The organism is Paenibacillus dokdonensis, assembly GCF_004916975.1.
In the GTDB taxonomy this organism is placed as follows: domain Bacteria; phylum Bacillota; class Bacilli; order Paenibacillales; family Paenibacillaceae; genus Paenibacillus_AQ; species Paenibacillus_AQ dokdonensis.
Window position 1 is genome coordinate 171,063 of sequence record NZ_STGQ01000003.1, and the last position, 57,671, is coordinate 228,733.

Genomic DNA, 57,671 nt, shown 5'->3' on the forward strand with positions numbered 1-57,671 from the left:
GCTTCGGGTTTTGTCTGCCGTACTGCTTCGGGTTTTGTCTGCCGCAATTCGGAAGCTTTATCACTCAATACTTTTGGCTTTCTGATGATCTTTACAGCAACAGCCTTCTTCCATAATGGAATGAAGGCTGCTGTATTATTGAATTGCCGGTTCACGGGATCAACCCTTTCATGCGCCGACCGGCTTCCTGGAGCGATTCGAAGGTACCTGCATCACTCCACCATTTCTGAAGAATATCATATTCCAGTTTACCGCGTGCCGCGTATACATTATTGACATCGGTAATTTCAAGTTCGCCTCGTGCAGAGGGCTTAATCTGTGAAATAATATCGAACACGGCTGAATCATACATATATATTCCGGTCACACAATAGGAGGACTTGGGAACCGCAGGTTTTTCTTCAATTTCTGTGATCAGCGCTTGCTGCTTCTTGTCAAATACGGGTACTCCGTAACGTCTGGCATCCTTCACATGCTTTAAAAGCACTCTGGCTGTACCCGGCGGCTGGCGTTCATAGCTATTTACGAATGGAGTCAGATCATCCATGAACAAATTGTCCCCAAGCAGCACTACGAAGCGTTCCTCCTGATTCACAAAGCCTCTGGCAAGCTCCAATGCCTCAGCGATACCTCCTGCCTCTTCCTGAATCCGGTATGTCAGATTGACGCCAAATTCTTTTCCGCTGCCTAAAAAATCTGTATACAAGCCGGCGGACTGCTTGCCCATGACGATTAAAATATCAGTAATCCCCGCATGCCGCAGCCGGTCGATGCCGTAGACAATCATGGGATACTTCCCAACAGGAAGCAAATGCTTATTGATCAGCCGGGTCAGCGGATACAATCTTGTTCCTGTCCCGCCTGCCAAAACGATGCCTTTCACTGCACTTCTCCTCCTTCGGGTTTGCTTTAATGTTCTTCAATAAATTCACGCGGATCAAAATGCCATTTATCCATAAACAGCCGGTGATTTCTATTTATTAATGCCTTCAGCTCTTCCGGCTGGGATTGTTTGAAGCTGGCGCTGCCCCTATGATGTACAAGCACATCTTTGCAGATGAGAAGCCTGAACCCCGAAATCCTCGCCCGATGGCAGTAATCATCATCCTCATAATGGCCAGGCGAGAAAACCTCATCCAAATATCCGATTCGGTGCAAGACCTCTCGTTTAAGCAGCAGGCACATGCCGATAATCCTCCTTACCTCAATCCATCGCCCAGCATCCGAAAGGTTATTTTCAGCGGCAATCCGCTGGAAATCAGGCAGATCCCGGAAGGAAAGCTCCATTTTTTGCAAACCACTTGCCTCATTGGTCACGGGCCCCACCAGTCCGACGTCTGCACTGCTGTCTGCAGCTACGAGTAGATTGGACAGCCAGTTGTGCGTTACCGTTACATCGTTGTTAAGCAGCAAAAGATAATCTCCTCTTGCCACCTTCATTCCCAGATTGCAAGCCTTGGGGAATCCCTCATTTACCGGCAGTGATATAAAAACAATCCCCTCACGGATGCAGTAAGCATCCGTTCCATCGGTTGAAGCATTATCTACTACAATAATTTCGTAAGGCGTATCGGTATAACTACGAATAGACTCAACGCATGAGATTAACAAAGACAGCCCGTTACAGGTCGGGATAATAATGCTGGTCAACCCGGTTCGCAGCCTCATATGGCGTTCCTCTGCAATGCGACATCCATACGGGATAAGCTCCTCATAGAACCAGAAACTTTCCGCCGCGTTAATATTTCATCAATAGCCTCCGCATGATCTCCAATAATCATATCTGCGACTGCGTTTCCCTTGCCTACATTCCCTTCGCGTTTCCGGTTGCCTGAAAAGACGTCGACGGTATGAACCGCTTCCACCCGGTACCCTTCCAGAATAGCCAGAGCCTGTGCCTTCGGCGGTACAATCAGATGCCGGACATCCATTTCGTGAATTAACCTCCCGGAAAGGGCGTGAGGGACTGCTGTCAGAGAGTTAGCCCCCAGGTCGCTTCGGCCCAGTGCCATATTTAAAAAGCTTTTGCAATGCGTCAATTCATCCTGATGCATAAACAAAGGAAGGAGCCCGTTCAAATTATTCAGTGCAGCATCACATCCACGGTCTACAGCATACAAAAAGGGAGCCAGATGTTCTGCTGGAATCACCATATCCCCATCACAGAACAGAACGGCATCAGCCCCAGTCAATCTCGCTCCGATGCTTCTTCCCACGTCATGACCCAGGAGCTCGGGATAATAAACCACGGTCACCAGCGGATGACTGTGTAAGATCGTATAGCTGTTGTCCCTGGAGCCATTCAGTACGACGATAACTTCCTGCAGCGGCAGCCTCTCCAGCTCATTCAACATGTCATGAAGACTGTCTTCTTCACTGCTCGCACAGACCACGGCCGCCGCGGTGCCCTGCAGAAGGAGCGGCACTCCATTTTCCGAGCTGCCTTTTCCTTTGTTGAATCCTTGAACATAGGCCGCCGACAGCCGCTTCATAAGGGCATATCCAGGCCTTGGATTTATATTGGCGTTCATCCATTCCACGAAAGTTAGCTGAAGGCTTGATTCATAAAAATGCAGTTTTTCTTTTGCTGTTTCCGCTCTTTCCACGCTTCCATTTCTCCATCCGGCTTTAAACGCACGGCGAACCCAAGGATCCTTATTTTTGCGGGAGGTGGCAGAAGTACGCTGTTTTATTTTCAAAGGAGAATGTTTCCTTGCTCTGCCCATACTCCGCCGCCGGCCTGATCGTTCTGGTCGGCCAGATCTTTTTTTTCTGATTCTCATTCGTCTCACCTTCCCACCCGGTCTCTGTCCCGCCCAAGGTCACTGTAACCGCCTCTTGGGCCTGTGCGCGACAAGTACCAATCTATTGCCTGCAGATGATCGTCGATGACCACCTGCTGCAGCGGATCTTTCCCGTTTGCTGTTCCCCTGCGGCGCCGATTCAGCTTGCCTACGGGCACGTCATGGACGGCTGAGACTCTTAGACCCGAATGGACGGCCATAGCCTGTGCAAGGGGTGGTATTGAGAGATTGGGGTTCCCGATGATATCTGCTGCACGGCGGCTCATTGCATGCGGAACAGCGGTCAGCGAAGCACCCATCAGATCAGGGCGTCTAAGCATCGAATTCAGCGTATGCTTGGCTAAAATGACTGGATGGACCTGTCGATGATGTACCGGCCCGCGGTAACTGTTCAATGCAATGTCTGTTCCATTCAATACCGCATTTACGAAGGGCCGCAAATGCCCGCATGAAACCCTCATATCCGCATCCACAAATAGCAGTACTTGACCCGTGGATGCTTCGGCTCCAATGGTTCTGCCCACATCATGTCCAAGCGGCTGCTCAAACCGCAGTACCTTGGCTCCCATCGCCGCTGCGATATCCGCTGTGCGGTCGGTGCAGCCATTGGCTACAACGATTACTTCACAGGCCTCATGTACCTGCCATGCTTCCCTGATGACATTCCCAATTGTCTTTTGCTCATTCATCGCAGGGATAATGACCGAGACGACCGGGTGCTCACAGCTTCTGCGTTCCAAAAGGCTTACCGTACGGCTTCGTTTTCGTCTCCATTGTGGCAGGCGCTTTCGTCTGGATGGCTTGTGCATGCGGGCATACTCCCCCCCTGTTCGATTCGGCTGATATTACCTTGAGTATCCTATGCGTCCGTTATGGCTCTGGAAGCGGCGTTTGTGCATGAAATTCGGTTGCAAGCCGAATTCCAGTTCTGGTAAAACAAAGACGCGGGGAATATTCCCCGCGTCTGAAATCATTCGCTTGCAATGAAAAACTCGCTGATTTCGAAACCATTAAACAAAATTATGAACGGCCTGCAAATGGAAAGCCTCCAGATTCATCGACGGCTGCTTGAGCAGAACCCACAGCAATCCAGGAGAGGAAGCCAAAGGTCTCAGCTCCGCCCTGTCTACGCACGACTTCGATAAAGGCCGTATCCTCCCGTTGGGTTTTCAATACAGCATAAAAATCGGAATGGTTGCACATCGCGACAATCACATAATGATTACTTGGGTACGGCTCCTGCAATGTAATTGGCACTTCTACCTGCATCTGGCCTTCTCCGATCCGGAATGAAGCAATGCCGAACTGCTGAACGCTTGGCTGCTGGGAAGCGCTACGTACTGGCGTGAATGCGAGATGGGCTGCAGAAACCGATTGGTGAGCCAGATGTCGGCTTTGGATAGACTGATCCTGAAGATGCCAGCTGCTTACGGCTCCCTCTTGCAGATGCCACTCCTGTATACTCTCTGCCTGCAGGTGAAGCGGACGAATAGATTCAGGTTGAATATGCGTGCTGCCAATCGAACCCGGCGCAATCTTGGCTCCATGGACAGCGCCATCACGAAGTGCCTCCCCATGAATAGCGCCCGGAACGAGATGCCTTCCGCCAATCGAACCGGACTGGATATGCATGCTGCCGATTGAAGATTCCGCCAGCTTCTCAGCTGTTACAGCCCCCCGTCCCAAGGCTTCTGTATTCACCGCTTCACTGGTCAGATGCTGCTCTCCGATGATGCCGGGCTGAAGGTGTTCTTCTCCCACCGATTCGGCAGCCAAATGCATGTAATCTACCGCTCCAGGAGCAATATGCCATTTCTGCACAGCCTTCACCTGCAGCTGCGCTGATGCTACAGATTCTTGCTGGAGATGTTCATTACTGATGGAACCCGGTGCAATCTTACCCGCAGTTACAGCTTCGGCTTGTAGAGCTTCCGCCGATACGGAACCCAGGGCCAGATGCACTTCCGTCACACTTCCAGTCTGAAGCTGACTGCTGCCTACAGCCTCAGGAGCCAGATGGTTCGTATTCACCGCTTCATCTGCCAGATGGTGTTCCTGTACCGCGCCTGCCTGGAGATGATAAGACGCAATCGCGTCCGATGTTAGCTGATGGCTGCCGACGGATTCGTAAGCAAGCTTACTGCTTGTTACAGCACCATCTTGAATGGCCACTCCATTTACCGAGGACTCTGTCAGATGGTGCTCCGCGATGCTTTCGGACTGGAGCTGCTCTGCTCCAACCGAATTGTCTGCCAAATGGCGCTGAACGATGGCGTCAGGACAAATATGTCTTTGCTGTACGCTTTTTTCATGCAGATGGATGGATCGCACGGCATCCTGCTGCAGATTTACGCTTCCCACCGACTCCGCTGCCATATGAAGCGCTGTGACCGCGGCTGCCTTGATGGCTTCCGAGTTTACCGCGCCGCTCGCCAGATGCTTCTCTCCGATGATGCCTGGCTGCAGCTGGACTTCTCCGACTGATTCGGCAGCCAGATGCCTATTTTCTACCGCCTCAAGGGCAATATGCCAGTTCTGCACAGCCTTCTCCTGGAGCTGTGCTGAAGCTACGGATTCCCGCTGAAGATGATCATTCCCGATCGCGCCTGGTGCAATTTTATCTGCTGTTACCGCTTCTTCCTGCAGTGCTTCCGATGCTACTGACCTCGGGGCTAGATGCTGTTCAGTAACGCTTCCGGTCTGAAGCTGACTGCTTCCCACCGACTCCGCTGCCATATGAAGCGCTGTGACCGCGGCTGCCTTGATGGCTTCCGAGTTTACCGCGCCGCTCGCCAGATGCTTCTCTCCGATGATGCCTGGCTGCATCTGGACTTCTCCGACTGATTCGGCAGCCAGATGCCTATTTTCTACCGCCTCAAGAGCAATATGCCGATTCTGCACAGCCTTCTCCTGGAGCTGTGCTGAGGCTACGGATTCCCGCTGAAGATGGTCATTCCCGATCGCTCCTGGTGCAATTTTATCTGTTGTTACCGCTTCTTCCTGCAGTGCCTCCGATGCTACTGACCCTGGGGTTAAATGCTGTTCAGTAACGCTTCCGGTCTGTAGCTGACTGCTTCCCACCGACTCCGCTGCCATATGGAGCGCTGTGACCGAGGCTTCCTTGATGGCTTTCGAGTTCACCGCGCCGCTTGCCAGATGCTTCTCTCCGATGATGCCTGACTGCAGCTGTTCTTCTCCGACTGATTCGGCAGCCAGATGCTTATTTTCTACCGCCTCAAGGGCAATTTGCCAGTTCTGCACGGCCTTCTCCTGAAGCTGTGCTGGACCTACGGATTCCCGCTGAAGATGGTCATTCCCGATCGCTCCTGGTGCAATTTTATCTGCTGTTACCGCTTCTTCCTGCAGTGCCTCCGATGCTACAGACCCAGGAGTCAGATGCTGTTCTGTAACGCTTCCGGTCTGTAGCTGACTGCTGCCAACCGATTCTGCTGCCATATGAAGCGCTGTGACTGAGGCATCCTGGATGGCTTTCGAATTCACCGATCTTTCTGCCATATGGATCTCCTGTACGATTCCATGCTGCAGATGGTCTTCTCCGACAGATTCGGCGGCCAAATGCCTATTTTCTACCGCCCCGAGGGCAATATGCCATTTCTGCACGGCCTTTTCCTGGAGCTGCGCTGAGGCTACGGATTCCCGCTGAAGATGATTATTCCCGACCGCGCCTGGTGCAATTTTATCTGCTGTTACCGCTTCTTCCTGCAGCGCCTCCGGTGCTACAGACCCTGGGACCAGATGCTCTTCTGTAACGCTTCCGGTCTGTAGCTGACTGCTTCCCACCGACTCTGCTGCCATATGAAGCGCTGTGACCGAGGCTTCCTGGATGGCTTTCGAGTTTACCGCGCCGCTCGCCAGATGCTTCTCCCCGATAATGCCAGGCTGCATCTGGCTTTCTCCGACAGATTCGGCTGCCAGATGCCTATACTCTACCGCCCCGAGGGCAATATGCCATTTCTGTACGGCCTTCTCCCGAAGCTGTGCTGAGGCTACGGATTCCCGCTGAAGATGATTATTCCCGACCGCGCCTGGTGCAATTTTATCTGCTGTTACCGCTTCTTCCTGCAGCGCTTCCGGTGCTACAGACCCTGGGGCCAGATGCTCTTCTGTAACGCTTCCGGTCTGTAGCTGACTGCTTCCCACCGACTCCGCTGCCATATGGAGCGCTGTGACCGAGGCTTCCTGGATGGCTTTCGAGTTCACCGCGCCGCTTGCCAGATGCTTCTCCTGCACGCTTCCAGGCTGCAGCTGCTCCGAACCAACCGTTTCGGCTGCCAAATGCCTAAATCCAACCGCCCCGTCTTCTATGGCGAGGGAATGAACAGCCCCTTCGGCCACATGTTCTTTGTTTACAGCTCCCTTGGTAATTTTCGAAGATGAGACGCTGCCGTCCGCCAGTTTGCTGGCCGTAATGGCCAGATCCTGTATTTTGTCCGTAGCCACGCTCTCGGGTGATAATTTTAATGAAGTTACTGCATGATCGGTCAGATGAACCGGTCCCACGATGGATGAGTTCAAATGCTTTGATTGAATACTGCTGGCAGCAAGCTGATCTGAAGTAACCGAACTCTTACCGAGAATATCCGTTCCGATAATTCCCCGTTGCAGATGTTCAGCCGCTATGGCTCCTGTACGAATATGGCGAGACAAGACCGCATCGTCTACAATGGCTTCTGATTCTACGCTCTGCTCTGCCAAATGCCGGCTGCTGACAGCCCTGGCTTGGATATGTTCACCTTGGACTCCTTCCGCAGCAATAATCTGTCCTCTGACAGAACGAGGTGCCAGTTTTTCTACGGTAACGCTCGCATTGGCTAGCTTCTCTGACGTAACAGAGGCGGACTGCAGTTGGCTGGGCCCGATCGCTTCTTCCGCAATATGTCGTTCTTCAACGGCTCTCTGAGCGATATGACTGCCCTGAATGGATGCCTGCTGCATATGCGTGGATTCCACACTGTTATCCGCCAGATGCCCCCCTTGAATCGCCCTTTTGCGAATATGCTCTCCTGCCACTGAATCCGGTGCAATTTGGGATGAACGTACCGCTCCCTGCGCCAGATGACGGGTCTGAACCGCTTCATTGGCAATTTTACTGGGCAAAATGCTCTGGTCAGAAATTTTGGAAGAAGTTACGGTCTGCTCTACGATATGGGCTGTACCAACGGACTGCTCTGCCAGCTTAACCGAATCAATGCTGTGATCGGCGATATGCACAGAGGTAATCTCTCCTGCTCCAATATGGCTGCCATGTACGGTTCCTTCCGCAAAATGGTTGCCTGTCACAGCAAAAGGTGCAATTTTATCGGAGGTCACTGCACCTTGCTGGAGATGGCTGCTTATTACAGAACCATCTGCAAGCTGAACTGAACCGATGCTGCCTGGCGCAATCTGGTCGCTTCCAATTGCCCCGTCTGCCAGCAAATCTCCCGTCAGGGATTGACTACGGAAATGAGCCCCTTCGAGCGAGTTCTCCCTGATTTTCTCTCCGGTAATTTCTCCGTCACGGATCTTTGAGGAAGTCACGGATCCATCCGCGAGCTTGGAGGTGTCAATCGCTCCATTAACGAGATGATGAGCCCGAATGCTTGATCCGGCGATTTTATTTTCAGTTACAGCCTCATATTGAATTAATTCACTTGAGATTACTAACTCAGCAAGATGACGTGAACGGATGGAACCGTCCGCGATTTTATCTGATGCGATGGCCTGATCCTGAAGCTTCTCGGACGAGATGCTGCCTGCGCGGATCTTTTCCCCGCCAATGGAATGATCCCGAAGCTTGTTTCCGCTGATCGCGTGATCAACCAGATGCTCTTCCAAAATTGAAAACGGAGCAATTTTGGAGGAAGTTACGGCGGCGTCCGCTAAATGAACATGCGTAACGGCATAATCGGCGATAGCCTCGCCATTTACGGCACCGGGCTTCAATCTGGCAGAATCAACGGCACGCAAGGAAATTTTGGAGGTGATTACAGCTCCATCACTCAAATCTTCCGTATAGATAAATGGCTGCAACGTATCCGGAAGCTTCTTTTCCGCGAACTTTTGCTCCACAACCTGTTGCGGCAAACGAATATTGGCGGGTTCTTCCTCCTGTTCTGGTTTTTCCTCCATTCTGAGTTCTTCCTCTACTACGGCTTCTTCCACCAGTCTGGGTTCTTCCACCAGTCTGGGTTCTTCCTCCACTGCTGCCTCAGCGATACTTAAACTCTCCTCTTCCACTTCCACTTCTTCTAAGACCACCGCTTCAGCCTGCACGGAGATTTCCGTCTTCAGCTGAGGTTCCGTGATAATGGAGCTGATCCCGGCATGTGTATCCTCGTTTTTCGGCTCGGGCGCCATGCTCGGCTTACTGATCATATCCAGCTCATGTATATCCGGATTATCCATCACATAGTAAAGGCGTTTGACCGGTCTATCGAACCGTTTGTTACCTTTCTTTTTCAATGCTTTCGCTCCCTTCCTGACCGTATCATCCTTGGGCATCATATGCGTCAGAATAGGCCTTTGTCACTGTAAAACCAGCTTTTGCATCATTTCATGCCAGCGCTCTGCCGTATGCTTCCATTGAAAAGACTGTGCAACCCGCAAGCGGCCAGCCTGCCCTAAAGAGCGGCGTAGCTGTTCATCACTCAAGAGACGGATTAGCTCGGGTGCCAGTTCACTATCAAGGGAAACCTGCGGCAGCAAAACCCCGCTGACTCCATCCTCCACAATTTCCGGAATTCCTCCTGCATCGGAGGCGACGACAGGCACAGCAGAAGCCATAGCCTCCACATTGACCAATCCAAAAGCCTCCCCTTCTGCGGATGGAACAACAACAATATCTGCCAGATGGTACCAGTATGAAATAGCCGGATGGGCGATAAAGGGAATGAACGTGACATGATTTAGATAAGGCTCGGCTAAATCATGCAAATGCGCTTCGTAAGGAGTCCGGCGGCTAGAGCCGTAAAATGGACTTCCCACGATAAGCAGCATGACATCCGGCACAGCCTGAATCAGTTTCGGAAGGGCGGTAAGCACATGATGCACCCCTTTGATCGGCAATAATCTTCCGGCATACATTACGATGCGTCTCCCCTGCCATCCCCTGTCCATCAGCTTGGATTCACGCAAAGCCTCGGAATGGGGATTATAGCGCGGTATAAAATCAGGCAGGTTTACGCCAAGAGGATTGACGCTGATTTTATTCTTCAGGTTGGGATAACGCGCACCAAGCTCTTTTTCCAGGTACACACTATTCACAACAATCCGATCCACAGACTGCAAAATACGTTCGGCGTTCCGGTGATCGGCATGAGGTGGAGAAATATATGTCAGTGAATGAATGAATATGACGACCTTCGCGTCAGGTATAGCCTGCTTAATCCGGCTGGCGAGAAATGGACGGTTTTGCACATCGATGATCCGAGGTTTCCATTCCTTCAAAGAACGGATTATTCCGGAAGCGTAGCGGGCTCCGCCCGGCAGACGGTATACCTGTATTCCTCCGTCGAGGCTCCCGATCACTGGATGGTCTGGTTCCTGCAATCCGTAGATCCGGATGTCAAAGCCTTCAGGCACACGTGGAATCATCTGCTCTACGACCCGTTCAACCGAGCTGCTTCGGCCTGAAGGAATAAAAAATGTACCTGGTGTTACCACAGCGGCTTTTATCTTTTGCAACGGCTGTTCACCTCCTGTCCAGTAAGCAGTTCCTTTCATGAGAAATCAGAAAAAAATTACCTTCTCATACTCTAGCCTATACAGAACTAGGGTACTCGGGTGACAAATAGGGTTATCCGTCATAAAAAATAGGCGGAATACGAACGGACAAACGTCCATTACTGGTACGATGCATTCCGCATAGACTATACAACCAAAGGAATGAAACGCCACATGACAATGCTTAAAATGATTATTTTGGACGATGAAGGCTATCTAATTGAATGTAGGAGGGGAGAAATGTGTGGTTTTCTCATGTCGGAATTCTACTGAATGCGGCCATGCACCGGGGCATTCCGCATGGAAGGACCGGGCAGGAATCCCTTGCCAACTACGAGGAAGCCGCCCGCATTTACGGACTGCTTCCATGCTACATCCGGCTTCAGGATATCGATATGGACAGCGGTGAATGCACCGCCTATTTACTAAGAGATAACATCTATACTCTCGTCCGCATACCTATTCCGCGCGTTATTCATAACCGGGCTATCTACCTGGATGCGGGTTCTCAACATAAAATCAATGCCCTTTTGGGTCAGGGATATGTTATTTTTAACGGCTTTAACCGCTACGGAAAAGATGAAATACATCAGCTGCTCAAAAATGATCCAGCCCTGTCGCCTTATCTCCCTGAAACCAAAAATGCCACATCCTCTTCCATTTCGGAAATGATGCGGCATTATGATGATATTATTATGAAGCCATGCGCAGGCAGCATCGGCCGCGGCATACTACGGCTGCATCATGCTGGTTCAGACTGGGAGCTTACCTATTCGCCAAGCGGAAGATCCTATGGCTGGAGGACAGTCACATTACGCCAGAAGAAGCTCCCTGCAGTGCTCCGAATCCGCGTTTCTCAGGTTCCTTACCTCGTGCAGGAACGCATTGCCTTGGCGGAATTCAGAGACCGGCCGTATGATCTGCGCGTTTCCGTGCAGCGTGGAATAAGCGGAAGCTGGAATATTACAGGCATGTATGCCAAGGCTGCTTCCTCGCGTACCTTTGTCTCCAATGTTGCCCAGGGCGGGAAAGCTCTGCGTGTTGAAACCGTCCTTAGCGAAAGCCTTCCCGGTCTTTCAGCTGAAGCAGTCATTGCCAACGTGCGGAAGCTTGCATTGCAGGTTGCCGAAAAACTGGAACTGCATCTTCCCTATGCAGCAGATTTCGGGCTGGATATCGGTCTCTCAACTGCAGGAAAACCTTATTTTATCGAATGCAACGGACGTGATCAGCGGTATGGCTTCTGTAAGGCTGGTTTGAACGAGCTCTGGAAGGAGACCTACCGTCAGCCCATGGCCTATGCCCGGTATTTGCTCGGTCGCTGATGTCCATATCGCCCCGTCCACAAAGAATCAGGGGTGATAGCGGACATCCGCAATGCCAAACCACTGAAAACTTAGAGAAGCCATATAAGCCAAGCAGGGAGCAATGACAAGCAGGATAATCGAAATTCCGTCCATCCAGGATATTTTTGAGGGATAGAAGTATGTTCTTGGACCTTTCCCGTCAAATTGCTTGGCTTCCATTGCGACGGCAACCCGGTGTGCGCGGCGGATGCTCTGGGACAGGAGCGGTACGGCGTACAGGCGGATATGCTCTGCTAATCCTTTCATTCCCTTCCCTTTTACCCGTGCCCCTCGCACCTGAAGTGCTTGCCTTCGGTTCAGAAACTCCTCCCACACCATCGGCAGCAGCCGGATGGAAGCCATAAAGCTGTATGCAAATTTCGGAGCTAGCTTGAAGCTTTGCATCAGTGCATAGAAAAGTCTTACGGAAGAGGTCGTACTGACAAACAGCAGCCCTTCCGCCGCAAAGGCAATCGACCGGAAGCCCAGGTGCATGCCTCTGTAAAAGCTCTCTTCGGTAATGCGCAGCAGTCCCCACTGCCACCACAGGGTATCTCCCTTCCCAAACAGAACCATGGTGATGGAAGAAGAAACAAACAGCAGGAAGAACGGAATGACAAGCAGCAGCGTTTTCCGTAACGGAAAACCGCCAAGAATAAATAGGAGAAGCGTATAGACAATAGCCTGATCCATTGCGAAATCTATGTTTCGTGTCTGCACTGTGACGAAGAACAGTGCGACAAATAGAGCGAGCTTTACGGCAGGATTGGCATGCTGCAAAATCGTCGATCGAGTAGGAGTCAGCAGCTCAATCATGTCCCCACCCTCATTTCTGGCTGCTCCCGGCCAGCGGGCGTCCCTTCCTTAAGCACGCCATTCCGCACTTCCCAGACACGAGAGGCGATATGCCGGGCGATTCCCTCCTCATGTGTTACCATGACAATCGCCGCGCCTTCCGCCTGCATCTCCATGCAGTAATTCAGAATTGCAAATGTGTTTCTGGCATCCTGGCCAAAGGTAGGCTCATCCAGCAGCAGGATTGACTGTCCGCATACAACGGCTGCGGCCATGCTTAATCTCCGCTTCTGACCGGTGGAAAGCTGATAGGGATGGCGATGTTCCAAACCCACCAAATGAAAGGAATGAAGAAAGTCTCGAGTCTTTTCATCAACCTGCTCTGAACTCGCATATTCCCGCGTCTTCATGGAAAATCCGATCTCATCCATTACGGTTTCGGCTACAAACTGAAACTCCGGGTTTTGGAATACATATCCGATCCGATCTGAAGGGGGACCTGCCTTCTTTCGCTCTTTTCTCCTTGCACCGGCTGTTTCCGGCATCAGCTCTCCGCATAGCCTATAATGCCCGCTGAAACGCAGAAGGCACATCAGACTCAGCAGAAGCGAGCTTTTCCCCGCTCCGTTCGGGCCAGTAACAGCGATAAAATCACCAGGATAGATCTCTGCTGCCTGCACCTCAATCACCGGATGATCCGCACGAAAGCCTGTAAATTGGCGCAAAGCCAGAAGTGGATCTTGTTGACCAGGCATCATCGATCTTTGCTCCGTCTGCCTCATCTCCAGAATTCGGAAGAAGTCCTCCCATACACCCGGATACCAGATTCCATACTGCTGCAGCTCTTTTCGGAAGTTACGGAATATCCATTCCGGGCTTCCGTCACCAATGATGCTTCCGTCTGGAGCAAACAATATGATCCGATCCACCCGGTCCGCCATCTCTTCAATACGATGTTCCACCACAATCAACGTACGTCCTTCCGCCGCGCGCCACACAGCCTCCCACATCTGCTCCCGGCCATCAGGGTCGAGGAGTGCAGATGGCTCATCCAGAAAAATAACCTCAGGCTCTAACAGCAGGACAGACGCCAATGCCAACCGCTGCTTCATTCCTTGGGACAGGCTGTCCACCGGTACATGAAGCTCATCCAGCAGCAAACCGACCGCAGCAAGGACCTTCCGCATCTGCGGGATCATAAGCTCCCGCTTTATACCGCGGTTCTCCAGAACGAAAGCCAGTTCTTCGTCCACATACGGCATGCAAAACTGGGTGTCCGGGTCCTGAAATACATACCCTCTGGACCTCGGGACCACAATTTCCTCCGCTCTTAGCGGCACTTCAATCACATGCGGGATCAGTCCTCCCAACACCTGCAGCAGAGTCGATTTGCCGCAGCCGCTGGGGCCAAGCAGCAGAACCTTCTCCCCTCTGAGGATTGAAAGAGACAAATCCTTAAATACAAAGCTGCGCTCATCCGGAAATTTAAGCCTTAGTCCGGTAACCGCTGCGGCAATGGCTTCCTCGTTTTGCGCGTCCGCGCTGTTCTCAATCATGGTCAAGTGCTTCGTAATCCCGTTTTGTCACCGGCCGCAGAAGCTGCGTTACGCCGGTAGCCTCAAGAGCCTTTGCCAGCGCAAACGCCAGATATCCTGCAAGCACGGCTGAACTGATGATCCGCAGCGCATATTTAAACATCATCATCCAAAGCGTGTAATCCGTAACATACCCATAATATACATCGACTAATAAGGAGCCCAGCGCTGCCGCTGCACCTGCGAATACAGCCGTACCCAGCCGGAAGCTGCGGTAGCGCAGCAGGGCGAAGATCAGCTCTGCGGCAAGCCCCTGCACTACACTGTACAGCACCAGCTGAATACCCCATTCGCTGCCGAACATGATCTCCACATGGGCTGCAGCAACCTCTGCAAGTATCGCGACTCCAGGTTTACGGATCAGAAGCATCGCGAGCGTTGGTGCGAGAAACCAAACACCATACACCAATTCATCCGCCTGGAAAAACAGCGGTTTAAACAGATCATACACAGAGCTCCAGAAATGGTACACTACACCGATCACAAGCGATAGGAGAATGGTTACCAGCAGATCGCTCAAGCGGAGTCCCCTTCTTTTTTCGGTAATTAATGCGTTGTTCATCGTACATCTCCCTCTCCTTTTTACAAAAATAGGCATTAAAAAAAACCGCCTGGATATGCAAAGAGAGACGGTCAAATAAGCCCCGGAGGGGTCTTAACGTGAATTCTCTACGCTGGCATTATCCAGTTCAGATACCCGGTCAGCAGCGGATAACAGCTGCAATCTCAGCCTGATTCAACTCAAGCCCCCGTATTCCATATGTAACAGATGAACCTTCACAAAAAATGTGCAGACAAAGGCATCCGTATCCTGGTTCCAAAATACACCAACTTCCTGTTTGTTGGCAATAGGAAAATAATCGGCGGATTTGTCACTTACCTATCGTTATTGCTTAAAATGACTTTCTATGTCAATATATTTCAGAGTGTTCAAATAGCAGCATTTTGCAAAAATCGATTCCGGCCACATCTTTTTTCGCAACCAAAAGACGGCTGTGAACGTTAACTCTATAGATCGACGCAGCATCATCCGAAGGGAGATAAAGCATGGCAAAAGAATTTTTAAGGCTGATGACAGAGCTCTCCTCGAGAAAGTGGCTTTCTGCATTGATGGGAAGCTTCTCTCACAGCAGACTCAGCCGGGGAGTCATCCCTGTTTTTATAAAAAGCTATCAAATCCCCGCCCATGAAGCGGAAAAAGAGATCCATGAATACCGGACCCTGAACGAGTTTTTCTCAAGACGTCTCAAGCCGGGCATGCGTCCTGTTGAAGATGGACGGGACGTGCTGACAAGCCCGGTAGATGCCAAAATTACTGCGATGGGCGACATCAACGCCGGGACCATTCTGAATGTAAAAGGACAGGACTATTCTGTTGCGGAGCTGCTAAACTTCTCTCCTCATTTGGAGCTGTACAAGCACGGATATGTATTTGTGTTATACCTTAGTCCCACCGATTACCACCGCATTCATTCCCCGATCACCGGCGTGCGCACGGAAAGCGAGCATATCAAGGGACGCGCCTATCCGGTCAATGAGTTTGGTATGACGCAAATGAAGTCGGTTCTGTGCCGCAACGAACGGCTGATTACTTATATCGCTGGGGAATACGGCGAAGTCGCGGTAGTGAAGGTAGGCGCCATGAATGTGAGCAGCATTCGTTATAATGACGAAAGCGTAACACAATGGAACAATGGCGATGACTTGGCTTATTTTGAATTTGGCTCGACCGTTGTGCTTCTGATCCAGGACGGAATCTTTACTCCGCGCCCAGACCTGAAGCCTGGAGATCAGATGCGGATGGGACAGCTTCTTGGGACGCTTCACGCCCCGTCATCCCGTAAAAACAGCTAGGACCGCTCAAGGACGGATGCCAGGAGCCTCTGGAACAATCGCGCCGGCATCAACGCCTTGGCTCCGATCGTAAGCCTTGTGCTTCGGGGCAGCGCGTACCGGAATGACGGGCGCTCTATGCAGGCAATATGAGCAACCATCCTGGCGACCTCTTTTGGGTTGCCTCCTTGTTGTGCGCTTTTACGGGAGAAGGCAAGCACTTTGTCCAGCATCCTCTGATAGGGAGAACCCGAGGTTGTGCTCATCTGCGTAAAACCCTTATCCCAGATCGGTGTACCATAAGCCCCCGGTTCAACGATGACCACATCGATGCCAAAAGGCTTGACCTCCAGCGCAAGACATTCACTGAAGCCTTCCAGTGCGAATTTTGAAGATGCATAAGGGCCGTAGCCCGGAAACCCGATGCGGCCACTGATGCTGCTCACCTGAATGATCCGGCCCTTGCCCTGTTTCCGCATCAAAGGAAGTACCGCCTGCGTGACATGTACCATTCCATGAAAATTCGTATTCATCTGTTCCACCCAGACCTCGGCAGGCACCTCCTCGATAAAGCCCCCATATGCGGTCCCCGCATTGTTAATGAGCACATCCAAACGTCCATATTGATTCCAAATATATGCCGCTGCCTGCTGCACCTCAGCATCGTTCGTTACATCCAGCTGGGTTGTATGAATACTTGCACTTACTCCTGCCTGCTCCGCCGCTTCCATCAGCTTGGCCTGCGTCTCCATTCTCCGTATGCCTGCGATAACGACGAACCCCCGCAAGGCCAGCTCAATGCATGTCAGCATTCCAAAACCGCTGGAGCTGCCGGTAACCAGCGCAACAGCTCCCTCCTTCAAAGTCCCCATCATGTGTCCCTCCTTAAACGGGAATGCCATTGAACAGAAAAGGCTTCGCATCCAAATAATGACGGATTAATGCCAAGCTGTAAGGTTTGCTCTCCCGCAGCTCCGCTGCTTCCCATGGATGCGGGGCATGATAGCTCTGATTTTCGATCAGCGACTTGATAAAAAAGGTTTCCAGCGTATGTATGCCATCCGTATCTGCAAGGAGCGGTAAAAAGCTTTCGTAACCCTCAAGAAATATCTGGCGCTGACCTGGGTACAACCCTAAGAAAGCCTGGGCCAGATCATACGAATAATGACCGAAACCACAGCGTCCAAAATCAATTGGATAAGGGTCGCTGTCTTTGAACACCAAATTTCCTCCATGGAAATCAGCATGAATCATACCAAAACTTTCCTCATTCCTCTGCATTGCGGACATATGGTCTGTGATTTTCCCCGCAGCCTGCTCATACAGACTGAATTCTTCCACTGTCAGGAAGCTTCGATAGTGCTTTTTAAGCCTTGCCGTTTCCTTCTCGAATATCTCTGTTCCCCAGGTTGGACGAATAAATCCCACCGGGGGCTGAAACGAACGGGCTGCTTGATGCATCTGCGCCAGCAGGACACCCATCTGCCGGATTTGCCGATCGCTGTAATTCCCTTCTTCGTGCTCTCCTTCGATCCAGCGCAGAACCGAAACCTGCCAGACGCGTCCGCGTTCTGTTTCCACCTCAGTTACATAAGAACCTTCACGGTTCACAACTCCTGTCGGAACCACCAGGCCCCGCTTCTCGGACAAATATTCGAGCCATTCCATTTCCGAGGCGATTTCTCTCGAAGATGCCATACCTGGATGAATGCGCAGCAGATAAGAACATCCTGTTTCGTCTTTAATTTTATACGTCACATGCTCAGAAACTTGGATAAAATCAATATCTTTTTCATTTAAATCATACTGCTCAAGTGCGGCTGTTAGTGCGGCTTCTGCCTGAACCAGGAGCAACCTTCTGCTGTCTTCCGTATCCGCGTTAAAAGCTTCGTTCATTCGTTCATTCCTCCTTGTCATCTTCTGCATTATGGGTTTAATGGTAGAATAACATATTTGGTGCAAGCATACGGCGTGGGAATGGAGTTTACCGATTGATCGATATAGCCTATAACTGATCCAAGCGGTCTGGAAGATCGCGTCTTTTCGGAAACCATTGGTGCCATCCCGATGTACAAGCAACCGTTCCTCAACAAAAAAATAACGCTCCAAGGCTTTGTTTTCCGGGAAAAAGGCATGCAGGCGGATCTGTTCTCCGTCAGCCGTTTTCTCATGATGTGCTGCCCAGCCGGTGCGACTCCGTTCGGCTTCATGGTTCAAGCGAACAACGCCACCTCTTTTACAAACGATGCTTGGGTCGAGATTCAAGGAACGGTTCAGGAAACAACGATGAACGGAAAAGAAACGCTGCAAATTAAAGCCTCGAGAATCCAAAAGATAAACCCGCCGGCCTCTCCTTATATTTATACCAATCCGGACTCTGTGGCCGAATTCGATGAGCGGCATTCGGATTATGCAGCGAGGTTGGCAATAAGCAGTAGATTCAAAAGGGCAGACGGTCCTTCAAGACCGCTGCCTTATCTATTCTATGCCTGCGGGGAATCGATTCGGCTGGCGTCGACCAATCCCTTTGACTATCATCGGCATGAACCCTTTTCTGCCGACCACGCTTCCATTTTAAAGAGGACCTCCCGCCATGATTCAAAAACCCCTCTTCCGTTATGCCCGCCCGCTCAGCAAAAAAATGCCATTCATGTCTGCCTTATCTCATTCGAACAACATAAAAATGAAACGCCGTCCCAAACTTGACGTAAAAAGGCAGAAAGCATCTTTAACTGGCTACTGTAGATTTAGGCCTAAGACAGGATAACCTATCATCGTATCAAGCCGGGGAGTTTTTATACATTGGAGGGAAATGATTTGTTCACAACAAACAAAGCATTGCGCTTTGGAATGTTCATCGCTTTGCTGCTCTTGATCATCTTTCTCGTTTACAAGGTAGGTTTTGTATTTCGACCGTTCATCGTGCTCGTTCAGGTTGTAGCGATCCCGCTGCTTCTATCCGTATTTTTTTACTATCTGCTTAGACCGCTGGTTCAACTCATGGGCAAATATAAGGTCAACCGGACTCTTGCGATTTTGATTATTTATATGATTTTCTCCGCAGCCCTGGTTTGGTTCATTTTTAGCCAATGGCCTTTGCTTTACGGACAATTGACAAGTTTCCTTGATAATATCCCCAATCTTCTGAATGCCGTCGGTGAACAGATCAATGCGCTGGAGAAAAACGGGTTTCTCTCATCATGGTTTTCGTCCGCTGATAACCATGGCCCCTCTACGATCACGGATTACTTAAATAAAGGTTTTTCTTTCTTATCGAATTATGTAGGGGGATTATTTTCTTTTATATCTAATTTTGCGATCATTCTGTTCACTTTTCCAATCCTTCTGTTCTTCATGCTCAAGGAAGGAGAAAGGTTCGGAGAATTACTTGTACGCGCAACGCCGATCCGTTATCAGAAAGATTCCCGCGAGATTATCTCAAGCATTGACCGTATGTTAAGCGGATTTATTGTCGGACGAGTCATTGTGAATATTTCATTGGGCGTCTTGATGTATATCGGCTTCCTGATCATTGGTCTGCCCTATGCATTCTTACTGACAGCCGTATCGGTCATTGCAAACTTTATTCCCTTTATCGGAGCCATCCTTTCTTCGGTGCCGATTCTCATCGTCGGACTGACACAATCGCCGGCTACAGCCCTATGGTCGCTTGTTATTATTCTCGTTGCCCAGCAGGTTCAAGATAACCTGATCGCCCCTTACGTATTCGGCAAAAAGCTGGACATACACCCTTTAACAACCGTAATCCTTGTGCTAGCCGCCGGCAATATCGGGGGAATCATTGCGATGATTATTATCATTCCGGTCTATATGATGCTCAAGATCATCACGGTCCGTGTTTTTTCACTCTTTTTCAAAGAAAAATGGATGCAGTTGTAAATCACTTCGTATCATGTTAGACATGTTGGTATCCTTGCCTGACTTCAAAAAGCGCATATGCCTGCTCCGGCAATGTGCGCTTTTTATTCGTAATCATTTCGATTAATTTTCGGGCAAGGCGTCATTTGTTGAATCTCCGGGCATAGAATTGAGTATAAACTACGACTCTATCACCGGAGGTGCTTGATGAAAGTTTCTAATGTCTACAAAATCCTGCCCCTACTCTTTCCCGTCATCTTTCTCATTCCTGCCTTGGTAGTATCATTTCATAGCCAAACCAGGCTTCTCTCAAATCCGCAGCTGCAGCAGATCAAAACGCTCTTCATCGGCATCTTTCTGGAGGCGTTTCCCTTTCTGCTCCTGGGCGTCCTTCTATCGTCCCTGCTTCAGATTTTAATCAAGGATGAGTGGATACGACGCCTCAATCCCAAAAATCCGGTGCTCGGCGTGCTTATGGGTTCTACGCTCGGGCTCATACTGCCCATATGCGAATGCGGCATGATTCCGGTCGTGCGCAGACTAATGCTAAAAGGAATGCCGGCTTACATCGCGGTGACCTTCATCCTCAGCGGACCGATCCTTAATCCGATCGTATTCGCGGCCACCCTGGTCGCATTCCGTTCGCATCCCGAGATTACGCTGGCCCGTATGGGACTGGCCATGGCGGTGTCGGTATCGATCGGACTGATCGTATACGCGTTCTATCCGAAAAATCCGTTAAAGCAGCCCTTGCAGCATGACCACTCGCCGTCCGAACCCGCAGGCTCCCATCACCATGACCATCATCATCACTCCACCCAAACCTGGACGAGCTTTTTCGTCCATGCAGGGAACGAATTGATCGACATGAGCAAGTATCTGGTTCTGGGCGCTTTCGTGACCGCCTGCATCCAATCCCTGATTCCCCACCAAGAACTGCTCGCACTTGGAAGCGGCCCGATCACTTCTTACTTGTTCATGATGGGACTGGCATTCATGTTATCCCTATGTTCCACTTCCGATGCCTTTGTCGCTTCCGCCTTCATGCATTCCTTTTCGGCCGGTCCGCTTCTATCGTTCCTGGTTCTGGGGCCTATGCTCGATTTCAAAAGCTTGCTGATGATGCTCGGCGCCTTCAGGTTCAAATTTGTGATATGGCTTTGTCTGCTGCTCGTCGTTCTGGTTTTCATCGGTTCGGCCGCCGCCGATTTTCTGATCCACCCCATCTCTATGGAAAGGAATTGAGAATTCATGACATTAGCCTTCAAATCCCGTTTCCACTATCTCTTCCGAGCATCCTGGCTTGCCGCTTTATCGTTTTACATCATGCATTTGAATGAAAAAGGCTCCTTACATTATTATTTGGTTCCCCACTTGCAAAAATTGCTGCTGCTGTGCCCGGTGCCTCTTCTATTCATTGCGTTTGGGATGGCATGGCATGCCATTACGGGCGGCGCGGAACAGGTATGCGACTGCGAGCATTCGCTGCCGGCGGGTTTTCTCAGGAATACAGGCATTTATGGACTGCTCGTGATCCCCCTCATATTCGCGTTTCTAATGCCCGATCTGGCGCTGGGGAGTGATATGGCCGCCAAGAAAGGGATGAACTACGCCTTCTCTGAAGCGGACATTCATCGCAAGCCCCCAGATAAAACCGCATCGCTTCAATCCCCCAACCTAAACGAACTGTTCGTTGCCAAAGACTCCTATAACGCCGAGTTCGCAGAGCTGGCCAAGCGCCTCTACCTGCTGCCGACGATTGAAGTCGATTCGTCCATCTTTTCGGAAACCATAGGTGCCATCCAGATGTACAAGCAACCGTTCCTCAACAAAAAAATAACGCTTCAGGGCTTTGTTTTCCGGGAAAAAGGCATGCAGGCGGATCTGTTCTCCGTCAGCCGTTTTCTCATGATGTGCTGCCCAGCCGATGCGACTCCGTTCGGCGTCATGGTTCAAGCGAACAACGCCTCATCCTTTCCAAACGATGCCTGGGTCGAGATTCAAGGAACGGTTCAGGAAACGACGATGAACGGAAAAGAAACGCTGCAAATTAAAGCCTCGAGAATCCAAAAGATAAACCCGCCGGCCTCTCCTTATATTTATACCAATCCGGACTCCGTGGCCGAATTCGAAGAGCTACATCCGGATAATGCAGCGAAGGTTGGCAATAAGCAGTAGATGCAAAAAGGCAGACGGTCCTTCAAGACCGTCTGCCTTATCTGTACTATGCCTGCGGGGAATCAATTCGACTGGCGTCGACCAATTCCTTAGTCCGCATAGGTGTAGGCTTCTTCGGCGATCCGCCTGTTATCCACGCCGTCTTTGGCCTTGTCGGGATGCCAACGTATGTAGCGGTACCCCGTTTATTGCTTCTTCGAGACGACCGGACTTGCGCTCACAAGGATGCGGTCGATATCCGGCGCGTATCCCGTCGGCTGGGTAAACAGGAGTGTATTGGACCCTGCCTTCAGATGCACGGTCTTCTCCAGCGAGGCGACCGTCTCCCAGCCGCCGGAGCTCGGGAAGCTGAGCGGTAGGCCCGCACCGCCGTTCACGCTTAATACGGCGGTGCGGCTAGCTTCGCCGTTCAAATAATCGATCTTCAGCGTATAGTCGCCTGTGGATGGCACCGTGACTCCGTTGAAGCGCAGCGTACCGCTGCCGTTGCCCAGATATCCGACCTTGCTCCCGCCGGAGCAGGTCGAACAGCTCGCGACGACCGCAGAGCCATCAAGCGTGTTGCCGGGCGCCTCCGCCTCATAGGCTATAGCGCCGGATGGTGAAGGTGTGCCCGGCGTCACGGGCAGATCCGGCAGTACGGTCGAAGTCGTGGCGCTCTCGGACACGCGGAAGCCCGTAAGCGTCAGCCAGCCATCGCGGTTCGCGTCCTGTCGCGTATTCGCGAAACGAAGCGTCTTGCCGCCTGCGAGCGGGTTGACGACCCGCATGACCAGCTTGTAGTCGCCGGGAGTCAGGTTGTGGTTCGCGCTGAATGAAAAGGCGTAGTCCGTATCGCCAGGCTGGACGCTTGCCAGATTCCAGGTGGCGGTCCCGAGTGACTTGATCCAGGTATCATTGGCGCTCAGCACGCCGAACTCGACCGGCCAATTGTAATAGAACGGAGCTACGCCCTTATTCCGCAGCTTGACGCCAACCTGCAGCGAGGATGCCGGAGAGTCGGCCAGCTGAACCGAGGAGTTGTACAGCGTGTAGCCAAGCATTTTATGCGCCCGCAGAGCGTTAGCCGAGGCGGTCTCGTCCGGAAGCGAAGATTTGTACACTCGATCGTACATGAGCCAGGAGGCGTGCGTTGTCTCGACCGAGGCCTGGAAATCTTCGCCATTCGGGTTCGGCCAATGCTGCCAGAAGCTCGGATCCTGCTGGAGCGGCGGATAAAGCTCGCCTCCGATCGGATGCGTCTGCCAGATGTTCTGCAGGCCGTTCTGGGTGACGAGACTCCAGAAGTCCCAATCATTCTGGAACAGCGTCTCATAAGAGAAGGAATCGTCATGGTATCCGAAAGAGCTTTTTAAAGCGGCCGTGCTCGCGGAATAAGGATATCGAGCCAATACATGAGTCTTGTGAAACGCATTCTTAAATGCGGACAACAGCGCATCCTGGTTGCCCGGGTTCATCTCCCAATTCGTCGGGCCGTCATTGTAAAGCCAGGTATGCCACTCTCCCCAGAAGCCGTACAGCCCCGCCGTCACGAAGCCGATCCGGGGATCGCCGTCGTAACGCGCACCGAGCGCGGCAACAAACTGGCGCAGCGCCAAATTGAGATTGGCGTCGTTCCAATCGGGGGCCAGGCTGTGCGTGGCCGTATCGTGATTGCCGTTCTGATCGTAGTCACGGGTCATGAGCCCCCCGCTGATCAGAAACTGCGGAATGCCCGTCGTGCGTCCCGGATAGTCCACGTAGACGCGGAAGGCCGCCTGGTTGCCCCGGCTCGCGATATCATTCAGATAAGCGTCCAGCGGCGCCCAATTGTACGTGTTCCAGCCGGTCATCAGATCGCGGAGCGAGACGTAGAACCATTCCATGCTATGGGGGAAGCTGTTGTTCGGGTCAGTGCTTTCCGACGGCAGCTTGGAGAAGGGCAAAAATCCTTTCAGTGGGTTCGACTCCAATCCCGGCTTGTTGGGGTCGTATGTTTGTGCCTGTCACTCGCCGGAGGCGTCGGCAGGCGGGAGCCTGAAATTCATGAGCAGCATCGAGCCGATCAGAACGAAGACGAGCATCTTCCATCCGTGCCTTGCCATTCTTGCGTTTAACATCCTATCGTTCACTCCTGTTCACATGGGATTCACATTTGAAGCAAGCGGCGAGCATGCCCGCCGCACCTGCCCCTCACCCCCTTTCCGGCGCAGCCCGTCTATCCCTTACTGGCGCTGAAGGCGACACCCTCGATAAACCGCCGCTGGAAAATAAAAAACAGGACAAGCATCGGAATAACGGCCATGAACGCACCTGCCATCAACACCGGATAATCCGTACCGAACATGGAGACGAGCGTGGCAAGTCCTGCCGACAGCGTCAGCTTCTCCGGGGAGCTGTTGATGATGAGCGGCCACTGCAGCTCATTCCAAGACCAAAGCAGTTGGATGATAACAACCGCGACAAGCGCGGACTTGACGAGCGGCAGCATAATATGGATAAAAATCTGAAACGGATTGCAGCCGTCCAGGACCGCCGCTTCCTCCAACTCTTTGGAGATGCCCAGGAAAAATTGCCGCAGCAAAAAGGTGGCGAACGGGCTGACGAGCGAGGTGATCCAGAGCGCGGTCACTGTATTCACCAGTCCGAGCTTGCTCATCATCAAGTATTGCGGCGTATAGAACACCGGGTTCGGGATCATCATGACCGAGATGATCAGGAAAAAACATAATCCTCTGCCCGGAAAGCGGATGCGTGCGAACGCGAAGGCTGCCATCGCGCTGAAGATGACGGGGAACGTTGTCTTCATGAACGCCGCCATCAGCGTGTTCGCATAGTAGTGCAGAAAGGGCGATTGCTTGAGCGCGTCCATATAGCCTCGAAGGCTGGGCTCCGCAGGCAGAATCGCGATCGGAATCTGGGTCGCCTCCGTCGTTGTTTTGAGAGACGTGAGGACCATCCAGAGGAATGGGAGCACCATGACGACGGCCCCCGCGATCAGAATCAAATGAATAATAAGGTTGCTTCTATGCTTGGCAGAGACAGCGCTGCTCATTTTCGTACCTCCTAAAGGTTTTGTGAGCATGGCTTCCTTGATATGACTTCGTACAAAACTTGCTTCGGAAGCATGGGTCTAGTCGTAAACCACCCATTTTTTTTGCAGCAGGAACTGGATGCCCGTCAAAATCAGGTTAATCAGCAGCAGGATGTTGACGATGGCCGCTCCATAGTTCTGATCGTAGTAAATAAACGAATTTTGATAATATGCGTACACGAGAGAGCGCACGGCGGGCAGCGCAACGTTCGTCTTGCCGATGATCAGATAGATACTGTCGAAGATTTGCGTAGCACCGATGACGAGCACGATGGACGTAAAAAACAACGTCGGCGTGAGCAGCGGAAGGGTGATGGAGCGGAACTTGCGGAAACCGGCGGCGCCGTCAATCTCGGCCGCCTCATACAGAGGACGCGGAATCCCTTGCAGCCCGGCAAGGATCAACAGCATGTTAAAGCCGATCGAGCCCCATACGCCGACCATTACAAGGGCATACATCGCGAACCGTTTGTCCGAGATCCATGCGATATGAGTGCCAAGCACGGAGTTCAGCAGTCCGTAATCCTGCGCGAATATGATGACCCACACCATGGCAGCTGCGGCCGCCATCGTGACCTGCGGCAGAAAATAAATGACCCGATAAATGGACCGGCCTCTGATCTTAGCGTTCAGCAGCACGGCGAAAAGCGTGGAAAGCACGATCGTCGCGGGCACGAACAGCACGACATAAAACATCGTATTCCGTAAATTTTGCCAAAACTCCGCGTCCTTGAACAATCTCTCATAATTGGCCAAGCCGACCCAATGGCTGACAAGACCGAAATTTTCGGACTTCAGAAAGCCCAGATAGATAGAATAGACGGCCGGCCAACTCCAGAACACCAACGTTCCGATCAATGTCGGAGCGATCATCAAATAAGCCCATGCGTACCTGCTTTTCGAATTCATTGCCTTCACCTCATATTTGCCGAAGGCGCCCCGGATGCCGGAACGCCTTCGACGTTTTTACCTTGCGTACGGTGCTTACTTCGCGTCCGCAATCGCCTGATTCATCATTTCCGCCACTTTTTTGGCGCCTTCCTCAATCGAGATCGCACCGCCCCATGCCTGGGACATGATCTCTCCCTCTTTCGCGAACCAGACCGGGTAAGACTTCGAACCGCTCGGGTATGGCGTTGCGTCCGCCGCCTGGTCGATGAACACCTGTAGGTTCAGGTCCGGTTTGGATTTCACCCAGGCATCTTGGGTGCCCTGGAACGCGGGGATCGCCGCACCCATTTGGGCCGTGATTTCGGCAGCCTCTTTCGAGCCGAGGAACTTCAGGAACTGCCACGACTCTTCCTTATGCTTGCCCTTTGCGGACATGACGTTGCCGAGGCCGTTAATGATATTGCCGCGCCCCGCCTTGCCCTTCGGCAGCGGCGCCCAGTCATACTTGCCCTTAATGATGTCGCTGCTGGCCAGGTTGCCGTTGTCCCAGGAGCCGTCAAAAATCATTGCGAGCTTGCCCGACTTGAACATTTCGACCGAATCCGTGTCGGTCATCTGCTGATGCGTCGGCGATGCCTTGTCGAGGATCATCTGGTAACGGGCCTTTAACGCCTCGATCGAGGCAGGCTCGTCGTACCCGGACTTGGTCATGTCGGCGTTTAATATATGGCCGCCGTTCGCCAGCATATCGTTCCAGTAGCCGGCCTGGGTATCCATCTTGGCGCCGAAGCCGTAAATGCCTTTGTCCGGCTGGCTGAGCTGCCCCGCGACCTCCGCCAGCTTGGCATAGTCCCAGGTATCATTCGGATACGCTATGCCTGCCTGGTCGAACAACTCCTTGTTATAGGCCAAGCCGATGGTATCAAAATCCTTTGGGATGCCGTAGTTTTGCCCGTCCATCGTATAGATCGAGCCGAGGTTGGACGCATAGTTGTTCAGGTCAATCTCGCCGGCTTGCACCTTATCCGTGATCGGTGCAAGAAACTGGCCGGACGCGTATTTGATGAACTGGCCGCCGTGCATCCAGAATACATCGGGCAGCGTGCCTGCCGGCGCGGCCGCGGACATTTTCGTCCAATATTCGCCCCAAGGAATGGCGTCGATCTTGACCTCGATATTCGGGTGCTGCCCGGTAAACGCTTTGGCGATCGCTTCCATCGCCGGCTGCTGGTTTTTGTCCCAGATCGCGTAGGAAATCGTCACGCTCTTCTGATTGCTGCCGGCAGGCTCGCTGTCCGCAGCCTTGCCTCCGTCATTCGATTGATCGCAGCCGGCCAGTGCCAGCGATGAGGCAAGCAGCGCGCCGGCGGCGGCCATTCCCCATTTTTTTCTGATGTTCATCGTGAATCCCCCTCGTTTTTTTTTGAAATAAGTCGTGCCTTAACGTTCCGCCAGCATGTCCAGGCTGCTGGAACACGGGGAAATTTGCGCAACCATCATTCCCCCGTTTGATTCGAGTCGTCGTGAGCTCTTGACGTTACTATCATAAATCACGGCAAATTCGGGTTTAAATGCCCCGATTTTAAGATTCAAACCCCATTTTTAAGATCCCCTTCCCAGTTGCGGACGTTGTCTGCATAATAAGAAAAACGCCTATCGATGTGTATACTCACAGAAGACAGACCGCGTTTAGTTGAAGTTTTTCTTGCGAGATTAGGCAGCAGAGACTCCGAAATTTATTCTTTCTGATCTCTTAAGAAAAACGCCTATCGATGTGTATACTCACCGAAGACAGACCGCGTTTAGCTGAAGTTTTTCTTGCGAGATCAGGCAGCAGAGATTCCGAAATTTATTCTTTCTGATCTCTTAAGAAAAACGCCTATCGACGCACATTCACGGAAGACAGGCCTCGTTTAAGTGAAGTTTTTCTTGCGATGATAGAATTGTTCAGCTTGAAAACCTATAAACTCTATCATTTTTAAAAACAGGACCAAAATTCAGATGATTTCGGGCATAAAAACCGCAAAATTGTGCCCGCTATCGACAAGGAGAATTCAGCCATGACCAAAATCTCAATTTCCCGTATACCCGGCGAATACTGGTGGGGCGGTGTGATCAACGAAGGCAGCGTCATGCCGTTCGGCCAGGCGGCACATACGAGGGACTTACGCTTGACGGACGATAACCAGGCCACGCCGTTGCTGCTCTCCAGTAAGGGGCGGTACATCTGGAGCGAGGATCCGTTCGCCTTCCGCATAGACGAGAACGGCCTGTCCGTCTTTGACAGTGCCGGCGAAGTCACCATCGAGGAAGGGCATCACTCGCTGCAAGGCGCCTACCGCCATGCCGCCAGTACGCACTTCCCGCCTTCCGGGCTGCTCCCCGACGCGTTCGCCTTTACGGCTCCGCAATACTGCACCTGGGTCGAGATGTTCTATGCCCCAACGCAGGACAAAATCATACGCTACGCCGAGGCGATTCTCGCGAACGGGCTTCCTCCCGGCATTCTCATCATTGACGACAATTGGATGAAAGACTACGGCATTTGGGACTTCGACAAGCACCGCTTCCCCGATCCCCGGGTGATGGTCGATACGCTACACCGATGGGCTTTAAGGTGATGCTTTGGATGTGTCCTTACATTAGCCCGGACTGCACGATGTTCAAGGAACTGCGCGGCAGCGACCTGCTTATGAAAGGCGAAAACGGCGCGCCCGTGCTTCGACATTGGTGGAACGGGTACAGTGCCGTTGTGGACTATACGAAGGAGAAAGGCGTGGCATGGTTCAGGCAGCAAATGAACAGGCTGACCGCGGACTACGGCGTCGACGGCTTCAAGCTCGATGCCGGCGAGCCTATCCTGCCCGGAGCGCCGGACACGACGCAGCCTGTCGCCTGGTCGCGCCCGCTGCGCTTGCTTGAGGATTGCGAGGCCTATGCGTCCCTGGGCGTTGGCTACCCACTCGTCGAGCTGCGCATGTGCTGGAAGCTCGGCGGGCAAGCGCTCATCCAGCGTCAGCGGGACAAGACGCATACCTGGGACGCGGGAGGGCTCGGCGGCCTGATTCCGAACGCGATCGTGCAGGGACTGCTCGGATACGCATTCAACTGCCCGGACATGATCGGCGGCGGCATGGATGGTGATATCAACTCCCCCGACTTCCGTTTCGACAGCGAGCTTTTTGTCCGGTACGCCCAATGTGCCGCACTGTTTCCGGTCATGCAGTTTTCCATGGCCCCCTGGCGCGTGCTGCGCGGCGAGGATCTGACCTGGTGCCTGAACGCCGTACGGCTTAGATCAGAGCTAGGTCCCGAACTGCTCGCGCTCGCCCGTCAGGCTGCCGCCGATGGCCTGCCGATTTTGCGCAGCCTGGAGTTCGAATATCCCGGATGCGGCTATGAACTCGTACAGGACCAATTTCTGCTCGGATCGAACCTGCTCATCGCGCCGGTCGTCGTCCAAGGCCAAACGTCAAGGCGCGTCGTCTTTCCCGAGGGTCGATGGCAGGGCGATGACGGAAGCGTGGTCATCGGTCCGACCGAGCTGGAAGTCGAGGCTCCCCTCTCGCGGTTGCCCTGGTACCGCAGCATTCAATAAACGCGGGCGTCGGCAATAACGAAATCAAGGCCATCCTGAGAGCGAGAGAGATCGCCGATAGAGTAAAGCCCCCATTGTAAGTTTTAATGAAAGATAGAATGGTACAGCTTCGCTGAAATGTATAGAATATATCAACAAAAGAGAACGTCGCGGCGTGCCTTCCTAAGAAAAACGCCTATTAACGCACCTCAAAGAAAAGACAGACCGTTTAAGCGGAAGTTTTTCTTGCGATACTAGGATGTTATGCTTTGAGGATGATTACTTTCTGATATCCTAAAAAAGTCAGATCGCGTTATAGAAGTCTCATATACTTGCGATTACAATTGAAATGATCCATTTCGTGGTGAACTGATAATTCTATATTTTTATAAAGATCGGGAACGCGCCTCCGCCACCGTAGAGGCGCCAGTCCTCAATAAGCCGAAGACCGATCTGGGAGGTGTCAAATATGTATGAGCTGCTTATCGTCGACGATCACGCTCACCTCGTGGACAGTCTCGAGCGTAATATGCCGTGGGAAACGCTCGGCATCGGCAAGGTTCACAAGGCTTTCTCCGGCGAGGAGGCGCTCGAATACTGCAAAAGCTATCCCGTCGATATCGTCATCACCGATATCCGCATGCCCGGCATCTCCGGACTTGAGCTGATTGAGCATATCAAAAAGTATGACAAGCACTTCAAAAGCATCCTGCTCTCCGGTTACGGCGAATGGGACTACGCGCAGGAGGCAATCCGTCAGCAGGTGGACGGCTACCTGCTCAAACCAGTTGATCATGGGGAACTGGCGTGCATGCTGCAACGCCTGACGCAAGACCTCCAACTTGAATGGGACGAGCGGGGCAAGCAGGAGAAGGCCATGCGCTTGCTACATGAGCATATGCCTCTGCTGCGCGAGAAGCTGCTCATGGATCTGCTGCAAGGACGGAAGCTTTCGACTGAGCTGCTCGAAGAGAAACTCGCCTATTATCAGATGCCGTTTCGTCCAAGCGACGAAACGGCGATGTGCGTCATTCGCATCGAATCGTCAGCGGAGGAATTGAACTGGCAGGACCAATCACTGCTTGCCTCCGCCGTCGTCAATATCGCGGAAGAGACGTTCTCGGATCTGTTCTACGTTTGGCGCGGTCGTGATCCATTCGAACATGAAATCTTCATTCTCAAGGCTAGGGAGGCGTCGTGGCTGGAACGGGAACCGCAGCCGGAGCGTGCACGGCAGCAGTCTTTCGAGCATCTGGCATCCAGACTGCAGCGTCACGTCAAGCATTTTCTCAAAAGCAGCATCTCGATCGTCGTGAGCCATTGGCATGTGATGGGGCATGGTTTGCGCGGAACATACCAAGACTCGCTGGCCGTGTTCGCCCGTCATCTCGGCGGCGAAACGGATCTGTTCATTGGTCTGCAGGACGCCGTCGCGCCCGATTTACCATACCGCATCCACAGTCTTTACGAATCCCCCCCGTTGATCCAGCTGTTCGAGATCGGCCAGTGGGAGGCTATTTCAGCCAAGTGGGACGCCATTTTCCAGGAGGTGACAGACAAACGGATGGAGTCGCGCGAGACGCTTCTGGAGCTGTATTATCATGCCATGGGCGCATTCAGCTTTTTTGCCCACAAAAACGGGCTCAGCCTGCATGACATCATTCCGGCAGAGTCGGATAAGGCCGGCGATGCGAGCCGTTTCCGCCATATGCGTCAACTGCAGGACTGGGTCTTACATACGCTCGACCGGTTGCGGGAGATGACCAAGAGTGAATGGAACAACGAGCAGGCGGTGCTCATCCGCAAGGTCCGGCAGTTCATCACCGATCGAATCGCCGACGCCACGCTGCAGACAGCAGCCGATCATGTCGGCCTGCATCCGGCGTACCTGTCCTCCCTGTTTAAGAACAAGACAAAAGAGAATGTCAGCGAGTATATGTACAAGATGCGTATGCAGCGGGCGCGGGAAATGCTTATTGAGCAGCCGGAACTCAAAGTCAGCGACGTCGCCTCGGCGATCGGCTACCACAAACCGCAATATTTCATCAAGCTGTTCAAGGAGCATTACGGACTAACGCCGCAAGACTTCCGCCACCAATATTCCTGACCGAACGGAGACACTCGCATGAGGCTTACCATATTCACAAAAATCGTGCTCGTCATCTTCTTGCTGCTCGTCTCCACGCTGCTGCTGTACTACTTGACGAACCGCTCGAGCGTGCGGCTCATCAAACAGGAAATTCAGCGCGTGAAACTGAACGAGCTCACATTCCTGGCTGGCGATATCGACAACAATCTGTCCAAAATATCGTCCTTCAGTGATTTTCTCGTACTAGACAAAGATGTGCGGCTTCTCGCGACCCCTTCCTTTCTGGAAGGGGACTTCGAGCTGAATAAGCTGAAGCTGCGGGTGTCGGACAAACTCAACCTGCTGCACGCCCTGAATAACTGGAACGCCGAATTCACGGTGGTCTACGCGGAGGACAGCCCTGCCTTCTCCCCCCAGACGACGCCTACACTCAGCGACCTTTACCTGGAAAAGCACTTCCGCCCTTTCTGGCAGTACGAGCATGCCAATGACGGTGCCTATTTGACGTATTATCTGGCGCATCCATACACGTTCCGCTTCGATCCGGACGAAGTGTCCTATGTCATCAGGGCCAAGATCGACACCAAAAACATGCTCGATTATTTGGAGCGTGCCAAGGGGACGAACGACAATGGGCCGATCTTGTTTTCTGCAGCCGGAGACGTACTGTCCGGCGATACGGAGAAGCTTCCGTTCATCCGCGAGCTGACCCGTCTGCTCGGGGTAGGAGAAGAAACGAGCGGCAACCGGCTTATCAAACTGAACGGCGAGCATTATCTCGTCAATTTTTCCGCGCTGGGCAGCTTTAAAGACTGGTACGTCGCGGACTATACCCCGATCAACGAAGTGCTGGATCCGATCTATGCCAACCAGCGGTTGTACTATTTCTCCAGCATTTTTCTGCTCCTCTTCAGCATCCTGCTCGCCCTCCTGCTCAACCGAGACGTGCAGATTCCGATCCGAAAGCTGATCTGGGGCGTCAGGAAGATCACGACCGGACAGTATACAATCACGCTGCGTCAGAAGAGCAACGATGAATTCGCCTATCTGTTCGACCGCTTTAACGAGATGTCCAAAGAAATCAAGGAATTGATCGAAAAAGTGTACATGGAGCAAATCCGCTCCAAGGAGGCAAAGCTCCGGCAGCTTCACTCCCAAATTCAGCCGCACTTCCTGTACAACTCGCTCGCGTTTATCAAGAGCATGGCCGAGCTCGACGAAAAACAGGCCGTCATTGACATGTCCATGAGCTTAAGCCGTTATTTCCGTCAATCCATCAAGTTCGAGAATACGTTCACGACACTGCGGGAGGAGCTGGAGCTCGTCCGGTTGTACCTGACGATCCAGAGCCTGCAGATGGACCGCTTCGTCTTCGCCATAGATGTCGAGGAAAGCCTTCTCGGTCTGCAGGTGCCGCGGCTTCTGCTGCAGCCGCTTGCAGAAAATGCCATTCTCCATGGAATCGAACCGCTGCGCACGGTCGGAGACATTCGAATTGCGGGTTATATCGACGGAGAATATTGCGAAATTAGCGTAGCCGACAACGGCCGCGGCGTCGAGACCGGCCGACTCGCCGCGCTCCGAAACGCGATTTACAACGGTTCGGACACCAATACCGCGTGGGCGCTTCATAATGTATATGAACGGATGGGCGCGCTGCTTGGCCCGGACACTCATATGGAGCTTGAGAACGGAGAATTGGGCGGACTCCAGGTGAAGCTGCGGTGGAGAACGGTTCGCGAACAGGAGGAATTGGAATCATGAGCATCTGGAGATGGTTGAAACAAACGGGACTGTTCGGCCTCGCGATTGTCTTTTTTGTTGTCGTCATGTTATTTTCCTTCGTCTATTGGAAGGATCAGACAGGCCCCCCCGACCTGCCAGAGGGAGGCTCTATATCTGAAGAGCCTCCCCCTTCCTTCGTCGAAGGAATATACGAGCCCCCCGCCGTCTTGACGACCGTCGGGCATCTGTACCCCGACATCGAGTTCAAAAACGGCGAGGATCTGCAAAACAACATCCTGAACCGGCTGTTCGAGGAGAAGCTGGGCATCAAGGTGAAATACCTGTGGACGACGACCGGAGACGAGGACGTTTACATCAATAAACTGAATACCTCCATCGCGGCCGGACAGCCTCTCCCCGACATCGTTACGTTCAAGGGCGGACAAAATCTGTATCCGCTGTTGCGCTCCGGTGCCTTCCGTGACGTCGGTCCGCTTTTCGAGCAGTACGCCTCGCCCAAGTGGAAGGCGGCCATGGAGCAAGCTCCCGAAGCGTGGGACCGGTATACGGTCAACGGCAAAAAGATGGCGGTACCGATTCTCGACGGCAAAATGAATTCGAACGAGGTGCTGTACATCCGTCAGGATTGGCTCGACAAGCTCGGCCTCAAGGCGCCCTCCACGATCGAAGATATGGAGTCCGTCATGGATGCGTTCGTCCATCGGGACCCGGACGGCAATGGCATAAACGATACTTACGGGCTCAGCGTCAGCCTGAAAAATTCGTTTTTTTCCTGGATGTCCGACGCAGGCTTCGTGTTCGGGGCTTACGGTGAGATGCCGGACATCTGGAACTTGGGCGCAGACGGGAAGCTGTCTTACGGCTCGGTCCAGCCAAGCGTCCGGCAAGGACTGGCAACGTTGAAGCGGTGGATGGAGCGGGGCTACATACCGAAGGATGCCGAAATTCTCGACGAAGTCCAGGCGACGGAAGCATGGAAGCAGGGCAAGGCCGGCATGATCGTGGCGCCTCTGTGGGCGGCCGGCTGGCCGCTCGGGGATGTGACCGCAAGCGTGCCGGGCGCCAAGTTCGACGCGTATCCCATCCCCGCCGGGCCGGGGGGCCTGTCCGGCACGCGCGGCACGCCCCCGGAATTCGGCGCGGTCGCCATCAACGCGGACATGGCGAATCCCGAGATTTTTTTCAAGTATATGAACTTTGTCTACGATAACTTCATCGATCCGCCTGCCGACTCCCCTTATCGCTGGGGCATCGCCGAGGGCTATGACTACGGCTATTCGGGCGGTAAGCTGACGTTCCGTGAGAGCCAGGTGCCCGGCGGTCTGGCGGACCCCCAGAAGTATCTGCTGAGCCTGTCGCTCCCATCTGTCCCGAACTTGCTCAGCGAATCGATCGCCCGCATCAACCGAGGCGTGTCCGACCAGACACCATACGACATCAAAAACAAGCTGCAGCGTACGCCGCAAGAACTGAGGGGCTGGAACATCGTCGAAAGCAATCCCACCGTCTATAAGACGGACGCCTTCACCGGCGCACCGACGCCAATGAAGGAAAAAATCGGCGACGCCCTCGATGAATTGCTCCACGACGCGATGCTCAAGATCGTCTACGGCCAGGAGCCGCTGACTTACTTCGATCGCGTCGTTGCCAGATGGCACGCGCTGGGCGGCGACGCAATGACCGACGAAGTGAACGAATGGTACGCATCGCTAAAAAAAACGCGCTGATCGTGGCGTTCATCCCGGTCCATCTCATTGTTCATAAGCAATTTTGGGCTTAAGACAACAATAAACCCGCTTCGATACAGAAGCGGGTTTTCGAGAAAATGGGATAAGGTCACAGTGTGATCCCCTTCGCGGATAAGATTTTAGTGTCCTAACCTTATTCATTGCCAATTCGTAATATTACATTAATAATCCTACTCTTCCAAAAATAAAAAGCAGACACGGCTCCCTGCTCCCGTGCTGCTCTTTATGCTCATTCTATGTTTAAAACCACAAATCATTCGCAGGCTCGTTTGGCTTGTACCGGCGCATCCGGCTCCGAATCATGCTGCGTCCGCCTGTGGAATATTCGCGTCTGCGTATTCTCCGTCTGTACGTCATTCGCGCATACCTCCCTTCGTTTCTTTCAGCCGTATGTACTCCCCCTATTTACCCGGGCTTTACATTGCCGAAACAAATCGGAAGGTTTAACGGATTTCGGAAGGCTTTTTGCCGGTATACTGCTTAAACTGTCTGCTGAAAAAAAAGATATCCCGGTAACCTAGCGCATCCGCTACTTCTGTTACATTCATGCCCGCATGAAGCAGGAGATGCTGTGCACGCTCAATCCGTGTCCTTATAATATAGGACTGCACCGGTAATCCAATCAGTTCCTTGAACTTGATGGAAAAATATCTGGGGGAGAGACCCGCGCGGGCCGCAAGATCCTCAACCCGGTGAGGTTTTCCGGGATGCTGCTGAACGTAATTTGCAATTTCGCGAATCACCTCGGTCAGCTGATTGCTGGCCTTCTTTTCCTCCGGCTGCTCGCGGTCATGCCGCAGCAGATGAATCATGAGCTGCTTCAAAATCAGCTGGCCTTCCTCTTCTGCAGCAAACGTATTGACCAAAAACAGCCTTACGTATCTCGCGAGCATGTATTCAAAATCAACCGTATCCGTCAAGCGGCGGTAAGGCAGTGGTATCTCGCTCACCGGCTCGGAAACTCTGAAATGGCTGTATGTAAGCACCAACGGCTTTTGCGGATTATGGACCGCACTGGTGTGGTCACCCGGTCTGAACAAAAAACAGCTGCCTTTGCCGACCTCAAAGGACTCATCATTACGGATGACTGTCCCTTCACCGCTCCATACATAAAATAGATCATAGTTTTCCAGCGCTTTTTCACGCTTCTGCCATTTCCACCCCGGCTCGCAAACGATCTTTGCAAGAGAGGGCAGTATTTGGAAAGAAGATGGCGACGCATGCAGCATGTCGTCATTCCCCCTTATATATAAACTATTTCAATACAGGTACACATATTGTATCAAAGATCATACACACTTTAACACAATATATGTACATGATACTCTTTCACGCAAAATTTTGCACATCCTGCCACGCGGCGATAAGTCTGCTGATGCCTTCCGTAATTTGATCCTCTTCCATATGGGCAAATCCGAAGCAGGCCGCCGGAAACCCTTCATCCAGCCGGTATACCTGCGCATCCCGAAAGTTGATTCCTCTTTGATTCGCCGCCTTACAAAAAGCGGTGTATTCCTCCGGTGATTTAAGCCAATGGGCATAGACATGCAGCCCCGCATCACCAGGTATTAGTTCGAAGAGCTGTGAAGCCTTTTCTTTCATCAGATTACAAAAGTGCTCATGTCTCGATCCATAAAGCCGGGTCAGACGGCGTAAATGCCGTATATAGCCTCCTTTAGCCATAAATCTGGCAAGAGCCCGCTGTTCCAGAAATCCCGGGGACATCGGTTCATACAGAGACTTGGCGCGAACAGCGGCTCCCACGAGCCCTTCCGGCAGCACCGCATAACCCAGCCTAAGCCCGGTAAACATCGTTTGCGAAAAGGACCCCATGTAGATGACTCGCTCCTGCGTGTCGAGTGCCTTAAGCGGTTCGATCGGTCTGCCAGCATAGCGGAACTCGCTATCGTAATCATCCTCAATAATGACTGCATTATGCCGCTGTGCCCAGTCAAGAAGCTGTCGTCTGCGTTCCAGGCTCAGCACGGCTCCCGTAGGATACTGCCTGCTGGGTGTAACAAAGAGAATTCCTGAATCCCACTCCTGCGGCATTACCCCCTGGCGGTCAACTTCCGCAGGAATAGGTATTCCACCGCATGCGGTAATGGCTCGGCGGACACCATGGAATCCCGGATTCTCTACGACAGCTGTATCCCCCTCATTCATCAGCAGCTGGAACAGCAGTACAATTCCCTGCATCGACCCGTTGAAAAGCACAATATGTTCGGGCCTAGCCATAATGCCACGAGTGACACGCAAATGAGAGGCAATAGCTTCACGCAGCTGACAATCTCCTTCTGGCGGAGCTTTATGCTGTAATTCATTCCCCTTTCGGCCCCCGGCATAAGAGAGGGCGCTCCGCCACTCCTCATAAGGAAAATGGCTCATGTCCAGCGGTTGATTGATAAAACTGATTTCTGCCTGCTTCGCAGGATCTGCCGGCCCCCGCGGCAGTGAGATCAGCCGCTCGCCCCAACTGGATAGTTTTACTGGTGTATCCTTTATTTCCATCTTATGACGGGGCGAATAGCCTGCATGGGTAACATAAGTCCCCCTGCCTGTCTCAGCATGTACATAGCCTTCCGCCACTAGCATGTCATAGCTCTGAGCCACGGCTCCGCGGGATAACCCGTACATATCTGCTATTTCCCGGGTAGAAGGCAGCTTTATCCCTCCCGGCAAACGTCCGTCCTGAATGGCTTCCCTCAGCGCATGATACAGCGCAAGATACTTGTATCGGTATTTATTAAGATAAGATTGCATATGGAGGCTTAGTTCCATCCCTGTTGCCCCTCCTCTACTGGATCCGCTTTGAACTGCCTAACATATATTTACAGATCGAAAACATGATTGGACTATAAATTTTAATCTAAATTGGATCTTTTTCCTTGTCAATGTTTCCGTTATGCTGTCAACAAGCTTCTGCGGTATCCTGATGATGGTTGTTTCTCAAATATCGCAGGCATAAATCATATATGGGGGAAACATGGATGAGAAGAGAGGAATTCAGCATCACTGAAGAACAGGAAATCAATGAGTTTTTATCCGGCATGAGCTTTGGCTTTCTCGGCACCGTGGGAGAAAACGGACATCCCCGGGTCACTCCGCTGAATTACGTATACCATCAAGGAATCTTCTATTTCCATGGCAGCCGGATCGGCGAAAAAATGAAACATTTAAAAACGAGCCCTTATGTAAGCTTCAGCGTGGCCGACGAATATGCGGTCATTCCCTCGTATTTTACTGATCCGAATCTCGCCTGCCCCGCTACCTCCTACTTCAAGAGTGTAACAGCTAGCGGAAGGGCTGAAATCGTGCAGGATCTTGAGGAAAAGGCAGCAGCCTTTTCGCTGCTGATGAAAAAGCTGCAGCCGGAAGGCGGCTATGATCCCATCGAAGCATCCAATCCGGTATATGCCTCGAGACTCCGCAATGTGGCTGTGGTTAAGATTGCAGCAGACCATATCAGCGCCAAGTTCAAATTCGGGCAAAATTTGAATACAGATAAACGGGAGGAAATACTGTGCGGGCTCGAATCCCGGGGCGCACAGCGGGACCTTGAAACCGCTAAGCATATCCGCAGCAGCATTCCAGTCAGCCGTAAAAAGAAAACTGCTAAGGAACCTCAGGCAGCCGATGACGATTATTAAGCATCCTTTCTGCTCAGAGACCAAAAGCTCCTTTTTTCAGTGACGGTTCCTGATCCAGGTGATATAATGTTAGGCAGTTAAAACGGAAAAGCTTACATGGGGATTTTGTATAAAGTCCTGACATTACAACCGACTTGGAAGGATGGAAGAAATGTTAAATTCATTGGCTGAACAACTGAACGAAGGCGTTAAGTCCAGCAACCCGCATGTCTATGACATGCTGTCCACACTGGGCAAAGAGATCTATTTTCCAAAGGAAGGCATTTTGAGCCAGTCTGCTGAAGCCTCCGGACATGCCAAGAAGTACAATGCCACGATCGGCATTGCAACTGAAGGCGGTATCCCGATGCATCTGGACGTGATCCAAAGTAAGCTATCTGCTTTCCAGCCGAAGGATTTGTATCCGTACGCTCCTCCTGCAGGCAAGCCGGAGCTCCGGACAGCATGGCTCACCAAAATGAAAGAAGAGAACCCTTCCCTGCGTGAAAAATCACTGAGCAGTCCAATTGTGACCAATGCGCTGACACATGGACTGAGTGTGGTTGCCGACCTCTTCGTCAATGAAGGGGACGCTGTCATTTATCCTGATAAAAACTGGGAGAACTACGAGCTGACTTTCGGTATCCGCCGTCACGCCGAGATCGTTAACTACCCGCTTTTCACCGATGAAATGACGTTCAACAGCCAAGGTTTGCGTGATGCTTTGCTCGCACAAAAGGACAAGGGAAAAGCGATTGTGATCCTCAACTTCCCGAATAACCCTACAGGCTATACTCCGGGTCTTAAGGAAGGCAATGAGATTGTCGCTGCTGTCAAGGAAGCTGCCGAAGCTGGAATTAACGTGGTTGTTGTAACAGACGACGCTTATTTCGGACTGTTTTTTGAAGACTCCTTGAAGGAATCTCTGTTCGGCAAGCTGGCAGATCTACATCCTCGTGTGCTCGCTGTCAAAGTCGATGGCGCAACCAAGGAAGAGTTCGTCTGGGGCTTCCGCGTCGGCTTCATTACCTATGCCTCTGATAGCAAGGAAGTGCTGCATGCACTTGAGCAAAAGACACTCGGCATCATCCGTGCAACCATTTCAAGCGGAGCCCATCCTTCCCAAACCTTCGTGCTTGAAGCGCTCAAGTCACCTGAGTTCCATGCGCAGAAGGAAGAAAAGTTCCAGATCATGAAGGGCCGTGCCAATAAGGTTAAAACACTGCTGGACAGCGGTAAATACAAGGATGTATGGGAATACTATCCGTTCAACTCAGGATACTTCATGTGCCTGAAGCTGAAGGGTGTTTCCGCTGAGGAGCTTCGTACGCATATCCTTCATCAATATGGCGTCGGAACCATCGCTCTTGGCGAGCATGATCTCCGCGTCGCCTTCTCCTGCATTGAGGAAGAATATCTTGAAGAACTCTTTGACCTGGTGTACAAGGGAATTCATGATTTGCAGAATAAATAAGCATGCGTTATAAAAATCTGTTTTTTTGATGAGGAACGGGTAATTGCCCAAGCACAGTCTTCCCCCTAGACATAAGATACGATGTAACTAAAACAATCCATTGCAAAGGGGAATGAACATGAGCGAAGAAGTAAGAGGCGGATACGGATACGGATGCGGACACGGAATGTTTGGTAACACTGGAGCAATTCTGGTACTCTTCATCCTCCTGGTAATCATCACTCGTTCTTTCTGGGTATAATTAATTACTCCAATTAATCAACAAGAATCAGCTGACAGCAAAAAAGCAGAAGGCCGGGAGCAATCCCGTTCTTCTGCTTTTTTCATGTTTACATATCTAAGATTGGGCCCGGCCCGCTATTCGTCGTCGTCATCCGATGGTTTTTTCCGCCCCGCAAAGAAACGGAACAACAAGCATACAATGACTCCGGTAGCCAGCGTGAGGAATACGGCACCCAAACGATCAGAACCCGCTCCAAGGAGAGGAAGCCACGTCAGTACCGCAAACAGCAGCTGGATTTGGAAAGCGAGTCCGATTGCATTCGTACGGCGGCTGCCCGGAGGTATAGGATACACGTGAAGCCAGAAGGATTCGCTGTGATATCGCAGAAGTGATGACATTTGGACTCCTGCCAGGAATACGAAGAACAAGTAAATGCCGCTGCCCATCATGCCGCTCCGGGTCCACCAGACAAGAAGCGCTCCAAGAATTCCTGCCCGCAGCACGATGCCCAGAATGTCGCTTCGCACAAAGCTTTTCATCAGAAGATACCGGTACGCAGCCTCAGGTTTCCATGGAATGCGGTTCCCCGCCCATGACAGCCATTTTCTCGCATAAATACGCTGCTGTCTGCCTGGTACATTGACAAACCAGCCCAGCATCATCAGAACGCGGCCGCTTTGTGTCTTTTCCTGGGCGATCAATCTGTCCCATGCTACCAAATGCTTGGCCGGGACACGCAGCGCCACAATATATGTAGCCGCAAGAAGCACGATGAAGATCAGGCTTCTGCCCTCCGGCTGCCAAAGCCAGGCTGCGACAGCAAGCGCAAGTATTACGTAACGAAGAAGCCGATAAGCCATCGTAGCACGCCGCGACACCATGCGAAGCTCTTTCCAGCAGCCATAGCTGGCAAGAACCTTAAGTGCGATCAGGATAATCAGAAAAGGCCAAAATGACTTCGGATCCCCGTCACTCCGGACGTAGAGCGGCCAGGATATCAAAAATACAAGAGCTAGCCCCAGCAGCTTGTATACCACACCACTAATCCAGCTCGCGTTAAAATAGCTGTTCATTTTGGATTCTTGAGGAAGCAGAAATACGGTATCTGCTGGTTGAAGATAGGTTCTGAAGCCGCTATTCACCGTCAGCGGTACGAACAGAATCAGCATAATCCAGCGGATCGGAAGACCAGTGGGAATATGCTGGACCAGGGAAGTGTACCATGCCGAAAATGCAATGAGCAGGAATAAAAGCAGTACCGCGACCCCGCTCTGGATGACATAACCGAGATATGGCAGCACTTCTTTTCCCCAGAAACGGCCGCGGCGCTCAGATCTTAATTGGCTTAAATCCATCGTCAATCCCTGCCTTGCACGAGGGTATAGAACATGTCTTCCAGTCCTGCCCCTGTAGTACCTGCCTGCGCGGCGATATCCTGCAGAGTTCCCTGCGCAATGACGCTTCCCTGATGCAGTACGATAAACCGGTCGCAGTAATTTTCAATCGTCGAAAGAATATGTGAGCTCAGCAAAATCGAGGAGCCCCCTTCCTTCAACTCAACCATGAAATCCAGCAGGGAGCGTATTCCCAGCGGATCCAGCCCGAGAAAGGGCTCATCAATAATATAAAGCGAAGGGCGAGCCACAAACGCGCACATAATCATGACCTTCTGCCGCATTCCTTTGGACAAGTGTGTCGATAGACTGTCCACTTTGTCCTGCATCCGGAAGATCCGTGCCAATCGATCCGCCCGTTCTTCATAATCCCCGCGCCCGACTCCGTAAGCTCTTGCAGTAAACTCCAGATGCTCGCGTACGGTCATTTCTTCATATAAAAGCGGAGATTCCGGTACAAAGGCCAGTGACCCATGATAGGTTTCCGAATCCTCTTCCCGTTTCTTTCCCTGAACCCGGATATCCCCTTTCTGGGGATTCATCAGTCCAAGAATATGCTTCATGGTTGTACTTTTCCCTGCACCGTTCAGGCCGATGAGTCCAACCATCTCTCCGGGCTTCACCTGAAACGAAATATCATGCAGTACGGGACGGTTCAAGCTGTAACCGCCGCTTAAACCCTGTATATCCAGCACAGTATTGCCGCTCATTGCATCACCTCCATGAAATGCCAATCCACTTTTTCTTTAAGGGTTCTTTTTGTCCTTCAGCCATTTAGGAGCACCTTTGTTCTTCCGTTCCCGCTCCCGCTCACTGCGGCTTTGCCGCTCTGACGGCTTCCCTCCGCGGAAGGGCTCGCTCTGTTTTTTCGCCGGACCGGGTGCCTTACGGCTTTCTTCCTTGTCCGGGCGGCGTTTCACCAAACCTTGGTCAACGGCTCCCGAAGAGATGTGTGCTTTGGCAGTCGTATCCTTGTCTTCAGGCTTCCGCCGCGCGGCTTGCCCCTGACTTGAAGAAACATCTCTTGGTTCCAGCACCTTGCCACCGTAAAGTTTGCGTTCCTCCAGTGAAATGCCAAGCTCCTTTGCAAACTTGTTCATGATAAAGATTTGCCGGTTCGTCACCAGAGAGATCACCAGGCCGCTGCGTCCCATCCGTCCGGTACGTCCTGCACGATGTACATAATGCTCGGAATCCAGCGCAGGATCATAATTGATGACCATTTCGAGTCCTTCAATATCGAGGCCCCGGGCAGCCACATCACTGGCAACCATCACCTTGAACTTGCCGCTGCGGAAACCGGCTAACACACGGCTTCTTACCATCTTATCGGCATCCGCATACAACGCCTCAGCCGGGAGTCCCATGAAATTAAGCTTTGCCTGTACTTCTCCAATGGTTTCCGTCTGATTGACAAAAACCATGACCTTGTTCGGATTGAAGTGACGGATTACGCGGCGCAGATTTTCCATCTTATCCCGCTCTTCTCCGGCAAAATAAATATGTTCGAGTCCCTTCGCAGTGGACTGGTCCGGATCGATGCCGATTTCCACCGGATTTTCCATTTCCCGTTTCACAAGCCCAGCCGTTTCCGGACTGACGGTAGCCGAAAGAAACACCAGCTGCCGGTCCCGGAGCGCGCTGCGGAGAATCCGGTCCACATCGCCCGCTCCGCCCAATTGGAACACCTGATCCACTTCATCCACGACAATCGCGTTGATATGATGCATTTTCAGCTTGCGGACCTCAATAAGCTCCCGCAATCTTCCTGGCGTTCCCACAATAAGCTGTGGATGCTGCTTCAGCTTCTCCACTTGACGTTTGAGTGCAGCTCCCCCAATCAGTCCAAGTACCTGAATACCTCTGATCTGTCCATATTTTTCACTCTCTCTAACGATCTGCATGGCAAGCTCCTGGGTCGGTGCAATCACAAGCTTTTGAGCCGATTTTAATTCAACATCTATGCTCTGCAGTATAGGCAGCAGATAGGCAAGTGTCTTGCCTGTCCCTGTCTGCGAACGGGCCAACACATCTGATCCTTTTAAAATAGCAGGAACAGCCTCCGCTTGTACCGGAGTTGGCTCCGTAATTCCGTATTCCGACAGGCCATCGACCAGAGGTTGATCGATGCCTAGCGCTGTAAATGAAGTAGCGTTCATTAAATTCCATCCTTTATATAAGTCATTACTATTTATTATATGATAAAAGAGCCGCGGTACCAAAAGTTAATTCCGTGACACCTTCCCGGTTGCTTCCGAAGCAAAAGAAAAAAACCGGCTCATTTGGAGCCGGTCTGTCACTTTTTATTCATCATCCGGTAAGTAAGCTTATCCGAAAGGCGAGGAAACAGCTGATATAACCGCATCGCGGCGGCCGCTTTTAACGGAAGATTCAACTCTTCCTTGCCCGTCTTCATCAACTGTACAATTTTGCTCGCTACATGCTCCGGCTTCATCATCAGCCATTCTACATTACTCACATAACCACCCGAGGGATCTGCGATATCAAAAAAAGGCGTATCAATCGGTCCCGGATTGACGGTTGACAAGGTGATTCCCGTTTCCCTCAGCTCCTGCCGCAGGGCATTACTAAAACCAAGCACTGCATGCTTGGTTGCTGTGTAGGCAGAGGATTTCGCCGTACCGATCTTGCCCGCCATGGAAGCAATATTCACGATATGACCGCTTTGGCGTTCAAGCATATGGGGGAGCACGGCCTTCGTACAGCGCACGGTTCCCATATAATTCACTTCCATCATCCGCTCGTATTCCTCAGTGGGCATGTCCACTGCATTCTCGAATTTGCCATAACCCGCGTTGTTTAGCAGGATATCAATTCTGCCGTAGTCCTGAATGATCTCTTCAAACGCTTGCTTCACCTGATCATCACGGGTCACATCCATGACTTTGATCTCGTGTTTCCCGGTTATTCCGTTTGAGGCTTCAGCCAGCTTCTGATGTGAGCGTGCAACTAAAATCGGAACGGCTCCCTCGCTGCTCAGCATCTGAGCCGTTAACAGGCCGATCCCGCTTGATGCTCCCGTAATCACAACCACTTTATTCTCCAACATGATTTCAGTTCCTCCCAAGAGACATGCAGTACGAAATGTACTCCACGCGTTGATACCCTTATTCTATGATATTAGAAGTATAATATCGAGGAATCGCATCCTAATATCACAAGAAAAAAATTCGCTAGACGCGGATCTTTTTGCTAAGAGGGTACTCCGAAGAGGTTTTGTTATGAGATCATGACTTGAATATCCAGTTCTCCGATACCATCCATTAAGAGAGGGATACTGAGCGCCTTTTGCGGAAGAAACGAAGTGACCTGCTCGCTTTTCACCACTTTAGGTGGCGTAATGTCGACACTCACTCCCTGATTGGATAAAATGGTGCTTGCGTTGCCGCTGATCATGTTACCGAGCTCAGAAATGGCACTTTGCCCCATCTCATCCATCTCGGTCAGCACGTATCCTCCCATCATGGCTGACACCATCCGCAATGCCACATGCTCATGAATACCGAACATAATATTTCCGCTCAGTTGTCCGGTCATTCCGATATGTATCCATATATGGTCCTGGATTAACTCCACAGTCTTGATTCCCAGGCTTCCTGTTGAAGGCGATACCTGGATAACCTGCTCGATAACAAGCCGTGCAGATTCCAGAAAAGGATTGATAACTTCCGCTTTCATTTCTGTTAAACACCCCTTCCACAGTAGATTGCAGGACACGCTCCAAAAGTCCCATTTCTCTTTGAAACAATTATACGTTAAACCCCTAAATAAATCACCAAAAATTCACACTTGATTTTAGAACCAGGGCATAAATACCCTTATTACCGATTCTTTTTTCCTATTTAGGAAATAAAAATATGAAAGCCTGATAAGTATATCGGTCCTTTAGATACAAATTTGAATACCATGGCGAATTTTGTAGAATCTATTTTTAAAATATTATGTATCTTTTTGAATCATAACCAGGGCATCCTGTCTCCATTGCCGTGACTTTCCGAATCCCATATAATTAAAGGATATACATATGGTCGAAACTCAGCTGTAGGGTATCAAATAAGGTCTAAGGAGGAACTGCATGAACATCAGTCAACTGGAGACACTGATTACCATCTCAAAGACAATGAGTTTCCGAAAAGCCGGTGAACTGCTTAATTTGACCCAGCCTGCCGTGTCCGCCCAAATCAAGAGCCTGGAGGATGAGTTCAAAACCGTTTTGGTCGACAGGAATCAACCGGTTACGCTAACAGACCGGGGGGAAGTTTTCCTTGAGCATGCCGAGCGGATTTTGGCCGTTGTCGAAGAGCTTAAGCAGCGTTTGTCTGATCTGGAGCATATTCCTCAAGGACATATCGCGCTTGGAACAACAACTTCCATTGCCATTCAAATATTGCCCAGGGTACTTTCATATTTTCAAAACCAGTTCCCTCTCATTAAAACCTCTATCCAGTCCATGGCTTCCTCGCAGATTTATACCAGCGTGGAAAACGGCCAAATCGATGTTGGAATCGGTTACCTGATTGAGCGGAATCCCAATCTGATGACATCCGTTCTTTATTATGACACGTTCGAGCTCATTGTCTCGCCGCGTCATCCTCTTGCAAGCAAATCGGCGGTTTCCATGGAAGTGCTTCAGGATACGCCCCTGATATTGCTTTCACATGATACGGTTGGCAGACGCTTTACGGATGAAATACTTAAAAAACACGGTATTACGCCCAACGTTGTCATGGAGCTGTCCAGCAGCGAGGAAATCAAACGAATGGTTGAAATTGATCTTGGCGCTGCTATTATGTCCAAGCAATCGGTAGCAAGTGAGCTCCGCCATGGCACACTGAAAATTATTCAATTGAGGGAGCTTGAGGTCAGTCATCCCGTCGGCGTGATCTACAAATCCGGAAAATATCTCAATTCGGCCATGCAGCAATTTTTAGATGATGTCAGAGGAATGCCTGAAACCCAGTTTATCAGCTCCGAATAATGAACACCCGTTTCGATGACAATGGAGAGGAGTCGTATATATGAAATTTGACCTTCATACGCATCACTTCCGCTGCGGACACGCGGATGGAAATATCCGTGATTATATTGAAGCCGGCATTTCCGCCGGACTGCAGGTGATTGGAATTTCAGACCACACCCCTTACTTCGGAGAAAAAGAGGAGCAAGCCTTTCCCCGCATTGCCATGGGTAAATCCGAGCTCGTCAATTATGTCTCGGAGGTGCTCCGCTTAAAAGAGGAATACGAAGGGAAAATCGATGTGCTTCTCGGCATTGAATCCGACTATTTTCCCGAGCATGCGGAAACCTACCATGAGATACTGTCAGCTTATCCGTTTGACTACATCATCGGCTCGGTGCACAGTGTTGGAGGCGTCAGTATCTTCAACAAGAACCGCTGGAAAGGACTGAGCGAGAAGCAACATATCGAAGTGAAAGAGGATTATTACCGCCTCATTCAGGATTCGGCGCGAAGCGGCATGTTTCAAATTCTGGGACATATCGATGCCATGAAGGGAAACTACCCTGATTTTGCCGATATTCCGGCGGAGCATATCGTGGATGAAACGCTGCAGGTTATTGCTCAGCAGGGTGTAGCCATCGAAATCAATACTTCAGGCAAAACAAAGCTGAGCGGCGGCTGGTACCCGTCGGATGCCATTCTCGAGAGGGCTTGCCATTTTGGCGTGGATGTTACCTTTGGCTCCGATGCGCATAAGCCGGCACGTGTGGCAGATGAGCTTGCCCAGGTAGCTGACCGGCTGAAATCAATCGGTTTTACAGAATGGGTGTATTACAAAAATAAACAGAAAGTCAATGTACCGCTGTAAGACTTAACATGGACAAAAAAAATGGACCCGTCACGTGCGGGTCCGAAACATCATTTATATTTTCAAAAAGGGGGTCATGCAATAAGTGTACCCGCTCTCTGTTAGAGAAGCATAACAGTAATATTTCAATTGTGTTACAAAGCTTACCTTCCCGTTACAAGCCCCTCTGAACTTCTTTTTGAACCGGTTCCTTCACCCGTCTAGTACGGCCGGAGCGATTCACAATGATAATTCCGGTAACCACCATCACTAGCGACAGCCCAATCCAGGCAGACACCCTCTCATCAAGCAGTATCGACGACAGCAGTACCCCGAAGACGGGGATCAGGAACAAGTACAATGACACCTTGCCCACAGCGTTATATTTCATGACCGTGTTCCACAAAGCAAATCCCGCTGCGGACAACAGGGATAAATATCCGAGCAGCAGCCATCCCTTGGCATCAAAATGGAAAGGCGTAAAGCCGCTCCGTACTGCACCTACCAGGAGAAGCCCCAAACCGCCGGCGAACATTTGCTTGCCAGTCAGAGCAATAACGGATTCATGAGCGCTTTCCTGACGGAAAAGTACATTGCCGAACCCGCCAAATACGGCCGATGCCAGCAGAAGCACCGCTCCGAAACCAAAATGGAACTGAACCCCCTGCTGCGCGAAACCCATGACCAGGATGCCGAGAAATCCAAGCAGAAGACCAAACCACTTGGCAGGATTCAGCCCCTCCGTCTTGTCCATCAGCCTTGCCGACAAAATCTGGAACAGAGAGGTCGAGCCGACTAGAATCGAGCCCTCGATCCCCGAACTGAAGCTCAGCCCCGCATACAGCACGAGGTACTGCATAAAGGTTTGAATGAATCCCAGACGTACGATACGAGGCAGCGAGAGCGGCTGTCTGCCATTGCGACGGGTCTGTCCCATCAGCGTGGCTAAAACCATCAGAATGAGGCCTGCAAGCGCAAAACGGTAGCCCGCAAACACCCATTCCCCGAATACGTTCTTGGAATCAATTTGAAAATGCTGATAGCTGATCTTAATAACAGGCAGTGCGCTTCCCCAGAGCAGCGTTGCTCCTGCGGAACTGATTAAAATGCCTGCCGGATGTCTAAACCATGTTTCTGCCTTCACCTTGCTGTCCTAATCTCCCTTCAATCCTTACAAACATGCTCAGCACCTGCAATGCGGGCCTGATATTGTTGATACGTAAGACTGTAAATTTTCATTTCGAGCGGTGCTGCGAAGAACATTCTCTTCTGGCTGAGCGTGCGTTCCAGCACCATTCCATTCTTTTGCATGACTTGTTCCGAGGCTGAATTCACGGCATGGCATCTGCCTTCAATACGCTCCAGATGAAGCTCGTTAAATGCATATCTTAGCAGGACCCCTAAGGCTTCGGTAGCCAGTCCCCGATGCCAGAACCTGTGGTCCACCATGTAGCCGATCATGGCTTCGCGGCGCTCCAGCCGGAGGTTTTGCAGGGAAACCACGCCTACGGGGCTTTCCGTCTCCGGCAGCCAAATGCCGTAATGCATGGAATCCGGCCGTCTTGTATTCAGCAGTTCGGCTGCAACGCGTCGTGATCTTGAGAAGCTGAAGAACGTCCCCTGCGTGACATATTTCATTACAAGCGGGTCGGAGAGTATAGCTATGACGCTCGGGGCATCCTTTTTCTCAATCTGCTTAAGCGACAAACGCTCCCCCTCAAGCAACGGCAAAAATTGAAATTTTTCCGCTAACATCCCCATCCCTCTCCTTCTTTTTCCTAAGTAAACAATGCCCAAGTGTTATACCCAATTAAGAGTTGACTGCTCTCAGCGTAAATATGGTGAGCTCCGGTTTGCATAGGAAGCGTACAGGAAGATGTGTTTCTCCAATGCCGCGGTTTACATACAGTGGCATGGAACGGTCTCCAATTGCATATTTTCCCATTATATAACGTCTCGATCCCGGCGGCGTAAGCAGCGCTCCAAGAAACGGAAGCCGTACCTGACCTCCATGGCTGTGTCCGGAAATCTGCAGATCAAATGGATACAAGGCGGCGGTGTCGGCATAATCCGGCTCATGCATCATTAGCAGGGTAAACAAGCCCTCGGGGACATCCCTTAACCCTTGCTCCGGATCGGGCTGACCCATAAGCTGATCATCTAGGCCAACCACGGCAATGCTCTCCCCTTGGTGGTCCACCAGGGCATGCTCGTTTCTCAGCACCTTAAAGCCTGCCATATGAAGCATATCCTTGACACGATCCGGATGAACCAGGTAATCATGATTGCCAAGAATCGCATATTTCCCCAAATCTGCTTTCATGGAGGAAAGCACCGGAATATAGTCCGGCATGGCATCCGTACCGGAGTCCACTGCATCACCGGTAAAGCAGATCATATCCGGCGACTCGGCCTCCACTGCCTCTGCCAGCTGTACAATATCGCTTTCGCGTGAGTGAAATCCCAGATGAAGATCACTAAACTGAGCTATAACGAGGCCGTCAAATACGGCGGGAAGCCTGGAACAGCGGAGGGTCAGACGTGTGACCTCCAGCTGTCTCGGCTCCCATAACCAGGCGTCCCCCCCGGTCAGCATGCCGGCACCCAAAATGACCGCTCCGCCGCGCTTTAAAAACGCCCTTCGCGTCATCATGCCGGACTTCGGGCTGTTTTTCATTTACTGGAAACTCCCTGTATAATAGAAATTGAAATCCAATGAACGGAAAAGGATGAAGCTATATGTATAACGATACCATGGCAAACCTTATTCAGAAACAAAAACATTTTTACAGAAGCGGCGCTACCCGCCCTTACGAATATCGCCTGCGTCAGCTGAAAAAGCTGAGAGATGTGCTGGTAGCTTACGAGAAACAGGTCATTGAAGCTTTAAAGAAGGATTTGAATAAAAGCGAATTTGAAGCCTACTCTACGGAAATCGGTATTGCTTATGAAGAATTATCCTTCACGATCAAGCATTTACGCAGCTGGATGGCACCCAGGAAGGCAAAGACAGCGCTTACGCATTTTGGAAGCAAAGGGCGGATTATACCTGAGCCTTATGGTACAACACTCATTATAGCCCCCTGGAATTATCCTTTCCAGTTGGCGGTATCCCCCTTGATTGGCGCCCTCGCTGCCGGCAATACCGTGGTAATGAAGCCGTCGGAGCTGACACCCACCATGTCTGCCTTGCTATCGGAGATGCTGGGCAGCGTCTATGAAGAGGAATACATCGCTGTGGTGGAAGGCGGCCCTGATGTCAGTCAGGAGCTGCTGGCCCAGCCTGTCGACTATATCTTCTTCACAGGCAGCGTAAATGTCGGCAAAATTGTCATGCAGGCAGCCGCCAAGCAGCTGATCCCGCTGACTCTGGAGCTTGGTGGCAAAAGTCCCTGTATCGTACACGCCGATGCCCCGCTGAAGCTTGCAGCCCGGCGCATCGTTTTCGGTAAATTCACCAATGCCGGGCAGACCTGCATCGCCCCCGACTATCTGCTTGTGCACCGAAGCGTGAAGAACGAGCTGATTGCATACATTCAGGAATCCATTAAGGAGTTCTATGGTCCTAATCCTTTATCGAATCCCTCTTATGGACGTATTGTATCTGAAAAGCATTTTCAAAGGCTTGCTTCGTTTCTGCAAGACGGAACAGTCGCCAGCGGCGGCAGAACCGCACCGGACCATCTGACCATTGAGCCTACAATGCTGGATCAGGTGACATGGGATATGCCTGTGATGCAGGAAGAGATCTTTGGTCCTATCTTGCCAATTATTGAATATGACCGCATCCAGGAGGCCATTGACATGATCAATGATCGTCCGAAGCCGCTTGCTCTGTATCTTTTTACACGGGAGCCTGAGATCGAAGACACAGTTGTAGACAGCGTCTCCTATGGCGGGGGCTGCATTAACGATACGCTTATGCATATCGCTACCCCTTACCTGCCTTTTGGCGGTGTCGGCGAGAGCGGCATGGGCGCTTATCATGGGCAGGGCAGCTTCGACACCTTCACACATTACAAAAGCGTCCTGAAGCAAACCAACCTGTTTGATTTTACTTTCCGGTATCCATCGTCCAAGAACGGTTTGAAATACTTGCGCAAGCTTTTTAAGCCTTAAGATAAGGCCGCAGCAGCATCCTACCTACATCTCTTCCGGCAGCTTGTCATCGGGACCTGGGCTGAAGATCCTGCGGAATACGCTCAGCATGGACAGGGCGTAAGCCACCGTAATAAAGCTGAAGGCAATCTCCATAATGACCGCCAGCCTCGACGTACTGTCTACGGGAGAGATATCACCATAACCGACCGTGACGAAAGTCGCCACGCTGAAGTACAAAAAGGATATGAGCTGACTCAGCAGATCATTGCCGATATTCTCGCCATCAAATGTGTGGTGTCCAAACAGCTTGTAAATAGACGTATAAATAATGGTGAAAAAGAAGACACAGGCCAGTGCAGCCGTACTGATGCGGATCAGCAGCGTCTTCATATAAACCTTCTTTTTATTCAGTGCAGACTCAGCGATCCGGTTAAATATATACAGAACATAAAAGATAACGGAGACCAGACAGAATAGAAGGATAAGCATTCTCATTCCCCCATTCCCGGGTACGATTGTCATCAGATCAATCAACCCGAACAGATCCTCCAGAGATACCAGCACGTAGATAATGATGGGCGCCAGCAGCACCGCTTTGCTCGTCCATTTTTTCTCCAGGCTGTAGAAAATATACATCAGCACAATCAAACCCGCCACATTGAGAATCCACATCCACCATGACATGACAAAGCACGCTCCCGCATATTACAGGAATCGTTGGTCATAGACCTGTCCGATCCGTAATCTTTTATATTTTTTTGTGATAGAATTCCTTAATTTTGATTACCCCTCTGCACAGCTTTAAACACAGCCTGAAACAAATTACATGTACAAAGCAGCAGCCTATATCATTACAACGGGATATGAGAATAGACCCGGCTAGAAAATATCAACAAAAAAGAGCCCCCGCTCTCTGCAGCTTGAATGCTGCAATGCCGGAGGCTCTTTCATATGACAGGCTTTAGTTTAGACGCTAAGCCATTTTTTGAACAGATGCTTGGTGGACTGCTTGTTGATTTCCGCAATGGAAGTCGTCAGTGGAATGCCCTTAGGACAAGAACGCACGCAGTTCTGCGAGTTGCCGCAGCCTTCAATACCACCATCATCCATCAGAGAATCCAGACGCTCGTCGGCATTCATTTCACCCGTTGGATGAGCATTGAACAGACGAACCTGGGAAATCGCTGCAGGACCGATAAAGTCGGTTTTGTCATTCACGTTCGGGCAAGCTTCCAGACAAACGCCGCATGTCATGCACTTGGAGAGTTCATAGGCCCATTGGCGTTTTTTCTCCGGCATACGCGGTCCAGGACCGAGATCATACGTGCCGTCGATAGGAATCCATGCCTTGACGCGTTTCAGGGCGTTAAACATCCGGCTGCGGTCAATAATAAGGTCACGGACAACCGGGAAAGTTCTCATTGGCTGTACGCGGATTGGCTGTTCCAGCTTGTCGATCAGCGCTGCGCAGGCCTGACGGGGTTTACCGTTGATGACCATGGAGCAGGCACCGCAGACCTCCTCAAGACAGTTCGATTCCCAGCACACTGGTGCTACATTTTCACCCTTGTTGTTCTGCGGGTTACGCTGAATTTCCATCAAGGCACTGATTACGTTCATACCCGGGCGATAAGGAAGCTCGAACTCCTCAACATATGATGCAGCGTCCGGGCTGTCCTGACGGGTAATAATAAACTTCACTTTTTTGGTAGAAGCAGTTTGTTCCGCCATGTCAAATCCCCCTTCTTACTTTTCTTTGGAATAGTCGCGGATCCGCGGCGGGATCAACGAAACGTCTACCGGCTCATAGGAAATTTCCGGGCCATCCGGCGTCCAAGTCGCTTTGGTGGTTTTCAGGAATTCCTCATCGTTACGATCCGGGAACTCCGGCTTATAATGCGCTCCGCGGCTCTCGTTGCGCAGCAGCGCTCCAAGCGTCATGGCTTCAGCAAGCTCAAGCATGTTCCACAGCTGGCGCGTAAAGGATGCGCCCGGATTGTTCCAGCGTGATTTATCGTTAATATTGATATTCTTGTAACGCTGCTTCATGTCCTTGATTTTGCCGATCGTTTGCTCCAGCTTGTCGTTATAACGAACCACCGTCATGTTTGCGTTCATCATTTCGCCCAGCTCTTTATGCAGGCCGTACGCATTCTCATTACCATCCATTTTGAGGATGTTCTCGTATTTGTCATCCTGCTGCTTTTTGTATCTTTCGAAAACGCTCGACGGAACGTCAGCAGCGGATTTCTTAAGTCCTCTGGTATATTCGACCGCTTTCGGTCCGGCTACCATACCGCCATAAATAGCGGATACCAGTGAGTTTGCCCCCAGACGGTTCGCACCGTGGTATTGATAATCACATTCGCCGGCTGCAAACAGACCAGGAATATTCGTCATTTGGTTGTAATCAACCCACATGCCGCCCATGGAGTAATGCACGGCCGGGAAGATTTTCATCGGGATTTTACGCGGATCATCGCCTACGAACTTTTCGTAGATTTCGATGATGCCGCCAAGCTTAACGTCCAGTTCCTTCGGATCTTTATGCGACAGATCGAGATAAACCATGTTCTCGCCGTTTACGCCAAGACCTTGGTTCACGCACACGTCATGGATTTCGCGAGTCGCGATATCCCGCGGAACGAGGTTGCCGTAAGCCGGATATTTCTCTTCAAGGAAATACCAAGGCTTGCCGTCTTTGTACGTCCAGATCCGTCCGCCCTCACCACGCGCGGATTCGGACATGAGGCGCAGCTTGTCATCCCCTGGAATAGCCGTGGGGTGAATCTGGATGAATTCGCCGTTCGCGTAATGAACGCCCTGTTGGTATACAGCACTTGCTGCCGTACCGGTATTGATGACCGAGTTGGTCGTTCTGCCGAATACGATGCCAGGGCCCCCGCTTGCGAGAATAACTGCATCCGCAGCAAACGTATGAACTTCCATCGTACGCAGATCCTGTGCACAAATGCCGCGGCATACGCCATCGTCATCGATAACAGCGGACAGGAATTCCCAATGCTCATGCTTCGTAACAAGTCCTTCCGCTTCATGGCGGCGCACCTGCTCATCCAGTGCATACAGCAGCTGTTGGCCTGTCGTTGCACCCGCATACGCCGTACGGTGATGCTTGGTGCCACCAAAACGTCGGAAGTCCAGCAAACCTTCCGGGGTCCGGTTGAACATAACGCCCATACGGTCCATCAAGTGAATAATGCCTGGTGCCGCTTCGCACATTGCTTTAACCGGAGGCTGGTTGGCAAGGAAGTCACCGCCATACACGGTATCGTCAAAGTGGATCCACGGGGAGTCGCCTTCACCTTTGGTGTTAACGGCTCCGTTAATTCCACCTTGCGCACATACGGAGTGCGATCTTTTTACAGGGACCAGAGAAAACAAGTGAACATGGACGCCTGCTTCTGCTGATTTGATGGTAGCCATCAGACCAGCCAGACCGCCGCCCACGATAATGATATTATTTGTTGCCATTCACGCTCACTCTCCTTAACTAAGAACTAACTTCACTGTATCAAGCAATGCGGTTGCTTCCTGGAATTCCGCTCTGCGGAATGCGACCATGGACAGCACGAACATCAGAGCCACCAACACAAACATCGTCATGCAGATGTAAGAAGATACACGCTGCGCGCGCGGTCCCACCGTGATGCCCCAGCTTACTAGGAAGGACCAGAGACCATTGGCAAAGTGGAACGATGCAGATATGACACCGATCAGGTACAAGGTGAACAGACCCGGCTGAATCATGATGTTATGCATGGTGCCTGCGAGTTCTTCATGCGTCAGATGACCAAGTGCTAACTGAACACGGGTCTCATACACATGCCAAACCACGTATACAAACGTAATGACACCTGTGATCCGCTGAAACGTATAACGCCAGTTGCGCGAATACTGGAAGCGGCCGTTATTCGGCTTCGCCTGATAGGCAATATACAAACCGAACACGCCATGATAAATCAGCGGGATGTAAATCAATACCCACTCAAGTACATAAAGCAGTGGAAGGTCATTAAGCAGCTTTACGCCGGCATTAAACCGTGCGAGACCTCCCTCGAATGCGCCAAAATTCGTCAGCGCATGCTCAATGAAAAACAAGCCGAGCGGAATGACTCCAAGAAGCGAATGCAGCTTTCTGGAATAATAACCATTCATAGATTGACGTGCCCCTTTCTCACATTACAACGTTTTCATATTTCACTTTTCGACATTTCACGGTCATTCTCACCTAAAAGTGTGAACAACTTGTGGCATATTTCATGTTACTCTTTTTTTTCTTATAATGGAATTGCAATATAATTATTAATCATTATAATTTAGATGCATAAGAGACATTTCGGTTACACATTTGCAGTGATTTAATTAATAACCACATAAAGAAGGTGAACCCGATGTTCGAGGACTTGGACGTATTCGCCACGATTGTTGAGCAATCCAGCCTGAATAAGGCATCCAAGCTGCTAAATTTGTCCCAGCCTGCCCTGTCCCGCAAAATCTCTAAGCTGGAGGATGAGCTGGGTGTCAGCCTGTTTAACCGGCGCGGCAAAAGACTTGAGCTCACCGCTTTCGGACAAACTGCCTATAACTTCGCTCTGGAGCAGAGGCAGCAGAACCTTAAATTCATGCAGATGATTGCCAAGTATAAAGGTGACGATCAGATCTCCGTTACGCTGGGAGCAAGTCTGACAACGCTGCAGACGACACTGCCGCCGCTCGTAACCGCCTTCATGGAAAAGCATCCTACTGCAGAGCTGAAGCTTATCACGGGCAAAACGCATGAAATCGTATCGGCTGTCCGCGATAAAAAGCTAGACGCCGGGATTGTGGCCTCTTCCATTGAGGAGACCGGGCTGCGCTGCACCGCATTGTTCGATGATCATCTGGAGCTGGTTCTTCCCAAAAACCATCCACTCACCGAGCAGGGGGATGTTAGCATGGATATGCTGCACAGCCTTCCCATGATTATATTCTCAACGGGAACCTGGTATCGTAAACTTACCGATGAACTTTTTCATCGTGCTGGCGTCGTTCCGGATATCCGAATGGAGATGGATTCGTTTGAAGCCATTGTGCGGCTGCTCCCGGCGTGCAAGGCGGCAGCCCTGCTGCCAAAATCTTATCTGCGCAGTCAACTGATGGATGATAACGATCTTGTCATGATTCATATCCCGGCTTTAAAAGAAACCCGGCGCACTACCTCGCTGATCTACTCGGAAAGCGGAGGTCTCAGCGCTGGCGCAAAACGTTGGATTGAGGAAACCAAATCTATTTTTGGCCAATATGTTCAGCAAGGTTCTTAAATTCCATCATTTTAGAAAAAGAGCTGCCCTTCAATGTAGTTTGTTTCTACAGCGAGGAGCAGCTTATTGACCATATATAAGGAGTACGATTCAACCATCACGATCTTTACATTGAAGAATTGTCAGGCGCCTCGCGTTTTGTCTCCAGATTTAATCTCAAGTCCCAGCTTCCGGGCAACGAATCCGGTAGTGCTGGCCTGCAGCAGAATGGTTAGCATAATGGCCATAAACGTGACTGCGGATATCATGCCTGCATGTGCTACGCCCATCCCCACAATCATGCCAGAGAGCGCCGCGGGAATCACCCCGGTTTCACGTACCCACATCATGAAAAGAAGCTCACGCCAGGACCACTTCACCTTACGATCCGGAAGTGCACACAGCAGCACAGTGAGCGGGCGGGCAATAAACATCAGAATCAG

The 57,671-nt window shown here is 51.3% G+C and carries 48 protein-coding genes and 1 pseudogene (2 of these 49 cut by a window edge); 18 read left to right on the forward strand and 31 right to left on the reverse strand.

Translation table 11 applies throughout. The features are described 5' to 3' along the window. The 7 genes from E6W40_RS30185 to E6W40_RS25270 all read right to left on the reverse strand — a co-directional run. Positions 1-155, reverse strand: the 5' end (the start) of a protein-coding gene (locus E6W40_RS30185) for a GT-D fold domain-containing protein (protein WP_246073182.1). 1,108 nt of this gene lie to the left of the window's left edge; only the first 155 of its 1,263 coding nucleotides appear in the window; the start codon lies at positions 153-155; its stop codon lies beyond the left edge, outside the window. Continuing rightward, the gene (locus E6W40_RS25245) at positions 152-883 is read right to left on the reverse strand and encodes a sugar phosphate nucleotidyltransferase (RefSeq protein WP_136608390.1); all 732 of its coding nucleotides are present in this window, start codon (positions 881-883) and stop codon (positions 152-154) included. Before E6W40_RS25245 ends, E6W40_RS30185 begins: the two co-directional genes overlap by 4 nt. 26 nt (positions 884-909) lie before the next feature. Beyond that, positions 910-1,668 carry a glycosyltransferase family 2 protein gene (locus tag E6W40_RS25250; protein WP_136608391.1) on the reverse strand — a complete coding sequence of 253 codons (759 nt, stop codon included), beginning with the start codon at positions 1,666-1,668 and terminating at the stop codon, positions 910-912. Continuing rightward, positions 1,665-2,699, reverse strand: a complete 1,035-nt coding sequence (locus E6W40_RS25255; RefSeq protein WP_246073183.1) for a glycosyltransferase family 2 protein — start codon at positions 2,697-2,699, stop codon at positions 1,665-1,667. The genes E6W40_RS25250 and E6W40_RS25255 overlap by 4 nt, the downstream gene beginning before the upstream one ends. A gap of 89 nt (positions 2,700-2,788) precedes the next feature. Continuing rightward, positions 2,789-3,613 (reverse strand): glycosyltransferase family 2 protein, encoded by an 825-nt coding sequence (locus E6W40_RS25260; RefSeq protein ID WP_136608392.1) that lies wholly within the window; start codon positions 3,611-3,613, stop codon positions 2,789-2,791. A gap of 211 nt (positions 3,614-3,824) precedes the next feature. Then, entirely contained in the window at positions 3,825-9,269 is a 5,445-nt protein-coding gene (locus E6W40_RS25265) for a WIAG-tail domain (protein ID WP_168929048.1), read from the reverse strand. 63 nt (positions 9,270-9,332) lie between these two features. Beyond that, positions 9,333-10,490 (reverse strand): glycosyltransferase family 4 protein, encoded by a 1,158-nt coding sequence (locus tag E6W40_RS25270; RefSeq protein WP_136608394.1) that lies wholly within the window; start codon positions 10,488-10,490, stop codon positions 9,333-9,335. A gap of 281 nt (positions 10,491-10,771) precedes the next feature. On the opposite strand from E6W40_RS25270, the gene E6W40_RS25275 reads away from it, so the two are divergent. Continuing rightward, positions 10,772-11,854 carry a YheC/YheD family endospore coat-associated protein gene (locus tag E6W40_RS25275; RefSeq protein WP_136608395.1) on the forward strand — a complete coding sequence of 361 codons (1,083 nt, stop codon included), beginning with the start codon at positions 10,772-10,774 and terminating at the stop codon, positions 11,852-11,854. Positions 11,855-11,881: 27 nt separating this feature from the next. On the opposite strand, the gene E6W40_RS25280 is transcribed toward E6W40_RS25275, so the two are convergent. Genes E6W40_RS25280 through E6W40_RS25290 form a run of 3 tightly spaced genes read right to left on the reverse strand, consistent with a single transcriptional unit; the run spans position 11,882 to position 14,827 of the window. Then, a complete protein-coding gene (locus tag E6W40_RS25280) occupies positions 11,882-12,691 on the reverse strand; it encodes an energy-coupling factor transporter transmembrane component T family protein (RefSeq protein ID WP_136608396.1) in 810 nt (269 codons plus the stop codon). Then, a complete protein-coding gene (locus tag E6W40_RS25285; RefSeq protein ID WP_136608397.1) occupies positions 12,688-14,226 on the reverse strand; it encodes an ABC transporter ATP-binding protein in 1,539 nt (512 codons plus the stop codon). The genes E6W40_RS25280 and E6W40_RS25285 overlap by 4 nt, the downstream gene beginning before the upstream one ends. Further along, positions 14,219-14,827: an ECF transporter S component gene (locus E6W40_RS25290; protein WP_136608398.1), complete on the reverse strand. Its 609-nt coding sequence runs from the start codon at positions 14,825-14,827 to the stop codon at positions 14,219-14,221. Before E6W40_RS25290 ends, E6W40_RS25285 begins: the two co-directional genes overlap by 8 nt. A 485-nt stretch (positions 14,828-15,312) precedes the next feature. Here E6W40_RS25290 and asd point away from each other — a divergent pair, with 485 nt between their 5' ends. Beyond that, positions 15,313-16,119, forward strand: a complete 807-nt coding sequence (gene asd, locus E6W40_RS25295; RefSeq protein WP_136608399.1) for an archaetidylserine decarboxylase — start codon at positions 15,313-15,315, stop codon at positions 16,117-16,119. Here the strand turns inward: asd and E6W40_RS25300 are convergent. Next, positions 16,116-16,973: an SDR family oxidoreductase gene (locus E6W40_RS25300; protein ID WP_246073184.1), complete on the reverse strand. Its 858-nt coding sequence runs from the start codon at positions 16,971-16,973 to the stop codon at positions 16,116-16,118. The genes asd and E6W40_RS25300 overlap by 4 nt on opposite strands. Positions 16,974-16,983: 10 nt before the next feature. After that, on the reverse strand, positions 16,984-17,994 hold the full coding sequence (locus tag E6W40_RS25305) for a phosphotransferase enzyme family protein (RefSeq protein WP_168929049.1): 1,011 nt from the start codon (positions 17,992-17,994) through the stop codon (positions 16,984-16,986). 129 nt (positions 17,995-18,123) lie between these two features. Here E6W40_RS25305 and E6W40_RS25310 point away from each other — a divergent pair, with 129 nt between their 5' ends. The 4 genes from E6W40_RS25310 to E6W40_RS25325 all read left to right on the forward strand — a co-directional run bounded on the left by E6W40_RS25310 (position 18,124) and on the right by E6W40_RS25325 (position 22,155). Further along, positions 18,124-18,804, forward strand: a complete 681-nt coding sequence (locus tag E6W40_RS25310) for a TIGR03943 family putative permease subunit (RefSeq protein WP_281281524.1) — start codon at positions 18,124-18,126, stop codon at positions 18,802-18,804. Between the two features lie 111 nt (positions 18,805-18,915). After that, positions 18,916-19,998 carry an AI-2E family transporter gene (locus E6W40_RS25315; protein ID WP_246073186.1) on the forward strand — a complete coding sequence of 361 codons (1,083 nt, stop codon included), beginning with the start codon at positions 18,916-18,918 and terminating at the stop codon, positions 19,996-19,998. 186 nt (positions 19,999-20,184) lie between these two features. After that, complete coding sequence (locus E6W40_RS25320; RefSeq protein WP_136608403.1) at positions 20,185-21,222, forward strand: permease; 1,038 nt, start codon at positions 20,185-20,187, stop codon at positions 21,220-21,222. A 6-nt stretch (positions 21,223-21,228) separates the two neighbouring features. Beyond that, a complete protein-coding gene (locus tag E6W40_RS25325; protein WP_136608404.1) occupies positions 21,229-22,155 on the forward strand; it encodes a TIGR03943 family putative permease subunit in 927 nt (308 codons plus the stop codon). Positions 22,156-22,340: 185 nt separating this feature from the next. Here the strand turns inward: E6W40_RS25325 and E6W40_RS25330 are convergent, their stop codons facing one another. From E6W40_RS25330 to E6W40_RS25345, 4 genes are all read right to left on the reverse strand, one after another. Next, positions 22,341-24,107 carry a DUF4832 domain-containing protein gene (locus E6W40_RS25330; RefSeq protein WP_136608405.1) on the reverse strand — a complete coding sequence of 589 codons (1,767 nt, stop codon included), beginning with the start codon at positions 24,105-24,107 and terminating at the stop codon, positions 22,341-22,343. A 245-nt stretch (positions 24,108-24,352) separates the two neighbouring features. Further along, positions 24,353-25,189 (reverse strand): carbohydrate ABC transporter permease, encoded by an 837-nt coding sequence (locus tag E6W40_RS25335; RefSeq protein WP_136608406.1) that lies wholly within the window; start codon positions 25,187-25,189, stop codon positions 24,353-24,355. 78 nt (positions 25,190-25,267) lie between these two features. Further along, entirely contained in the window at positions 25,268-26,137 is an 870-nt protein-coding gene (locus tag E6W40_RS25340) for a carbohydrate ABC transporter permease (RefSeq protein ID WP_136608407.1), read from the reverse strand. A 75-nt stretch (positions 26,138-26,212) separates the two neighbouring features. Further along, a complete protein-coding gene (locus E6W40_RS25345; RefSeq protein ID WP_246073187.1) occupies positions 26,213-27,520 on the reverse strand; it encodes an ABC transporter substrate-binding protein in 1,308 nt (435 codons plus the stop codon). Positions 27,521-28,548: 1,028 nt separating this feature from the next. Here E6W40_RS25345 and E6W40_RS30405 point away from each other — a divergent pair. The 5 genes and pseudogenes from E6W40_RS30405 to E6W40_RS25365 all read left to right on the forward strand — a co-directional run. Continuing rightward, positions 28,549-28,934: pseudogene (locus tag E6W40_RS30405) on the forward strand (TIM-barrel domain-containing protein); the annotation flags it as partial. A gap of 417 nt (positions 28,935-29,351) precedes the next feature. After that, positions 29,352-29,717 (forward strand): alpha-amylase family protein, encoded by a 366-nt coding sequence (locus E6W40_RS30410; RefSeq protein WP_342774745.1) that lies wholly within the window; start codon positions 29,352-29,354, stop codon positions 29,715-29,717. 448 nt (positions 29,718-30,165) lie between these two features. Then, positions 30,166-31,803: a response regulator gene (locus E6W40_RS25355; protein WP_136608408.1), complete on the forward strand. Its 1,638-nt coding sequence runs from the start codon at positions 30,166-30,168 to the stop codon at positions 31,801-31,803. An 18-nt stretch (positions 31,804-31,821) separates the two neighbouring features. Beyond that, positions 31,822-33,549, forward strand: coding sequence for a sensor histidine kinase (locus E6W40_RS25360; RefSeq protein ID WP_136608409.1), 1,728 nt, complete (start codon positions 31,822-31,824; stop codon positions 33,547-33,549). Further along, the gene (locus E6W40_RS25365) at positions 33,546-35,258 is read left to right on the forward strand and encodes an extracellular solute-binding protein (protein WP_136608410.1); all 1,713 of its coding nucleotides are present in this window, start codon (positions 33,546-33,548) and stop codon (positions 35,256-35,258) included. The genes E6W40_RS25360 and E6W40_RS25365 overlap by 4 nt, the downstream gene beginning before the upstream one ends. 464 nt (positions 35,259-35,722) lie before the next feature. On the opposite strand, the gene E6W40_RS25370 is transcribed toward E6W40_RS25365, so the two are convergent. Then, positions 35,723-36,508: an AraC family transcriptional regulator gene (locus E6W40_RS25370; RefSeq protein ID WP_136608411.1), complete on the reverse strand. Its 786-nt coding sequence runs from the start codon at positions 36,506-36,508 to the stop codon at positions 35,723-35,725. 100 nt (positions 36,509-36,608) lie between these two features. Then, entirely contained in the window at positions 36,609-38,060 is a 1,452-nt protein-coding gene (pdxR, locus tag E6W40_RS25375) for a MocR-like pyridoxine biosynthesis transcription factor PdxR (RefSeq protein ID WP_136608412.1), read from the reverse strand. A gap of 209 nt (positions 38,061-38,269) precedes the next feature. Here pdxR and E6W40_RS25380 point away from each other — a divergent pair, with 209 nt between their 5' ends. The 3 genes from E6W40_RS25380 (at position 38,270) to E6W40_RS29845 (ending at position 40,623) form a co-directional block, all read left to right on the forward strand. Beyond that, positions 38,270-38,929, forward strand: a complete 660-nt coding sequence (locus tag E6W40_RS25380; RefSeq protein WP_136608413.1) for a pyridoxamine 5'-phosphate oxidase family protein — start codon at positions 38,270-38,272, stop codon at positions 38,927-38,929. Between the two features lie 151 nt (positions 38,930-39,080). Beyond that, a complete protein-coding gene (locus E6W40_RS25385; protein ID WP_136608414.1) occupies positions 39,081-40,382 on the forward strand; it encodes an aminotransferase class I/II-fold pyridoxal phosphate-dependent enzyme in 1,302 nt (433 codons plus the stop codon). 118 nt (positions 40,383-40,500) lie between these two features. Beyond that, a complete protein-coding gene (locus tag E6W40_RS29845) occupies positions 40,501-40,623 on the forward strand; it encodes a YjcZ family sporulation protein (protein ID WP_211147087.1) in 123 nt (40 codons plus the stop codon). Between the two features lie 116 nt (positions 40,624-40,739). Here E6W40_RS29845 and E6W40_RS25390 read toward each other — a convergent pair whose 3' ends face one another. The 5 genes from E6W40_RS25390 to E6W40_RS25410 all read right to left on the reverse strand — a co-directional run bounded on the left by E6W40_RS25390 (position 40,740) and on the right by E6W40_RS25410 (position 45,698). Further along, a complete protein-coding gene (locus tag E6W40_RS25390) occupies positions 40,740-41,960 on the reverse strand; it encodes an ABC transporter permease (RefSeq protein WP_136608415.1) in 1,221 nt (406 codons plus the stop codon). 2 nt (positions 41,961-41,962) lie between these two features. Beyond that, positions 41,963-42,709, reverse strand: coding sequence for an ABC transporter ATP-binding protein (locus E6W40_RS25395; RefSeq protein ID WP_136608416.1), 747 nt, complete (start codon positions 42,707-42,709; stop codon positions 41,963-41,965). Between the two features lie 36 nt (positions 42,710-42,745). Further along, positions 42,746-44,158, reverse strand: a complete 1,413-nt coding sequence (locus tag E6W40_RS25400; protein WP_136608417.1) for a DEAD/DEAH box helicase — start codon at positions 44,156-44,158, stop codon at positions 42,746-42,748. Between the two features lie 137 nt (positions 44,159-44,295). Then, positions 44,296-45,069 carry an SDR family NAD(P)-dependent oxidoreductase gene (locus E6W40_RS25405; RefSeq protein ID WP_136608418.1) on the reverse strand — a complete coding sequence of 258 codons (774 nt, stop codon included), beginning with the start codon at positions 45,067-45,069 and terminating at the stop codon, positions 44,296-44,298. Between the two features lie 170 nt (positions 45,070-45,239). After that, positions 45,240-45,698, reverse strand: coding sequence for a chemotaxis protein CheX (locus E6W40_RS25410; RefSeq protein ID WP_136608419.1), 459 nt, complete (start codon positions 45,696-45,698; stop codon positions 45,240-45,242). 397 nt (positions 45,699-46,095) lie between these two features. Here E6W40_RS25410 and E6W40_RS25415 point away from each other — a divergent pair, with 397 nt between their 5' ends. Then, the gene (locus E6W40_RS25415) at positions 46,096-46,998 is read left to right on the forward strand and encodes a LysR family transcriptional regulator (protein ID WP_136608420.1); all 903 of its coding nucleotides are present in this window, start codon (positions 46,096-46,098) and stop codon (positions 46,996-46,998) included. Positions 46,999-47,038: 40 nt separating this feature from the next. Then, on the forward strand, positions 47,039-47,848 hold the full coding sequence (locus E6W40_RS25420; RefSeq protein WP_136608421.1) for a histidinol-phosphatase: 810 nt from the start codon (positions 47,039-47,041) through the stop codon (positions 47,846-47,848). Between the two features lie 154 nt (positions 47,849-48,002). Here the strand turns inward: E6W40_RS25420 and E6W40_RS25425 are convergent, their stop codons facing one another. The 3 genes from E6W40_RS25425 to E6W40_RS25435 are packed head-to-tail and all read right to left on the reverse strand — an operon-like array spanning position 48,003 to position 50,504. After that, positions 48,003-48,971, reverse strand: coding sequence for a DMT family transporter (locus tag E6W40_RS25425; protein ID WP_136608422.1), 969 nt, complete (start codon positions 48,969-48,971; stop codon positions 48,003-48,005). Positions 48,972-48,991: 20 nt separating this feature from the next. Beyond that, positions 48,992-49,582 (reverse strand): GNAT family N-acetyltransferase, encoded by a 591-nt coding sequence (locus E6W40_RS25430; protein WP_168929050.1) that lies wholly within the window; start codon positions 49,580-49,582, stop codon positions 48,992-48,994. Positions 49,583-49,637: 55 nt separating this feature from the next. Then, a complete protein-coding gene (locus tag E6W40_RS25435; protein WP_136608424.1) occupies positions 49,638-50,504 on the reverse strand; it encodes a metallophosphoesterase in 867 nt (288 codons plus the stop codon). Between the two features lie 62 nt (positions 50,505-50,566). On the opposite strand from E6W40_RS25435, the gene E6W40_RS25440 reads away from it, so the two are divergent. Further along, positions 50,567-51,946, forward strand: a complete 1,380-nt coding sequence (locus E6W40_RS25440; RefSeq protein WP_136608425.1) for an aldehyde dehydrogenase — start codon at positions 50,567-50,569, stop codon at positions 51,944-51,946. A gap of 24 nt (positions 51,947-51,970) precedes the next feature. On the opposite strand, the gene E6W40_RS25445 is transcribed toward E6W40_RS25440, so the two are convergent. From E6W40_RS25445 to E6W40_RS25460, 4 genes are all read right to left on the reverse strand, one after another. Next, on the reverse strand, positions 51,971-52,612 hold the full coding sequence (locus E6W40_RS25445; protein ID WP_136608426.1) for an ion channel: 642 nt from the start codon (positions 52,610-52,612) through the stop codon (positions 51,971-51,973). A gap of 282 nt (positions 52,613-52,894) precedes the next feature. Further along, entirely contained in the window at positions 52,895-53,659 is a 765-nt protein-coding gene (gene sdhB, locus E6W40_RS25450) for a succinate dehydrogenase iron-sulfur subunit (RefSeq protein WP_136608427.1), read from the reverse strand. Positions 53,660-53,674: 15 nt separating this feature from the next. Continuing rightward, entirely contained in the window at positions 53,675-55,420 is a 1,746-nt protein-coding gene (gene sdhA, locus E6W40_RS25455; protein ID WP_136608428.1) for a succinate dehydrogenase flavoprotein subunit, read from the reverse strand. Between the two features lie 15 nt (positions 55,421-55,435). Beyond that, positions 55,436-56,104, reverse strand: a complete 669-nt coding sequence (locus tag E6W40_RS25460; protein ID WP_136608429.1) for a succinate dehydrogenase cytochrome b558 subunit — start codon at positions 56,102-56,104, stop codon at positions 55,436-55,438. A gap of 236 nt (positions 56,105-56,340) precedes the next feature. Here E6W40_RS25460 and E6W40_RS25465 point away from each other — a divergent pair, with 236 nt between their 5' ends. Then, on the forward strand, positions 56,341-57,249 hold the full coding sequence (locus E6W40_RS25465; RefSeq protein ID WP_136608430.1) for a LysR family transcriptional regulator: 909 nt from the start codon (positions 56,341-56,343) through the stop codon (positions 57,247-57,249). Between the two features lie 122 nt (positions 57,250-57,371). On the opposite strand, the gene E6W40_RS25470 is transcribed toward E6W40_RS25465, so the two are convergent. Next, positions 57,372-57,671: the 3' portion of a cation:proton antiporter gene (locus tag E6W40_RS25470; RefSeq protein WP_136608431.1), read on the reverse strand. 951 nt of this gene lie beyond the right edge of the window; only the last 300 of its 1,251 coding nucleotides appear in the window; the start codon falls outside the window, past its right edge — the gene reads right to left on this strand; its stop codon occupies positions 57,372-57,374.

What these genes read in the sequence shown, in the direction of transcription:
- E6W40_RS25460 (WP_136608429.1), bottom strand. Translation starts at nt 56,104, where the DNA reads ATGAATGGTTATTATTCCAGAAAGCTGCATTCGCTTCTTGGAGTCATT.
- E6W40_RS25420 (WP_136608421.1), top strand. Translation starts at nt 47,039, where the DNA reads ATGAAATTTGACCTTCATACGCATCACTTCCGCTGCGGACACGCGGAT.
- E6W40_RS25370 (WP_136608411.1), bottom strand. Translation starts at nt 36,508, where the DNA reads ATGCTGCATGCGTCGCCATCTTCTTTCCAAATACTGCCCTCTCTTGCA.
- E6W40_RS25250 (WP_136608391.1), bottom strand. Translation starts at nt 1,668, where the DNA reads ATGAGGCTGCGAACCGGGTTGACCAGCATTATTATCCCGACCTGTAAC.
- E6W40_RS25365 (WP_136608410.1), top strand. Translation starts at nt 33,546, where the DNA reads ATGAGCATCTGGAGATGGTTGAAACAAACGGGACTGTTCGGCCTCGCG.
- sdhB (WP_136608427.1), bottom strand. Translation starts at nt 53,659, where the DNA reads ATGGCGGAACAAACTGCTTCTACCAAAAAAGTGAAGTTTATTATTACC.
- E6W40_RS25385 (WP_136608414.1), top strand. Translation starts at nt 39,081, where the DNA reads ATGTTAAATTCATTGGCTGAACAACTGAACGAAGGCGTTAAGTCCAGC.
- E6W40_RS25465 (WP_136608430.1), top strand. Translation starts at nt 56,341, where the DNA reads ATGTTCGAGGACTTGGACGTATTCGCCACGATTGTTGAGCAATCCAGC.
- E6W40_RS25415 (WP_136608420.1), top strand. Translation starts at nt 46,096, where the DNA reads ATGAACATCAGTCAACTGGAGACACTGATTACCATCTCAAAGACAATG.
- E6W40_RS25260 (WP_136608392.1), bottom strand. Translation starts at nt 3,613, where the DNA reads ATGCACAAGCCATCCAGACGAAAGCGCCTGCCACAATGGAGACGAAAA.
- E6W40_RS25300 (WP_246073184.1), bottom strand. Translation starts at nt 16,973, where the DNA reads ATGATGGGGACTTTGAAGGAGGGAGCTGTTGCGCTGGTTACCGGCAGC.
- E6W40_RS25320 (WP_136608403.1), top strand. Translation starts at nt 20,185, where the DNA reads ATGAAAGTTTCTAATGTCTACAAAATCCTGCCCCTACTCTTTCCCGTC.
- E6W40_RS25395 (WP_136608416.1), bottom strand. Translation starts at nt 42,709, where the DNA reads ATGAGCGGCAATACTGTGCTGGATATACAGGGTTTAAGCGGCGGTTAC.
- pdxR (WP_136608412.1), bottom strand. Translation starts at nt 38,060, where the DNA reads ATGGAACTAAGCCTCCATATGCAATCTTATCTTAATAAATACCGATAC.
- E6W40_RS25380 (WP_136608413.1), top strand. Translation starts at nt 38,270, where the DNA reads ATGAGAAGAGAGGAATTCAGCATCACTGAAGAACAGGAAATCAATGAG.
- E6W40_RS25335 (WP_136608406.1), bottom strand. Translation starts at nt 25,189, where the DNA reads ATGAGCAGCGCTGTCTCTGCCAAGCATAGAAGCAACCTTATTATTCAT.
- E6W40_RS25345 (WP_246073187.1), bottom strand. Translation starts at nt 27,520, where the DNA reads ATGAACATCAGAAAAAAATGGGGAATGGCCGCCGCCGGCGCGCTGCTT.
- E6W40_RS25340 (WP_136608407.1), bottom strand. Translation starts at nt 26,137, where the DNA reads ATGAATTCGAAAAGCAGGTACGCATGGGCTTATTTGATGATCGCTCCG.
- E6W40_RS30410 (WP_342774745.1), top strand. Translation starts at nt 29,352, where the DNA reads ATGGCCCCCTGGCGCGTGCTGCGCGGCGAGGATCTGACCTGGTGCCTG.
- asd (WP_136608399.1), top strand. Translation starts at nt 15,313, where the DNA reads ATGGCAAAAGAATTTTTAAGGCTGATGACAGAGCTCTCCTCGAGAAAG.
- E6W40_RS25285 (WP_136608397.1), bottom strand. Translation starts at nt 14,226, where the DNA reads ATGATTGAGAACAGCGCGGACGCGCAAAACGAGGAAGCCATTGCCGCA.
- sdhA (WP_136608428.1), bottom strand. Translation starts at nt 55,420, where the DNA reads ATGGCAACAAATAATATCATTATCGTGGGCGGCGGTCTGGCTGGTCTG.
- E6W40_RS25445 (WP_136608426.1), bottom strand. Translation starts at nt 52,612, where the DNA reads ATGTCATGGTGGATGTGGATTCTCAATGTGGCGGGTTTGATTGTGCTG.
- E6W40_RS25305 (WP_168929049.1), bottom strand. Translation starts at nt 17,994, where the DNA reads ATGAACGAAGCTTTTAACGCGGATACGGAAGACAGCAGAAGGTTGCTC.
- E6W40_RS25280 (WP_136608396.1), bottom strand. Translation starts at nt 12,691, where the DNA reads ATGATTGAGCTGCTGACTCCTACTCGATCGACGATTTTGCAGCATGCC.
- E6W40_RS25325 (WP_136608404.1), top strand. Translation starts at nt 21,229, where the DNA reads ATGACATTAGCCTTCAAATCCCGTTTCCACTATCTCTTCCGAGCATCC.
- E6W40_RS25430 (WP_168929050.1), bottom strand. Translation starts at nt 49,582, where the DNA reads ATGTTAGCGGAAAAATTTCAATTTTTGCCGTTGCTTGAGGGGGAGCGT.
- E6W40_RS25410 (WP_136608419.1), bottom strand. Translation starts at nt 45,698, where the DNA reads ATGAAAGCGGAAGTTATCAATCCTTTTCTGGAATCTGCACGGCTTGTT.
- E6W40_RS25440 (WP_136608425.1), top strand. Translation starts at nt 50,567, where the DNA reads ATGTATAACGATACCATGGCAAACCTTATTCAGAAACAAAAACATTTT.
- E6W40_RS25355 (WP_136608408.1), top strand. Translation starts at nt 30,166, where the DNA reads ATGTATGAGCTGCTTATCGTCGACGATCACGCTCACCTCGTGGACAGT.
- E6W40_RS25360 (WP_136608409.1), top strand. Translation starts at nt 31,822, where the DNA reads ATGAGGCTTACCATATTCACAAAAATCGTGCTCGTCATCTTCTTGCTG.
- E6W40_RS25390 (WP_136608415.1), bottom strand. Translation starts at nt 41,960, where the DNA reads ATGGATTTAAGCCAATTAAGATCTGAGCGCCGCGGCCGTTTCTGGGGA.
- E6W40_RS25290 (WP_136608398.1), bottom strand. Translation starts at nt 14,827, where the DNA reads ATGAACAACGCATTAATTACCGAAAAAAGAAGGGGACTCCGCTTGAGC.
- E6W40_RS29845 (WP_211147087.1), top strand. Translation starts at nt 40,501, where the DNA reads ATGAGCGAAGAAGTAAGAGGCGGATACGGATACGGATGCGGACACGGA.
- E6W40_RS25400 (WP_136608417.1), bottom strand. Translation starts at nt 44,158, where the DNA reads ATGAACGCTACTTCATTTACAGCGCTAGGCATCGATCAACCTCTGGTC.
- E6W40_RS25405 (WP_136608418.1), bottom strand. Translation starts at nt 45,069, where the DNA reads ATGTTGGAGAATAAAGTGGTTGTGATTACGGGAGCATCAAGCGGGATC.
- E6W40_RS25435 (WP_136608424.1), bottom strand. Translation starts at nt 50,504, where the DNA reads ATGAAAAACAGCCCGAAGTCCGGCATGATGACGCGAAGGGCGTTTTTA.